This is a genomic window from Pradoshia eiseniae (assembly GCF_002946355.1).
Taxonomy (GTDB): Bacteria; Bacillota; Bacilli; order Bacillales; family Pradoshiaceae; genus Pradoshia; species Pradoshia eiseniae.
Genome location: NZ_PKOZ01000005.1, coordinates 56547 through 113574, shown reverse-complemented (window position 1 = coordinate 113574; position 57028 = coordinate 56547). Strand labels below are relative to the sequence as shown.

At 43.0% G+C, this 57028-nt stretch carries 64 protein-coding genes and 1 pseudogene (2 of these 65 only partly in view); 46 read left to right on the top strand and 19 right to left on the bottom strand.

The features are described 5' to 3' along the window. The 3 genes from adhE to CYL18_RS10520 all read left to right on the top strand — a co-directional run. Window positions 1-137, top strand: the 3' end of a protein-coding gene (gene adhE / locus CYL18_RS10530) for a bifunctional acetaldehyde-CoA/alcohol dehydrogenase (protein ID WP_104849468.1). It extends 2467 nt beyond the left edge of the window; the window shows 137 of its 2604 coding nt (coding positions 2468-2604); the start codon falls outside the window, past its left edge; its stop codon occupies window positions 135-137. 259 nt (window positions 138-396) lie between these two features. After that, window positions 397-756: a hypothetical protein gene (locus tag CYL18_RS10525; RefSeq protein ID WP_104849467.1), complete on the top strand. Its 360-nt coding sequence runs from the start codon at window positions 397-399 to the stop codon at window positions 754-756. A gap of 439 nt (window positions 757-1195) precedes the next feature. Next, window positions 1196-2515: a copper resistance CopC/CopD family protein gene (locus CYL18_RS10520; RefSeq protein ID WP_104849466.1), complete on the top strand. Its 1320-nt coding sequence runs from the start codon at window positions 1196-1198 to the stop codon at window positions 2513-2515. 2 nt (window positions 2516-2517) lie between these two features. On the opposite strand, the gene CYL18_RS10515 is transcribed toward CYL18_RS10520, so the two are convergent. Beyond that, window positions 2518-2925, bottom strand: a complete 408-nt coding sequence (locus CYL18_RS10515) for a hypothetical protein (protein WP_104849465.1) — start codon at window positions 2923-2925, stop codon at window positions 2518-2520. An 87-nt stretch (window positions 2926-3012) separates the two neighbouring features. On the opposite strand from CYL18_RS10515, the gene CYL18_RS10510 reads away from it, so the two are divergent. From CYL18_RS10510 to CYL18_RS10490, 5 genes are all read left to right on the top strand, one after another. After that, entirely contained in the window at window positions 3013-3735 is a 723-nt protein-coding gene (locus CYL18_RS10510; RefSeq protein WP_104849464.1) for a hypothetical protein, read from the top strand. A gap of 134 nt (window positions 3736-3869) precedes the next feature. Beyond that, window positions 3870-4157: a hypothetical protein gene (locus CYL18_RS10505; RefSeq protein WP_236636376.1), complete on the top strand. Its 288-nt coding sequence runs from the start codon at window positions 3870-3872 to the stop codon at window positions 4155-4157. A gap of 32 nt (window positions 4158-4189) precedes the next feature. Beyond that, window positions 4190-4507, top strand: coding sequence for a hypothetical protein (locus tag CYL18_RS10500; protein ID WP_104849462.1), 318 nt, complete (start codon window positions 4190-4192; stop codon window positions 4505-4507). Further along, on the top strand, window positions 4500-8171 hold the full coding sequence (locus tag CYL18_RS10495; RefSeq protein WP_104849461.1) for a multicopper oxidase domain-containing protein: 3672 nt from the start codon (window positions 4500-4502) through the stop codon (window positions 8169-8171). Before CYL18_RS10500 ends, CYL18_RS10495 begins: the two co-directional genes overlap by 8 nt. Next, complete coding sequence (locus tag CYL18_RS10490; RefSeq protein WP_104849460.1) at window positions 8168-9058, top strand: hypothetical protein; 891 nt, start codon at window positions 8168-8170, stop codon at window positions 9056-9058. The genes CYL18_RS10495 and CYL18_RS10490 overlap by 4 nt, the downstream gene beginning before the upstream one ends. Before the next feature lie 287 nt (window positions 9059-9345). Here the strand turns inward: CYL18_RS10490 and CYL18_RS10485 are convergent, their stop codons facing one another. Then, the gene (locus CYL18_RS10485) at window positions 9346-9870 is read right to left on the bottom strand and encodes a hypothetical protein (protein ID WP_104849459.1); all 525 of its coding nucleotides are present in this window, start codon (window positions 9868-9870) and stop codon (window positions 9346-9348) included. 180 nt (window positions 9871-10050) lie between these two features. Between CYL18_RS10485 and CYL18_RS10480 the strand changes: the two genes are divergently transcribed. The 7 genes from CYL18_RS10480 (at window position 10051) to CYL18_RS10450 (ending at window position 16074) form a co-directional block, all read left to right on the top strand. Then, complete coding sequence (locus CYL18_RS10480) at window positions 10051-10896, top strand: DUF72 domain-containing protein (protein ID WP_104849458.1); 846 nt, start codon at window positions 10051-10053, stop codon at window positions 10894-10896. 44 nt (window positions 10897-10940) lie between these two features. Next, window positions 10941-11762, top strand: coding sequence for a sulfite exporter TauE/SafE family protein (locus CYL18_RS10475; RefSeq protein ID WP_104849457.1), 822 nt, complete (start codon window positions 10941-10943; stop codon window positions 11760-11762). 11 nt (window positions 11763-11773) lie between these two features. Further along, window positions 11774-13129, top strand: a complete 1356-nt coding sequence (locus CYL18_RS10470; protein ID WP_104849456.1) for a bifunctional metallophosphatase/5'-nucleotidase — start codon at window positions 11774-11776, stop codon at window positions 13127-13129. Window positions 13130-13200: 71 nt separating this feature from the next. Continuing rightward, entirely contained in the window at window positions 13201-13506 is a 306-nt protein-coding gene (locus CYL18_RS10465; RefSeq protein WP_104849455.1) for a YunC family protein, read from the top strand. A 64-nt stretch (window positions 13507-13570) separates the two neighbouring features. Continuing rightward, window positions 13571-14332 carry a sporulation protein YunB gene (gene yunB / locus CYL18_RS10460; protein WP_104849454.1) on the top strand — a complete coding sequence of 254 codons (762 nt, stop codon included), beginning with the start codon at window positions 13571-13573 and terminating at the stop codon, window positions 14330-14332. A 105-nt stretch (window positions 14333-14437) separates the two neighbouring features. Continuing rightward, window positions 14438-15967 (top strand): sodium-dependent transporter, encoded by a 1530-nt coding sequence (locus CYL18_RS10455; RefSeq protein WP_104849453.1) that lies wholly within the window; start codon window positions 14438-14440, stop codon window positions 15965-15967. Next, window positions 15964-16074, top strand: coding sequence for a methionine/alanine import family NSS transporter small subunit (locus CYL18_RS10450; protein ID WP_104849452.1), 111 nt, complete (start codon window positions 15964-15966; stop codon window positions 16072-16074). The genes CYL18_RS10455 and CYL18_RS10450 overlap by 4 nt, the downstream gene beginning before the upstream one ends. 126 nt (window positions 16075-16200) lie before the next feature. Here the strand turns inward: CYL18_RS10450 and CYL18_RS10445 are convergent, their stop codons facing one another. After that, on the bottom strand, window positions 16201-17202 hold the full coding sequence (locus tag CYL18_RS10445) for a M23 family metallopeptidase (RefSeq protein WP_330847582.1): 1002 nt from the start codon (window positions 17200-17202) through the stop codon (window positions 16201-16203). Window positions 17203-17240: 38 nt separating this feature from the next. Next, complete coding sequence (locus CYL18_RS10440; RefSeq protein ID WP_104849451.1) at window positions 17241-17798, bottom strand: YhcN/YlaJ family sporulation lipoprotein; 558 nt, start codon at window positions 17796-17798, stop codon at window positions 17241-17243. A gap of 117 nt (window positions 17799-17915) precedes the next feature. On the opposite strand from CYL18_RS10440, the gene CYL18_RS10435 reads away from it, so the two are divergent. Next, window positions 17916-18191 carry a YutD family protein gene (locus CYL18_RS10435; protein WP_104849450.1) on the top strand — a complete coding sequence of 92 codons (276 nt, stop codon included), beginning with the start codon at window positions 17916-17918 and terminating at the stop codon, window positions 18189-18191. 80 nt (window positions 18192-18271) lie between these two features. Here the strand turns inward: CYL18_RS10435 and CYL18_RS10430 are convergent, their stop codons facing one another. Next, window positions 18272-18538, bottom strand: coding sequence for a DUF3055 domain-containing protein (locus CYL18_RS10430; RefSeq protein WP_104849576.1), 267 nt, complete (start codon window positions 18536-18538; stop codon window positions 18272-18274). A gap of 234 nt (window positions 18539-18772) precedes the next feature. Between CYL18_RS10430 and CYL18_RS10425 the strand changes: the two genes are divergently transcribed. After that, a complete protein-coding gene (locus CYL18_RS10425) occupies window positions 18773-19222 on the top strand; it encodes a DUF86 domain-containing protein (protein ID WP_104849449.1) in 450 nt (149 codons plus the stop codon). A 161-nt stretch (window positions 19223-19383) separates the two neighbouring features. Further along, window positions 19384-20148: a TIGR01457 family HAD-type hydrolase gene (locus CYL18_RS10420; protein WP_104849448.1), complete on the top strand. Its 765-nt coding sequence runs from the start codon at window positions 19384-19386 to the stop codon at window positions 20146-20148. Between the two features lie 320 nt (window positions 20149-20468). Here CYL18_RS10420 and CYL18_RS10415 read toward each other — a convergent pair whose 3' ends face one another. After that, window positions 20469-20966, bottom strand: a complete 498-nt coding sequence (locus CYL18_RS10415) for a phosphatidylglycerophosphatase A family protein (protein WP_104849447.1) — start codon at window positions 20964-20966, stop codon at window positions 20469-20471. 168 nt (window positions 20967-21134) lie between these two features. Here CYL18_RS10415 and yutH point away from each other — a divergent pair, with 168 nt between their 5' ends. The 4 genes from yutH to thrB all read left to right on the top strand — a co-directional run bounded on the left by yutH (window position 21135) and on the right by thrB (window position 25559). Further along, window positions 21135-22151, top strand: a complete 1017-nt coding sequence (gene yutH, locus CYL18_RS10410; RefSeq protein WP_104849446.1) for a spore coat putative kinase YutH — start codon at window positions 21135-21137, stop codon at window positions 22149-22151. Between the two features lie 146 nt (window positions 22152-22297). Continuing rightward, a complete protein-coding gene (locus tag CYL18_RS10405) occupies window positions 22298-23596 on the top strand; it encodes a homoserine dehydrogenase (RefSeq protein WP_104849445.1) in 1299 nt (432 codons plus the stop codon). Further along, window positions 23596-24657, top strand: coding sequence for a threonine synthase (gene thrC, locus CYL18_RS10400; RefSeq protein WP_104849444.1), 1062 nt, complete (start codon window positions 23596-23598; stop codon window positions 24655-24657). The genes CYL18_RS10405 and thrC overlap by 1 nt, the downstream gene beginning before the upstream one ends. Then, window positions 24654-25559, top strand: coding sequence for a homoserine kinase (gene thrB / locus CYL18_RS10395; RefSeq protein ID WP_104849443.1), 906 nt, complete (start codon window positions 24654-24656; stop codon window positions 25557-25559). Before thrC ends, thrB begins: the two co-directional genes overlap by 4 nt. Before the next feature lie 47 nt (window positions 25560-25606). Here the strand turns inward: thrB and CYL18_RS10390 are convergent, their stop codons facing one another. Beyond that, window positions 25607-25849, bottom strand: coding sequence for a NifU family protein (locus tag CYL18_RS10390; RefSeq protein WP_231589579.1), 243 nt, complete (start codon window positions 25847-25849; stop codon window positions 25607-25609). Window positions 25850-25993: 144 nt separating this feature from the next. On the opposite strand from CYL18_RS10390, the gene CYL18_RS10385 reads away from it, so the two are divergent. After that, window positions 25994-26323, top strand: a complete 330-nt coding sequence (locus tag CYL18_RS10385) for a YuzD family protein (protein WP_104849442.1) — start codon at window positions 25994-25996, stop codon at window positions 26321-26323. Between the two features lie 308 nt (window positions 26324-26631). Here CYL18_RS10385 and CYL18_RS10380 read toward each other — a convergent pair whose 3' ends face one another. After that, window positions 26632-27123 (bottom strand): GNAT family N-acetyltransferase, encoded by a 492-nt coding sequence (locus CYL18_RS10380; RefSeq protein ID WP_104849441.1) that lies wholly within the window; start codon window positions 27121-27123, stop codon window positions 26632-26634. A gap of 157 nt (window positions 27124-27280) precedes the next feature. Then, window positions 27281-28348 (bottom strand): NAD(P)/FAD-dependent oxidoreductase, encoded by a 1068-nt coding sequence (locus CYL18_RS10375; RefSeq protein WP_104849440.1) that lies wholly within the window; start codon window positions 28346-28348, stop codon window positions 27281-27283. A 312-nt stretch (window positions 28349-28660) separates the two neighbouring features. Between CYL18_RS10375 and CYL18_RS10370 the strand changes: the two genes are divergently transcribed. Further along, entirely contained in the window at window positions 28661-28900 is a 240-nt protein-coding gene (locus CYL18_RS10370) for a YuzB family protein (RefSeq protein ID WP_104849575.1), read from the top strand. Between the two features lie 52 nt (window positions 28901-28952). Here the strand turns inward: CYL18_RS10370 and CYL18_RS10365 are convergent, their stop codons facing one another. Then, on the bottom strand, window positions 28953-29738 hold the full coding sequence (locus CYL18_RS10365) for a TraR/DksA C4-type zinc finger protein (protein WP_104849439.1): 786 nt from the start codon (window positions 29736-29738) through the stop codon (window positions 28953-28955). A gap of 185 nt (window positions 29739-29923) precedes the next feature. Between CYL18_RS10365 and CYL18_RS10355 the strand changes: the two genes are divergently transcribed. After that, entirely contained in the window at window positions 29924-30289 is a 366-nt protein-coding gene (locus tag CYL18_RS10355) for a HesB/IscA family protein (RefSeq protein ID WP_104849437.1), read from the top strand. 153 nt (window positions 30290-30442) lie between these two features. Here CYL18_RS10355 and CYL18_RS10350 read toward each other — a convergent pair whose 3' ends face one another. Then, the gene (locus CYL18_RS10350; protein ID WP_104849436.1) at window positions 30443-31441 is read right to left on the bottom strand and encodes an NAD(P)/FAD-dependent oxidoreductase; all 999 of its coding nucleotides are present in this window, start codon (window positions 31439-31441) and stop codon (window positions 30443-30445) included. 315 nt (window positions 31442-31756) lie between these two features. Here CYL18_RS10350 and CYL18_RS10345 point away from each other — a divergent pair, with 315 nt between their 5' ends. The 8 genes and pseudogenes from CYL18_RS10345 (at window position 31757) to CYL18_RS10315 (ending at window position 37597) form a co-directional block, all read left to right on the top strand. Beyond that, entirely contained in the window at window positions 31757-32968 is a 1212-nt protein-coding gene (locus CYL18_RS10345; RefSeq protein ID WP_104849435.1) for an NAD(P)/FAD-dependent oxidoreductase, read from the top strand. Window positions 32969-33151: 183 nt separating this feature from the next. Next, entirely contained in the window at window positions 33152-33634 is a 483-nt protein-coding gene (locus CYL18_RS10340) for an NUDIX hydrolase (protein WP_104849434.1), read from the top strand. Window positions 33635-33775: 141 nt separating this feature from the next. Further along, window positions 33776-33898 (top strand): YuiA family protein, encoded by a 123-nt coding sequence (locus tag CYL18_RS19270; protein ID WP_161497123.1) that lies wholly within the window; start codon window positions 33776-33778, stop codon window positions 33896-33898. A gap of 96 nt (window positions 33899-33994) precedes the next feature. Beyond that, a complete protein-coding gene (locus tag CYL18_RS10335; RefSeq protein ID WP_104849433.1) occupies window positions 33995-34318 on the top strand; it encodes a YuiB family protein in 324 nt (107 codons plus the stop codon). A 322-nt stretch (window positions 34319-34640) separates the two neighbouring features. After that, window positions 34641-35075 (top strand): annotated as a pseudogene (locus CYL18_RS10330) (3D domain-containing protein); the annotation flags it as partial. Window positions 35076-35208: 133 nt separating this feature from the next. Then, complete coding sequence (locus CYL18_RS10325; protein ID WP_104849431.1) at window positions 35209-36717, top strand: leucyl aminopeptidase; 1509 nt, start codon at window positions 35209-35211, stop codon at window positions 36715-36717. Window positions 36718-36875: 158 nt separating this feature from the next. Beyond that, on the top strand, window positions 36876-37091 hold the full coding sequence (locus CYL18_RS10320) for a hypothetical protein (RefSeq protein ID WP_104849430.1): 216 nt from the start codon (window positions 36876-36878) through the stop codon (window positions 37089-37091). Window positions 37092-37207: 116 nt separating this feature from the next. Further along, entirely contained in the window at window positions 37208-37597 is a 390-nt protein-coding gene (locus tag CYL18_RS10315) for a hotdog fold thioesterase (protein ID WP_104849429.1), read from the top strand. 132 nt (window positions 37598-37729) lie between these two features. Here CYL18_RS10315 and mnhG read toward each other — a convergent pair whose 3' ends face one another. Genes mnhG through CYL18_RS10280 form a run of 7 tightly spaced genes read right to left on the bottom strand, consistent with a single transcriptional unit; the run spans window position 37730 to window position 43492 of the window. Then, a complete protein-coding gene (gene mnhG / locus CYL18_RS10310; protein ID WP_104849428.1) occupies window positions 37730-38089 on the bottom strand; it encodes a monovalent cation/H(+) antiporter subunit G in 360 nt (119 codons plus the stop codon). Beyond that, entirely contained in the window at window positions 38073-38357 is a 285-nt protein-coding gene (locus CYL18_RS10305) for a Na(+)/H(+) antiporter subunit F1 (protein WP_104849427.1), read from the bottom strand. The genes mnhG and CYL18_RS10305 overlap by 17 nt, the downstream gene beginning before the upstream one ends. After that, window positions 38357-38833: a Na+/H+ antiporter subunit E gene (locus CYL18_RS10300; protein ID WP_104849426.1), complete on the bottom strand. Its 477-nt coding sequence runs from the start codon at window positions 38831-38833 to the stop codon at window positions 38357-38359. Before CYL18_RS10300 ends, CYL18_RS10305 begins: the two co-directional genes overlap by 1 nt. A gap of 4 nt (window positions 38834-38837) precedes the next feature. Continuing rightward, a complete protein-coding gene (locus tag CYL18_RS10295) occupies window positions 38838-40328 on the bottom strand; it encodes a Na+/H+ antiporter subunit D (protein WP_104849425.1) in 1491 nt (496 codons plus the stop codon). Beyond that, window positions 40321-40662 carry a Na(+)/H(+) antiporter subunit C gene (locus CYL18_RS10290; RefSeq protein WP_104849424.1) on the bottom strand — a complete coding sequence of 114 codons (342 nt, stop codon included), beginning with the start codon at window positions 40660-40662 and terminating at the stop codon, window positions 40321-40323. Before CYL18_RS10290 ends, CYL18_RS10295 begins: the two co-directional genes overlap by 8 nt. Further along, on the bottom strand, window positions 40662-41090 hold the full coding sequence (locus CYL18_RS10285; RefSeq protein WP_104849423.1) for a Na(+)/H(+) antiporter subunit B: 429 nt from the start codon (window positions 41088-41090) through the stop codon (window positions 40662-40664). The genes CYL18_RS10290 and CYL18_RS10285 overlap by 1 nt, the downstream gene beginning before the upstream one ends. Beyond that, window positions 41087-43492 (bottom strand): Na+/H+ antiporter subunit A, encoded by a 2406-nt coding sequence (locus CYL18_RS10280; RefSeq protein ID WP_104849422.1) that lies wholly within the window; start codon window positions 43490-43492, stop codon window positions 41087-41089. Before CYL18_RS10280 ends, CYL18_RS10285 begins: the two co-directional genes overlap by 4 nt. 728 nt (window positions 43493-44220) lie before the next feature. Between CYL18_RS10280 and kapD the strand changes: the two genes are divergently transcribed. Then, a complete protein-coding gene (gene kapD / locus CYL18_RS10275) occupies window positions 44221-44838 on the top strand; it encodes a 3'-5' exonuclease KapD (protein WP_104849421.1) in 618 nt (205 codons plus the stop codon). 39 nt (window positions 44839-44877) lie between these two features. Here the strand turns inward: kapD and CYL18_RS10270 are convergent, their stop codons facing one another. After that, window positions 44878-45261: a kinase-associated lipoprotein B gene (locus tag CYL18_RS10270; RefSeq protein WP_104849420.1), complete on the bottom strand. Its 384-nt coding sequence runs from the start codon at window positions 45259-45261 to the stop codon at window positions 44878-44880. Between the two features lie 130 nt (window positions 45262-45391). Here CYL18_RS10270 and CYL18_RS10265 point away from each other — a divergent pair, with 130 nt between their 5' ends. From CYL18_RS10265 to CYL18_RS10210, 12 genes are all read left to right on the top strand, one after another. Beyond that, on the top strand, window positions 45392-46132 hold the full coding sequence (locus tag CYL18_RS10265; RefSeq protein WP_407984528.1) for a peptidylprolyl isomerase: 741 nt from the start codon (window positions 45392-45394) through the stop codon (window positions 46130-46132). 138 nt (window positions 46133-46270) lie between these two features. Then, window positions 46271-47926 (top strand): sigma-54 interaction domain-containing protein, encoded by a 1656-nt coding sequence (locus CYL18_RS10260; protein ID WP_104849419.1) that lies wholly within the window; start codon window positions 46271-46273, stop codon window positions 47924-47926. A gap of 153 nt (window positions 47927-48079) precedes the next feature. Continuing rightward, the gene (locus tag CYL18_RS10255; RefSeq protein WP_104849418.1) at window positions 48080-49693 is read left to right on the top strand and encodes a long-chain-fatty-acid--CoA ligase; all 1614 of its coding nucleotides are present in this window, start codon (window positions 48080-48082) and stop codon (window positions 49691-49693) included. A 9-nt stretch (window positions 49694-49702) separates the two neighbouring features. After that, window positions 49703-50476: an SDR family oxidoreductase gene (locus tag CYL18_RS10250; RefSeq protein ID WP_104849417.1), complete on the top strand. Its 774-nt coding sequence runs from the start codon at window positions 49703-49705 to the stop codon at window positions 50474-50476. Between the two features lie 166 nt (window positions 50477-50642). Further along, window positions 50643-51818, top strand: a complete 1176-nt coding sequence (locus CYL18_RS10245) for an acyl-CoA dehydrogenase family protein (RefSeq protein ID WP_104849416.1) — start codon at window positions 50643-50645, stop codon at window positions 51816-51818. A gap of 11 nt (window positions 51819-51829) precedes the next feature. Next, window positions 51830-52594 carry a beta-ketoacyl-ACP reductase gene (locus CYL18_RS10240; RefSeq protein WP_104849415.1) on the top strand — a complete coding sequence of 255 codons (765 nt, stop codon included), beginning with the start codon at window positions 51830-51832 and terminating at the stop codon, window positions 52592-52594. 41 nt (window positions 52595-52635) lie between these two features. After that, window positions 52636-53805 carry a thiolase family protein gene (locus tag CYL18_RS10235; protein ID WP_104849414.1) on the top strand — a complete coding sequence of 390 codons (1170 nt, stop codon included), beginning with the start codon at window positions 52636-52638 and terminating at the stop codon, window positions 53803-53805. A 28-nt stretch (window positions 53806-53833) separates the two neighbouring features. After that, window positions 53834-54232 carry an acyl-CoA thioesterase gene (locus CYL18_RS10230; RefSeq protein ID WP_104849413.1) on the top strand — a complete coding sequence of 133 codons (399 nt, stop codon included), beginning with the start codon at window positions 53834-53836 and terminating at the stop codon, window positions 54230-54232. Between the two features lie 62 nt (window positions 54233-54294). Further along, entirely contained in the window at window positions 54295-55161 is an 867-nt protein-coding gene (locus tag CYL18_RS10225) for a branched-chain amino acid ABC transporter permease (RefSeq protein ID WP_104849412.1), read from the top strand. Then, window positions 55161-56165, top strand: coding sequence for a branched-chain amino acid ABC transporter permease (locus tag CYL18_RS10220; RefSeq protein ID WP_104849411.1), 1005 nt, complete (start codon window positions 55161-55163; stop codon window positions 56163-56165). Before CYL18_RS10225 ends, CYL18_RS10220 begins: the two co-directional genes overlap by 1 nt. A 10-nt stretch (window positions 56166-56175) precedes the next feature. After that, window positions 56176-56940 carry an ABC transporter ATP-binding protein gene (locus tag CYL18_RS10215; RefSeq protein ID WP_104849410.1) on the top strand — a complete coding sequence of 255 codons (765 nt, stop codon included), beginning with the start codon at window positions 56176-56178 and terminating at the stop codon, window positions 56938-56940. Continuing rightward, on the top strand, window positions 56933-57028 hold the 5' portion of the coding sequence (locus CYL18_RS10210) for an ABC transporter ATP-binding protein (protein ID WP_104849409.1). 612 nt of this gene lie beyond the right edge of the window; the window shows 96 of its 708 coding nt (coding positions 1-96); it begins with the start codon at window positions 56933-56935; the stop codon falls past the right edge of the window. The genes CYL18_RS10215 and CYL18_RS10210 overlap by 8 nt, the downstream gene beginning before the upstream one ends.

Here is a 57028-nt window from a genome sequence, read left to right as displayed (position 1 = left end):
AAAAAGCTGCGCTGGAGCAAAAACTGAACCATCTGGCAGAACGCGCCTTTGAGGATCAATGTACAACAGCAAACCCTAAATTGCCGCTTGTTTCAGAACTCGAGGATATTCTGAAAGCTGCTTATGAGGGAGTTTAATAGAAGGATGGGATAAAGAAAGAAGACAGCTGGGCTGTCTTCTTTTTTTGATGTCGATATATTGACCTCATTTATTATTGAGTTATGTCAGGAAACGCTATCGTCATTTGCTGTGTTTTCGTTAGTCTTTGATAGTGTAAACTTCGAAGGAAGAGGGTGTGGCCTTCATGTTATATGGGTATGATCCTGTGCGCTAATCCCATTCAAAGAGCAGGGGAATTACATATATTGAATAATACTATGAAAGGAGGTAAACGTCTTGAAATCCGAGCAATGTCATTGTGATGAACATAATTGGGACAAGGACCATCATCGTTTCTTGAAAGAAAGATTTCTCATCCCTGTTCGTTTTCCTTATTTAGATTGCGAAGACTGTGGAGATTTTTTCGAAATAAACTTAGCAGGATTAACGGATAACTTGAATTTTGAGTTAGTTAAATTTAAAGGACAAGAAGTTGAAATCGAAACGACTCTCTGTTCTGAAGAAAATAAAATCAGCGGGAAAATTTATAATGTTGGGATCGACTTTATTGAGCTATTAAATGATCATGGCAGGATTGTAACGATTTTAAAGGACAAAATCAGTCACATACACTGGTTAAATGAAGAAAAGAAATGAGTGTAAAGCTTTTGGGTGAAATAGAAGGTGGAATTTTGCATTTTCAAAAATCCCTAGACGAAGCTTTTGTTTACCGTGTTAGTCTGACTTAAATCTTAGTCAGCCTATTGTGATAAGTTTATTTCTTTGTTCCTGGCATCGTTGACGAATTGATGGTGTCCTCCATTGGAAATCGTATGAGCTTTAGTTCACTTAGAATAGTATACGAATCGGGAAGGATGCCATCATCTTCTGTACAAATCGTTTGTCGGTTGCAGAAGCAGCTGAACGGAAAGGTCAACTTCAAAAGACTGTCAGTTGTGTCCTTGTGCGAACTAAGCGGGCAGAGCCTTTAGGCAAGTAAAATGTCTGAATGTCTGGTTCGATTTAATTTATACAGGGAAGCAGCTTAGTCAGGGGGAATACCATTTTAAAAGGTTTTCTAGATAGGAGTTTTAAGATGATTAAAATCAAACATTTGTTTACTATTTTTCTATTTTTCACTTCATTCTTCTTTTTTTTGAGTCCTAATAAAGCATTGGGTCATTCTTTTGTTGTAAAGGAATCTCCTGTTCCGAATAGTCAGTTAGAAACCCAGCCAAATGAGGTCGTCATCACGTTTGATAAAAAGGTTGAAAGAGAGCTTGCCTCTTTAAAGGTAACGAATGAAAAGCAACAGGAGGTAACGGATAATCCGCCTCGGTTTAACGACAATCAGAAGGAAATGACCTTGGAACTCCCAGAGTTAAATGAGGGAATTTATAGGGTCGAATACTATGTCATTTCATCGAATGACGGTCATCCAATAAGAGGTGCATATAATTTTAGCGTCGTTGATGTGAATCCAACACCGCAAATGGATAGACACGGATCCGTTGTGGAACTTGAACCGCAACAGCCAAGTAGTGAAGAAAACATCATGAAGGTGGATTCAGGCTTTAATTCAGAACCCATCACTTTAGCTGAAGCCAACTTAGCGGAATGGCTAATTTATTTGATGAGAGCGATTTATTATATTGGCTTATTATTAATCATTGGTTGGGTATTTTGGTGGAGGTATATTCAAGATTATGCGAATGACCTGCAGAAGAAGTATTTATTCTGGGGAATTGTGCTTCAAATGGTTCATCTCGTCGGATTACTCTCCATGATACTGATGCAATTAAACATTTTCACCGATAAAGGGTTAGCTTTTCCTCCGGATTTCCCGTTCGGGACCAATTTTGGTTTGATGTGGCTAGTTTCACTTGTTGCCTCACTAATTGGTTTTATTATATTGTTTCGGAATAGATGGTGTGATCTTGGTTGGATTATGATTCTTCTTTTGTCTAAAAGTTTGAATGGTCATTCGCTTGAATTTGAACCAACCTCTGCTTTAGTGATTAGTAATAGTATTCATTTACTGGCAGCCTCCATTTGGGCATCTGGTCTCACATTTATACTAGTCTTTTGGAGAAAGCAAAGATTATACGTCCAATCCTTTCTACCGCTTTTTTCAAGATACGCTCTCATAGGTATGATTATTTTATCAATAACAGGCCTTTTTGCTGGAATCGCCTTTATTTCTAGTTTTGAGCAATTATTAACAGGCTGGGGAATAGCTCTGCTATCTAAATTAGCTCTGGTGGTCTTTGTTCTAATCATAGGAGCTTTCATACGTTCAGCCATTAAAAAACACAGAAAAGCGGACTCGGGAAAACTGATTGTACTAGATTTCTTCTTGATGATGGTCATTATTATTCTTGTGTCTATTTTAACTTATTTAAGTCCAATGTCTTAACTTTAGGAACGAATAGAAAAGCAAAGAAGTCCGAAAGTGAAATAGACCAGAACTGTTGAAAAAGTAATTAAACCTAGGTCTGCGACAACCCCAATCATTGGGCCCATAATTCCAGCCATTAACCCGCTTGAAATACCAGAAAGTAAGGTTTGATAATCAACCAATGCTCCAAATAATGCCCCAATAATCATGGCAATAACGGTGGTGACAATGGTGATTTCAGTATAGAACTCGGGGAAAGTAAAGCCAAGGATAGTTCCAATGGCAATCCCCATTACACCGCTACTTGACATGGCAAGATTCATTCCAAGATGATATCCAATTAAATTTCTCACTTTAAATAAGAAAGAATAAGAAACAAAACAAACAATGAAATAGCTTGCAGTAATCAATATGATTAATAAGCTCATAATGTCTTCTCCCTTTAAATAAGTTTTGGGCTTATTTAGGTAATTCAATAGCCAAACAATTAAGTATGGAAAGGAACAAGGAAAAACATGAGTAATAATGGTAGGTACGAATATGAACATCCAGAATTAAAACAGGAAGATCGGTTTACATCTCCTGCGAGTTCATTGCCCTTGTATGAGTTGAAAATGCTGCAAGAATATATTCATGGCGTGAATCTGAAAAACTTAGGAAGTTATCTTCCGGATCATAAAAAGCAACTGATGTTATTGAAGTTTTTTAAGCATAAAAAAAATCAGCTGGTTGAGGTCTTCTCAAGGGATGGCCAAGAGGTCATTAAGACGGTAGGTAAAGTGAATATTGTAGGAAGAAACTTTGTTATGATTAAAACGTTATTTACGCGTATTTGGATTCCGTATCATGCCATTCATTCTGCTAAAACTCCTTTTGGAATTCCAGATTTGCCAAGCGGGCATCAACATGTCATTTATGATACAGAGCTTAGACGAAGAATATTGACAAACTTTGGTGAAACGGTTTCGGGTAAAGAAATATTAAAGCAGCAGTTTTTTGAAGAATCACTAAATACAAATTTAACGTTATGGCTGGGTACAAGAGTTACCCTATTTGCTGGCAAAACGATTAAAGGAAAATTGACCAAAATTCTAAACAATACTATTCAAATAACAGATAAGAAAAAACACGAAATATCCATTAACAATATAAATTATGTGAAGCAGGGTAGATTTATTTCTTATTTTCAACGTTTATTAGTAAACGTAAAAAAAGGACGTTTCAGGAAAGAAGATTAAGAAGATCAATGTAAGTTGATCTTTTTTTCGTGAAGAATGTTTATTTTGAATGGGGAAATTCATTATTTTTTTCACTTTCAGTTTCCCTACAATTAAACATTCATATTATATAAAAAAAGATGGGAGAGATGGTTTTGGCAGAGCCGATTATTGGTAGAAACCGATTATTTGCGGAATTCAAAAATAAGGAAGTATTACTGGTATTGGAAAGTAGTCAGCTTAATATTCTAGGTCAAACGTTCAGACCGATTTTTACCGGGGAAGTGACAGAGGTTAATAACGGATTCATTACAATGGACAAGCCGATTATTAAGATGCATAACGCGCCCTTTTACACGTTCCCAACCCCATTAAATTTTCCTCTTGAACATATTGTTAGCATCACCCTTTTTGACCCTAAGCGAGTAATCCCGATTTTATAATACGAAAAACTTTTAAGCTAGGATGTGATTTTGTGGATAAAAAACCTTCATCAAAGCAAGGTAGTCGAGGTGAAGATATTAATGCTATTAGACAAGCTCATGTTACCCGTGAATTTGAAGAAAACATAAGTAGGAGAGCACTAATCCTTATGGCTTCCTATCCATTCTTGATTATTGGCAAAATTGTTGAGGTTGTTGGTGATTATGTGGTCATAAAAGCTGAGGTGACCAATATCACAGAGTTAGATGGTGAAACGTTCAATATTCATATTGATAATATTGAAGTTTTTTATATTCAAAAACCAGGTCAACCTGTTATACCTGATATTAGAGGCGAAGAAGATGATTAGACGCTTTCATATTGTGGCCATTCCTATCCGTATTGTTGTGAATAAATTTGGCGATCATGATCCCGATGGCATGATGTATGTTTTGAAGGAAAATGTGAATATTGTACAAAAAAAGGTGAAACATCATCCATTTACTCCTGTTGATTTAGTAGAGCCCCTCGTGATTCGTGCTAACGTAGGCGATGACATCGAAATTACCTTTGAAAACAAACTCCCTTTTAATACCTCCATGCACATTCAAAACACCGAATACGATGTTTTTACTTCTGACGGTGCCTTTGTTGGGATAAATCCAGATACGACCGTTGAACCAAATGAAAAAATCGTTTATAAGTGGAAAGTCACTCAGGAAGGCGTTCATTTCTTTTCAGATTTAGGCAATACGTTATCGAGTGAATTAGGAAGCAATGTTCATGGGTTGTTTGGCGCTCTTTTCGTAGAACCTCGTGGATCGTGGTGGACGGACCCTGTTACAGGTAAACCGATTGATAGCGGCTGTTTTGCTGATGTTCATAACAGGCTGCTTCCTTCTTACCGAGAATTCGGGTGGTTTTTCCACGATGAAATGGAAGTGGATGATTTAACAGGACAAGCACCTATTAGTCCCCATACCCTTCAGCCAGAAGCGACACATCTAATCAATTATCGTGCTGAACCGATGCGGAATAGGATGAGATTGATTCAGGAGGGGGTCGTTTGTCCAGATTGTGAAGGTGAAGAGGTTCATCATGATTCATGGGTGTTCGGTGATCCGGATACACCGATTCTGCGAGCTTATATCGGAGATCCGATAAAAATCAGGCTGGTTCATGGTGGTGTCCAAGAGACCCATTCCTTTCATTACCATGTCCATCAATGGTTATTTGAACCAACAGATGTGGATTCGGAGCTAGTGGATGTACAGGCCATTTCCCCTCAAACTCATTATACGGTTTCTCCTCTCTACGGGGCAGGAAGCTTACAAGGCGCAATGGGGGATGCGATTATACACTGCCATCTTTACCCGCACTTTGGAGAAGGAATGTGGGGGATGCAACGCAACTTTGATACCTTACAGGATGGCAGTCAATGTTATCCAAATGGTTTACCCATTAAGGCCTTGCAGCCATTGCCTGATCGGCCGTTGCCTCCAAGACCGACGCCAGAGAAGCCAGGATTTCCAGGTTTTATTCCAGGTATCGTAGGATCGAAAGCGCCACGTCCACCGCTGGGGATTGTGGGAGGAAGAGAAGCCACTAGGATTGAAAAGAGTCATTTCGCACCAAATGCTCGACCGGGAGCCGTATTTGTTAATCCTTGTATACCGGATGTAACACCTGAAAGGGAATTTCATGTTGTCTTAATGCAAATGCCAATTGTCTATAATAACCAAGGATGGCACGATCCGGAGGGCCGATTATATGTGTTAGCAGAAGATGAAGAGGATGTACGCTCTGGAAGAAAGGCGCCGGAACCACTTGTGTTAAGGGCTAATGCCGGTGAATGCATTCACTTTAAATTCACCAATAAATTGCCTGAAACAATTGGAGGGAATGCTTTCCAATTGGTGAACCGAACTTATGAAGCAGGCATGCATGTTCACTTTGTTAAATTTGACGTTCTTGTAGCAGATGGTGCAAATGTAGGCTGGAACTATGATTCGGGAATTCTTCCGGGTGAAACGATCCGTTACCAATGGTTTGCCGATGTTGAATTAAAAGCGACCTTTTGGCATGATCATCTATTTGCTAATGAGCATCAGCAGCATGGTGTTTTTGCCAGTATTAATGTTCAAGCGAGAGGCTCAAAATTCTTAGATTCACGTACAGGAAGAGAAATCGAATCAGGAACCCAGGCAACCATCGTAAATCCATTAATTCCAGATTTCCGTGAGCTGACTTTATTTGTACAGGATTTTACCCTGCTATTTGATAAAGACGGCTGTCCCTTAAATCCTCCTCCGTTTCCAGGTTCCCCAGATGATCCTGGGGTAATGGGCGTTAATTATCGAAATGAGCCTATTCAGTTCCGTTTAAAGGAACCGGATTGTGACCCTGCTTATGTCTTTAGTTCTTGGGTTCATGGTGACCCTGTAACGCCTATGTTACAAACCTATAATGGAGATCCTGTGCGAATTCGTCTTCTACAAGGGGCTCATGAAGAATCGCATAGTTTTAACCTCCATCGCCAGAGATGGCATAGAGAAAGGCTGGATTTAGACTCAGAAATCGATCAGCAGCAGCATCTTGTCATAGCTGAATCATTTACTTTGGAATTTAATATCGAAGGAGAGGGTGACTTCGATATGCTTTACCATTATGGAAGTGTTGATGACATTTGGTTAGGAAACTGGGGGATATTCAGAACCTTCGAGAAAAAAGTGCCGCATTTAATTCCGCTGCCAGATAGAGAGCCGCCTCCAAAAAGAGAGAAACCTTTACCGAATCCAACCGGGAAGAAGCCTCCAATCGCATCTCAGCCAGAAAAACCTTACCCGCCTAATGCGGTTGTTCGAAGGTATGAGGTGGTTGCATTAAATGCTTCTATCCAGTATAACGATGCTGGAGATCACGATCCTTTTGGCATTATCTTTGCCCTCAAGGAGGATGTGCCTAATATCTTGAAAGGAGATTTAAATCCGGAACCTCTTATTATACGTGCCAATACCGGTGAGTGGGTGGAAATAACTCTTCATAATCGATTGGAAGATCACTTCCATCACGAGAAAAAACATGGCTATCCGTTTGTGCCGGTGAATGCTCCATTTCCTCCATCCAAGCGTATATCCCTGCATGCCCAACATGTGATATACGATGTCAGACATTCTGATGGCGCAACGGTTGGATTTAATGATGACCAGACAATCGCTCCAGGGCAAAGTATTACGTATCGCTGGTATATCGACCGTGACTTCGGATCTGCTAATCTCTGGGATATGGCCGATGTCCGAAATCATCGCCATCATGGAGCCTTTGGCATGCTGATTGGAGAGCCAAGAGGATCAGATTATCTAGATCCAATGACGAGAAAGGAAGTAAATAGAGGCAGTCAAGTCGTTATTTCGAATCCCTTATTATATGAATTTAGAGAGTTTGCTCTATTAATGCATGATGGGGTTAGGCTTGTAGATAAGGATGGAAAACTAATCATTGATCCGGAACCGCTTTTTGTTGAACCAGAAGAAGAACTGGCGGACCCTGAAGATCAAGGTTCAAGAGGATTCAACTTTCGTTCAGAGAGGTTCCACCATCGGATAGATCATCCAAACGAAGTGTTTAAAGTATTTAGTACAAGAGGAGACAATAAAGATCCAGCAATCCCATTGTTTTTGGCCTACCCTGGGGATCCCGTGACGCTGCGGTTTGTATTTCCAGCTGACAAACCTAGGACGCATACCTTTACCATCCATGGGCATAAATTCTTTAGAAGCCGAGAGGATATGAATTCTTCTATTATATCAGCTGATGGGTTCAACACCGTAGGTTCAAGTGACAACTTTGAATTACTTTATGGAGCTGGCGGTTTGTTGCGGGAAGCAGGAGATTACTTGTATCGTTCAGGTCTAATCAGATGGGATATTGAATTAGGAATGTGGGGAATTATGCGGGTTCTAAAGGATAAAACCGATTCTTTAAAACCATTGCAATCAAAAACGAAAAAGGTTTATAAGGATGATTCAAAATGAACCAATGTCCAAATTGTCATAGTATAAACTGTCCCTGTGCTAATTATGCTGAATTCCCATGTGATTGTCCTAAACAAATACCCACTAGACGATACACTTCTCCCAATAGCCCGCTTCCACCTGATGAATTAGATGAGCTGCAGCGCTGCATTGAAGCTGCTAATGATTTACTTCGTTCACTTGGGAATGAGAGTGACCCGAATAATACGAGGCAGCTCCAGCTGCACTTCCTTAATCTTAGGGGGGTATGTGTAAAAGTAAAATTGAAATGTGGAGAAAGCAGGTCTGAAGATAAAGAGGCTGATGCAGGAGAAGGAGAAGCTGTAATAGAAAAAACAGGAACATTAGTAACAGCAGGCCGGAATTTCATACAATTAAATTCACTCGGGAATGATGTGTTTATTCTGTATGAGAGGCTTATATCACTTTCAAGGGAAGATTGTCCGAAACACAAACATCCTAAGAAGGAAAAGGTACCGATATGGAGAAAATATTTTTTGAATTTGAAAAGGTTATTTCAAAATTGTCATAAGTGGTTTTTTCAGCATTCGCGAGAAAAATTGAGAATAACAAAACACCATAAACATGATGAACAAGAGTTCCTTCATGCAGAACGGACTACTAGAAGGAAACTGGTCCTGAACTTTGGCGACTTTGTTTCAAAGGATCCTGAGTTAGTTAATTTGTTTTTCGGGCTTACTCTTCATATGCATCTGAAACATTATTTGGGCAAGGATATTAAAGTGAAAACTGATGATAATAGGATGATGGAAGGAACGTTATATAGAGTAGAACCTGAAAGAATAAAGATTAAAAATAAGGATAAATCGAAAGAATTCAATATGGACGAAATTTGTTTTCTTGAAATAAAACATGATCATCCATGAATGACACACGAAAAAGACAAAGATATAGAACAATTGTGAAATAGGTATGCCGTATTTTATCGGCAAGAAACGGACTTCGGCAGCCTCACGAAGTCCGTTTTTTATGGGGAATTGGGAGAAGACCCGCCGAAAGCCCATGCAAAGTAGGGTGGACAAAGGGTGGGCAAAGGCAAGCAAATCTAATTATCATGCTTAGAGACCAGAATTAGCTAACTGAATGCCACTAAAAACACTGCTGCAGGGAGAGCATGCTTTCCGGCAGCAGTGTTTTGGGCTTGCACATCATTTTAGTTTAAGGGTATATAAAGAATAGGTTCATAATAACTATCTTCTTTATATATTGGGGAGATATCCATTTCGATTTTTTTGTATGATAGATACGGTTTGTCCGTTGAGCTGTTTTTAATAGTTACTTTTATTAGCGTTTCATCATTTGAGTTGATAGGACGGATTAATACCGTGGATAGATTTTTGTTATGCAGGCTAATCGATTGGGCGGGTTGTTGTTTGCTGTCTGGGGTGAGAGAGATTATGTCTACGGGTGTCTGTTTTTCTGCCTGGGTATTAAGGTAAGGGATGAAGTAGTCTTTTTTCCATTTCTCCTCTGTTAATGAGAAGTCGTATTCAGCTGTTTTATTATATATAAATAAATTTATGGATAGCGAACCAATCAGTATGGCTATGTATAATATCCCAGAGATAAGTTGGATGTCTTTTCTGTTTTTTAAGAGATAGTATAGAAGAGAGATGGAGATGACAATCCAGAAAAATAGGGTGACATATGTGATTGGTGCGTCTTTAAGCTGCTCCATCTGTTCGTATTTGTCTATTACATCTTTGATTTTTATGATTGGGACCTCCTTTCGGCATGATAGATAAACTATAAAGCAGTGATTAAATATTTTCAATATTTTTTATGGAGCTAACACAAAGCGCGGTCCATTAGTGGAGAGAGGAGCTTATGCTATGATAGATGGAAGGAGGATATTCGGATGATTTATATCGGTGTAACCGGGTGGGGAGATCATGATTCTCTTTATCCGCCTGCTATTAAATCAAGGGATAAGCTTGCGGAATATAGTGCGCATTTTCCTGTTGTGGAAGTGGATGCGTCCTTTTATGCGATTCAGCCTATCCGGAATGCTTCAAAGTGGGTAAGTGAAACTCCTGAGAATTTTAAGTTTGTCGTAAAGGCCTATCAGGGGATGACAGGGCATCAGCGAGGTGATATTCCGTTCGCTACAAAGGCTGAGATGTTTACGGCGTTTCGGGATTCTTTAGCCCCATATATGGAGGCCGGCAAGTTTGCGATGGCCCTTTTTCAATTTCCGCCTTGGTTTGATTGCAAGAGGGAGAATGTTGAGTATCTTCGCTATTGCAAGGAACAGATGGGGGATATCCGGGTCGCGCTTGAATTTCGGCACCAGTCTTGGTTTGCTCCTTCCTTCAGGGAGAGGACACTTGAATTCATGAAGAAGGAAGGGTGGATTCATTCGATTGTGGATGAGCCGCAAGCAGGCGAGGGTTCGATTCCGACAGTTCCTGTTGTGACGGATGAGGAAGTGACCTTAATCCGAATGCATGGTAGAAATGTCCACGGCTGGAATAAACCAAATGATACGAATTGGCGTGAAGTCCGCTATTTATATAAGTACAATAAGGAAGAACTAGTCGAATGGACAATGAGGATTCAGGAATTAGCGAAGCATACGAAGGATATTATTGTGTTGTTCAATAATAATTCCGGCGGAGATGCTGCTGATAATGCGAAGGAATTTCAGTCTTTGCTGGGTATTAATTATGAGGGCTTGAATGCGAAGCAGCTTGATTTATTCTGATTCTTCGTTAGTGTGACTTACTTTGAAAGGCTGGTCTTATCTATATGGAATTTTTATTGCTTGTACTGATTGGTTTGGCAGCCGGTTTCGTAGGGGCACTGGTTGGTTTAGGCGGTGGCATCATTATCGTGCCGTTGCTCTTATTTATGTCAGGTGGTCTGCTTGGCGTTCTCACTCCGCAGATGGCAGTTGGGACGTCTTTGTTCACACTTGTGTTTACAGGTCTTTCTTCGGCCCTTGCCTATTTGAAGCAAGGAAACGTTGATTATCGCAGTGCTTTTTTATTTCTAATTGGAATTGCCCCCGGTAGCTTGGCAGGAGGCTGGGCCAATCAATTTTTACAGCTTGATGCCTTTAATATTTTCTTTGGTCTTCTCATGGTGTTTTTCTCTTTTTTATTGATGGTTAGGGGGAAGTTGAAGCCGAAGGAAAAAAAACAGAGCGGTGTGGCAAGGACTTATGTTGATCAGGATGGAACGGAACATACATACGGGTACGGAGTAGGATTTGCCCTGTCGATTTCCTTTGTCGTCGGATTCCTTTCTTCTTTGTTTGGGATTGGCGGCGGTGCCCTAATGGTGCCGGTCATGCTGCTTGTCTTTCATTTCCCGCCGCATCTTGCTGTTGGCACATCGATGCTATTAATATGCCTTTCTGCCATCATTGGCTCGGTGACGCATATTGTTAGCGGGAATGTTGTTTGGGTCTACGCTCTTGCCCTCATTCCTGGAGGATGGTTAGGAGCAAAAGCAGGAGCGTATGTCAATGCCCGAATGACAAGTACAACACTTGTCTTGGCGCTTAGGATTATGTTAATCGTGGTAGGTGTTAAATTGATTTGGGAAGGCGCGCAAGCCTTAGTATAGAGGTGTAAAACATGAAGGAAACGATTCATTTATTACATGTTAATGATCTACATAGCCATTTTGAACATTGGGAAAAAATCGTCCGTTATATGGATGAGCAGAAGGAGCTATATGAGAGCGCTGGGGATATCGTCTATAAGCTCGATATAGGAGATCATGTCGATCGTTTCCACCCTTTTACAGAAGGAACGATGGGAAAAGGGAATATTGAACTATTAAATGCAGCTGGCATGGATGGTGCCACTATCGGCAATAACGAGGGTATCACTCTTCCCCATGAAGCACTTAATCATTTGTATGATGAGGCGCGTTTCCCGGTGACGGTGGCTAATCTATATGATGAGTTGGGAAGGCGGCCTAACTGGGCGCTGCCCTATTTCATCCGCACGACCCCTCAGGGCAGGAAAGTCGCTTTTTTCGGTGTAACAGCGCCATTTACAGAGCTCTATCGTCTGCTGGGGTGGAAGCTGACGGATCCGTATGAGGAAATTGGAGCTGTACTTAAGGAGCTGGAAGGGCAAGCGGATCTAATCGTGCTATTATCCCATTTAGGGCTGCCGTCGGATGAGTGGATTGCTGCAAACTATCCGGGGATTCATGTGATTCTTGGCGGGCATACGCATCATATTCTTCATCATGGAAAAGTGATTGGTAATACGCTTATATGCGGGGCAGGCAAGTATGGAATGTTTGTCGGTCATGTGGAAATTACGATAGATAACGGAGAAATAACAGCTGTGTCATCGTTAAAAGGGATGACGGATGAGGGATATACGAACAAGGAGATTGAAACGGCTAATCTTCTATATAATCAAGGGAAAGCAGAGCTCTCAGATGTGCTTCTCAATATTACACATCCATTGACAACGGACTGGTTTAAGACCTCTGATATGCCCAAACTTTTGTGTGAGGGATTGAGGGAATGGTGCAAGACAGATTGCGCATTCATTAATGCAGGCTTATTGCTGGATGGTCTTGATAAAGGTCCAATCACAAGATTTGATTTACATAGGATATGTCCGCATCCAATTAATCCATGTATTCTGACCGTTTCCGGCTGGGAGCTGCTTAGTATATTGGCACAAACCGAAAATCCGAAATGGCCGCATTTTCAAGTGAAAGGACTTGGATTCCGTGGTTCTGTTATGGGAATGTTCGTGTATGATGGCGTGGAAAAGAAAGATGGCGATTGGAGAATCCATGGAGAGAGGATTCTAAAGAGGGCTGAATATACATTAGCCATACCTGATATGTTCACATTTGGCTATTTATTTCCTGAGATTAAGGATGTGAAGCGGAAACGCTACTTGATGCCTGAATTCCTGCGCGACCTATTGGGCTGGAAATTAGCCCAATCTGCTCGATAAGCAGCAATCATGCAAGCTCTAATCCATATACTTTAAGAGCAATAGTTTTAAAGGATATGGAGGGAATCAGCATGGTGGAAATTATCCCTTATGAAATAGGCGGGAGGCTGTTTACCGGCGTTTCAGTTCAGCTCCCGAAAACAACTTTATTGGTTATATCTAATGATAAAGGTTATATTATGTGCGGGGCGCTGGATGTGGGATTATTAAATGAGCGACTGGCTGACCGCAAAATTATCGCAGGCAGGGCAGTTGGGGTGAAGACATTGGAAGAGCTGCTTCATGCCCCTCTTGAATCTGTGACCCATGAAGCGAGAAAAAGAGGCGTTACTCCCGGTATGACAGGGATAGATGCTCTTGCATTATTTAATGATTGAATGATATTTAGTGACTAATCCCTCCTTTACAAGCATAGGTATTACTTGTATAGGAGGGATTTTTTTGTTCAAAAAAAGGGCGTTTAAGAGACAGACATTATTTCCGAGCGGTCCCTTGCCGATGAAGCACGTTCTGCTCATCTCTTTTGGATTCTTTATTGTATCCACTATCCTGGCTATATGGATTGTGAATAAAGCTATCGAGCCTACATTGATGAAATATGCGGAATCGGAAACAAAGAAGATGGCAAGTGTTGTTATAAATAAGGCAATCGAGGAATCCATTGCTGAAAATAAAGATTTAAATGAAGTGATCTCGGAGATTCCAAAGGAAGGAGAACAAATTTCGGTAGAGGGTATCCGGTTTAACACGGAAATCATCAATCGGTTTCGTGCAGATACAACGACGCGGATACAGGAGGCCTTAAGCGAAATTGAAGCTGGGAATTTATCTGCTGTCGATTATTTGAGTACCGGCAGCAAAAAGGAAGGGATCATCCACGAAGTGCCTCTCGGTAAAGTGACAAACAACGCTTTGCTCGGTAATATGGGACCGGATATACCGGTGGAGATTCATTCGGTCAGTGATGTCCAGAGTGATGTGAAAACAACACTTGAGCCATACGGGATTAACAATGCGCTCATCAAGGTCGTTCTCTTCGTTGAAGTAAACGCTCAGGTGGTCGTTCCGTTTTCCTCTAAACCAACGAAGATTACCACCGATGTTCCGATTGCGATGAGGACAACTTCAGGCCAGGTACCTTCTTATTATAATGGTAATGGCGGAGGCGGAGCAGGACCTGCCATTCAGCTTCCAACAAAGTAGAGGCTAAAATGCAAGATAAATTGACATTCCCTCCTAATATAGTATATTATTTACCTATTGCAGAATTATCAGAAAATTTACACATTATGCTAGGGGGGAATTTAGATGAATAAAGAGAGAGCCCAATGGGGAACGAGGGCAGGATTTATTTTTGCGGCTGTAGGATCCGCTATCGGGTTAGGGAACATTTGGCGTTTTCCATCCGTTGCGTATGAAAATGGAGGAGGAGCCTTCTTTCTTCCATACTTATTTGCCTTATTAACGGCAGGTATTCCGCTGCTAATCTTGGAATTTACTATTGGCCAGAAATATAGGAGCTCAGCACCGCTCAGCTATTTTAAGATTCGCAAAGGTGCTGAATGGCTCGGCTGGTGGCAGGTCATTGTTTCCTTCATCATCGCGACATATTATGCGGTGATTTTGGCATGGTCGCTATCCTATGCGTATTTTTCCCTCAACACGAGTTGGGGAGATGATACGGAAGGGTATTTATTTAGTTCATTTTTAAAGGTTCTTCCAGGAGAGAATGCAGGGCAGATTGGTTCGATTGTACCTAATGTATTCTTCCCGCTGTTAATTGTGTGGGTGTTGGCTCTTGCGATTCTTTTTGCTGGTGTCAAGAAGGGGATTGAACGGGCAAATCGAGTTTTTATCCCTTTATTGGTCATCATGTTCGGTATAATCGTTATTCGTGCCATTACTCTTGATAATGCGACTGCTGGTTTGCAGGCTTTCTTTGCGCCAGATTGGTCCCAGCTGACCAATGGGAAGGTATGGGTCGCTGCCTATTCACAAATTTTCTTTTCCTTATCCATTGCCTTTGGAATCATGATTACGTATGCAAGTTATTTGCCGAAGAAAACAGATATTACGAATAATGCCTTCATCACCGGCTTTGCGAACTCAGGCTTTGAGTTGTTAGCTGGGATTGGCGTATTTGCGACTCTCGGTTTTATGGCAGGGCAATTAGGTGTGGGGGTCAATGAGGTCGTAAGCGGCGGTATAGGACTTGCCTTTGTTGTCTTCCCGCAAATCATCAACGAGATTCCGACATGGCCAGGCCTTTTCGGGTTCCTGTTCTTCGCCAGTTTGTTCTTAGCAGGAATGACCTCCTTGATTTCGATAGCGGAGGTGTTTATCTCAGGCTTCCAAGAGAAATTCGGCATTTCACGGAGAAAGTCGGTTGCCTTCGGAGCTGGAACGGCTGCAGTCATCTCTATCCTGTATGCAACACAGGGCGGATTGTACATCTTTGACACGGTTGACCGCTTTATCAATCAATATGGTGTTGCGCTTGCAGGTTTGGTTGAAATTATCTTTATTGCCTGGATTGCAAGGGAGTTGTCTGCGCTGCAGAATCATGCGAACAGCATGTCAGACATTCGTCTTGGTGCCTGGTGGAAGATCTGCCTCGGATTAATTACGCCAATCGTTCTTGGATTCATGATGATTCAGACATTTACAACGGATCTTCAGAGCAATTACGAGGGTTATCCGACGAGCCTGATTATGACAGCCGGCTGGGGTCTTTCAATTGCTGCCGTTCTAATTGGTGTTCTATTCACTAGATTTAAGTGGAAGGGAATACATTCAAGTATCCCTCAATCTCCTAATCATAAGGGGGTGGCGAAATGACAGGAAGCGCCATTACCATGATGGTTATAGGCATGGTGATTATTTGGGGAGGACTTGTCGCCTCAATTGCCAATGCTGTGCTGAAATCAAAGAAAAAACAAGCATAAAATGCCGACGGCTGACCCGTACATCCATAAAAGGATGGCTTCTGGGTCAGCCTTTTTTAAATAGCATTCGTGATATCTGTATGATGAACGGGAATCAGGCTAAAAAAGCATTCCGTCTGTCTTATTTTATCTGCGCATCGAGGCTCTTTCATTTCGTTCCCATAAGCGGAGATAGGGATAAGGGTCAAATGACCACTCTGTTCGTCCATTTTCTTTGTACATACCATAATGGAGATGAGGAGGGAATTTGCCAGCAGTGCCTGGGGGGCCATACCCTGAGCTGCCAACAGAACCTAATAGGGTTCCTGGCTCTACTAGCTGACCTACTTTAACATCCTTTGCAAATCCATTTAAATGGGCGAAATAATGGTACGTATTATTTATGTCTCGTATACCGATTCTCCAGCCGCCAAATTTATTCCAGCCTTTTAATTCAATGATTCCATAACAAGTTGACCTCACCGGTACGCCATATCCCGCAAAGATATCCGTTCCCTCATGCGTGCGGCGTCCGCCCCAGCCTCTTGCCACTCCCCATGTGCTGTTATAGGTATAATGGCTGCCGAGAGGAAGAGGAAAGACTTTCTTTTGCAGATCAATGGTTTGGTGTTTCCTGAATAGATTGGCATTGCTCATGATGATACTGACAGCGCGGTCCCGGTTATAATATTCCCATACTCCGATTTTAAAGTTATCTGTATCAGCGCCATAGGACATGATGTATTGGGTAATCGCGGCCAATTGATCGTATTCATTCGTAATGTCGGCTTTCCCATCTTGATCTCCGTCCATGCCCATCCCTTCGAAAAAGGATATGGATAAAGGGTTAGAGTCATGTTGATTTGGATTAGCCAGCCCGCTCCATTTATCAGGCGGAATCATAATGCTAAGTGTACCGGACGGATCGGGCAAATCGTTTCTTGCGAGACGTACGCTGCGCTCATATTGATCAAAGGCCGCTATGTAGTACCAGGGCAGCTGGGTGGATGCTTCCACACGTTTATATAATTCCATCCGTCGATTGATCAATTCCTGCTCATCATTAGCTTTGGCAGCCTCTGTACTATGCGGGCTGAAAGAGTATGTGCATATTGATAAGCATAGGAGGAACAGTAAGCGATAGAACACGAGTATCACTCCTTTCGCTGATAAATTTTAGTGATTATTTAATCAAATGCTGTGATATGCTCCATTTTTTGAATGACTTTTTCTTTTTCTGTTCCATCAGAGCGGTTCTCGGTCGAGTAACTCGACATATTCTCTAGGACATCAATAAAACTTGGATCATCCGTAATATAGATCTGATAATAATCAGGTGCGATATGGCTTATGTTCTCCCGAATATTTCTTCTTATTAAATCAGGACGGGAGCCCTCCGGATGGTAAGCAAGCAATATCTCTTCATCCGTGACCAAAGTGCCGGCATCTCTTACACCGGGGATCTGAACGCATAGGGTGGTCAAAATAGTGGCTAAATTATCGCGTTTAACGGCCGGAACCGGTTTATCCTGCCGGTTGGCATAATAGGCTGAGCGCTGCTTGCGTTCATAGCCGTATGTTTTGTCATTAGCGTTTGAGTCACTGAACATATCCTGGTCATAGGTAACATAATCAGTGTTAATCGGCTTAGTATGGCTAGGCGAGCTGGATTGTCCGATATCTGAACTTCCGCATGCGGAAAGGAATAAGAGAGCAAATAGACAGCTTACAATCGGCCAATTCATGGATGTATGCACCTCCTTTTATCGTAGTTTGACCAAGATGTGAAAAATACTTCATGGTTATATGTGGAGAATGCTATAATAAGGGAACAGGTATGCTAAGAGTAAGAGGTGAACAAATTGATCAGCATTAATAATTCTCAATATGAAATCCTGGAAGAACGCGGAGATGGGTTTAATGAAGAAGCCTTTAAAAGCCGTTTCAGTGAAATATTGAACCGTTATGATTATATTTTAGGGGATTGGGGCTACGGGCAGCTCCGATTAAAAGGATTTTTTGATGACCAAAATCAAAAAGCCTCTTATGATAACAAAATCAGCACCATCAAAGAATACTTATATGAATACTGTAATTTTGGATGCTCATACTTCATTCTTCGCAAAACGAAAAAGTAAAAAGCTGCCTTAGAAGGCAGCTCCGTTTGCTGCAGACAAGCACTGTCTGCAGTTTTTTATATGCTTTTGCAGGCTGGAATCTAAATAACCTCGTATAAGAAATCCTTCCACTCAGCCGCTTCATCTTCTGTAAGACCAAAGGCGTGCTCTAAATATCCGGGCTCCTCTAAATCATCAGGTCCAATAATGGCAAAGCGGTTCCCTTGCATATCCAGCACGAGGGTCTTCCCATAAAATCGGTCCGTCACAAGCAATGCCAGGTCAACACGGCTGCTTTCTCCCATGAAGCTGACAAAGCGGGTTTTTGTGTCATACGTATCATCATATAGAAAAAAACGTTCCTCCATGAATGTATATACCTCCAGCCTTAATAATGTGATTGATTGAATCATACCAGAAGAGTGTGATTTTTTGTTGAATTAACCTCTTATTGATCATCTTTTTTCAAATGATAAAGAGTAGAGGATTACGCTTGTCGCATCAAGATTACGATGAATAGCCGATTCCATCTTCTTGAACTTTCTTTTTGAATTCATTAAGCTTAAGGTATTGATAGCGCAACCAAAGGGAGGAGTATCATCATGTACTTTGTCAATCGGGAAGCGATTGAGGATAAATTGCTTTACTTGGTGAATCAAATAGAATTGTTTGAAGAAAAGGGAAGCTTTGATGGCACAGATTACGATAAGCTTATCTTAGAAAGGCTTACACATACGATGGTTGATGCGGTCTTGGATGTGGGGAATGCGATGATTGATGGATTTATTATGAGAGACCCGGGAAGCTACGAAGATATTATTGATATACTCGTTGACGAGCAAGTAATTAATCCTGATATGGAAACGCAATTTAAGGCGATGCTTCCATTCAGAAAGGTGCTAGTACAGGATTATACACAAACAAAACATGAAGAATTGGAAGCTGCTATCAGGGGAAATCTTTCAGCTTTCAAGGCTTTCCCAGCTAAGATTAATGCATATTTGGAAAAAGAGCTTGGGGTTGTAACCGCCTTTAAACCGAAGGAATCATAAGTTGTTTATAAACGTGGGAAAACGAGTCATTTCATGGGAAATGGCTTTTTTTATGGTTTTCTCCGGGTCCTGTATAGAGTAAAGGGGATGAAGGCTTACGCTTTATAGGTCAATATGATAAAGTAGGGAAGAAACTATTACGTTTGGAGAGAAATCAGCGTATGAAAGAATACAAAGGCTATTTAATTGATTTGGATGGGACGATGTATAAAGGGACAGAACGGATAATAGAAGCTGTAGAGTTCGTGCAAGCCCTTCAAAGGAAAGGTATCCCTTATCTATTTGTGACAAATAATTCTTCTCGCACACCGGAGCAGGTAGCGGCAAAGCTGCGTGAATTTGAAATCCCGGCGACAGCTGAGCAAGTGTTCACGACTAGTATGGCAACGGCTAATTATATAGAAGAGCAAAAGCCGGATGCCTCTGTCTTTGTCATCGGAGAAGATGGCATTATCGAGGCTTGTACGAATAAGGGCTTTACGTTTAAACAGGAAGACGCTGACTTCGTCATTGTCGGCCTTGACCGCAGCGTTAGCTATGAGAAGCTTTCGGTAGCGTGCCTTGCAGTAAGGAATGGGGCAACTTTTATTTCAACGAACGGGGATATCGCTATCCCGACAGAACGCGGGCTGTTGCCAGGGAACGGGTCCATTACGTCTGTCGTGACGGTTTCGACGCAAACAGAACCAATCTTTATCGGGAAGCCTGAGTCCATTATTATGGATCAAGCGATGAAGGTGCTCGGTGTTTCTAAAGAAGAAACCTTGATGGTCGGGGATAATTATGATACGGACATTATGGCTGGAATTAATGCCGGTGTTGACACATTGCTTGTTCACACGGGTGTTACAACAAGACTTCATATGGAAGGCCATGAGAAGAAACCAACCTATGCCATTGATTCACTCGCTGAATGGAACATATAATTCTTGCGAACGATACAAGAAATAGCACGAGAACTGAAGTGACCATTTAAAGTTCGCTGCTTCATTAGGCAGCTTGGATAAAATGAGTTCGGTACACTATACCGAACTCATTTTTCATTTAGCCTTATGCGTTTCTCGTGTGGTGTTGTTTGTACTGTCCTCCTATGTGTAAATATAAAGGAGCGGGGCATTACTTATTTCCTGGAAACAGTCCTTGCTGCTTAAATGATGTGAATGGATTCTATATTAAAAGCCAATAGAAAAACTGCCCCTCCAATTGCTAGTTGTCTAACAGTTGGCGTGCAGTTTATCTATCTAATTTATTCTGTATTTGTTGCGCGATGGGCAAGCCTGCTTGATGCAGCTGCGGCAATCGCTCCGACGATGTCATCGAGGAAGGTATGGCATTCGCCGGTAGACTTGTCATTCAGCCTTTGTAAAATACCTGGTTTTTGCTTATCAATGTACCCATAGTTAGTAAATCCAATCGATCCATATACATTGACTATGGACAAAGCCAGAACCTCGTCGACCCCATATAAACCTTCATCCGTCTCGATAATGGATTGCAGCGGATCTTCAAGCAATCCTTTCTCAGAAAGTATATCCAGCTGAATGCCTGTTAAGATTGCATTTTGAACCTCACGCTTTGATAGTACTCTTTCCACATTATCAATACACTCATCAAGCTGCAGATTTGTGTGATATTTATGTTGTAAATACATGACTAGTTCGCCGATTTCCTTTATGCTGACTCCGCGGTCATTTAGCCACTGCCGAGCCGTTTTCTCTGTCATTTCAATAGGCTTTCCTTTCATCTTTCCACCGACTTCCATCATATTATGAATTGAAATTATGCAGTCCGTTACAAAGTAGCTGAACGTGTATATTCTATTCTGCCCGAAAGCGCGCCATTTACCATATATCCCTTTGTCGAAACATATAGTGAACTATAGGATGCCAACCTTTAAGGAGGAGATAGGGCGATGAATCGTGATTCGATTTACACAAATTATGGTTTGACGGTAGAAAATGAGACCACTGTCGGTTCTGTGAAATTGTTTAAAAGCGGAATGCAGTCCTATATATGTTATGCGGCACAAGGCGATGAACGAGAAATAGATGAGCAATATTATATGGCGCATCATTTATATGAACAGGGTGAACCAGGGATTTGGCTGCCTATTATGAACCGCGAGGAAAGTATCCTCACACGGGAATCAGACCAGCCTTATATTGTTTGTATGCAAGGTTCTGTCCTTCCTGCCATTTATGAAACTGGTAAAGCCCTTGCTGTTTTCCATTACAGGGGCCGTACGATTCAAACGCGGATGGAGCAGTCCAGTCGAATGGGGAAATGGAAACAAATGTGGGAGACGCGCATCGACCAGCTGGAAAAGGTATGGAGAGATAAGCTCTTAAGCAAGCCGCAAAATGATTTTGAAAAATTGTTTATCGATTCTTATCCATATTATGCAGGCTTGACGGAAAATGCTATTCAATATTTGGTTGATACCGAGCTTGATGATGATCCTGAGCAGATAGATGGAGGGACAGTGTGCCACACTCGGTTCACCCCGCAAACCTGGGGCTCTCAAACCATTGGGAAAGTGCCAAAGGATTGGGTGTTTGATCATGGAGCCAGGGATATAGCTGAATACGTACGTATGCATTTCTTAGAACAGCCTAATACGTACCACCAAGGCGTTGTTAACTTTCTGCGCCAATATCAAACGGTGTCCCCATTTTCAACCTTCTCAGCCAAGATGACTTATGCCCGATTGCTTCTGCCCATCCATTATTTTGAGACCATCGAAACCTATTATTATATCCGCTCAGAAGGAGAGAAGGCTATGCTTGAGGATAGGCTTAACCAATATGCTAAACAATCAAGCCTTTATGAACGGTTATTGCATGATTTTTATGAAATGGCTGGCATCCCTAGAGGTAATAGCAGGATGACTGTACCTGAATGGATTCAAACTAAAAGAAAAACTATTTGAATATTTGAACAAATTTGAATAAAGAGGTAAGATTAATTTTATTCCAGTAAAGATATAAGTTGTCATGATGGATAGTTATCATCTATAATGTCCTTTATAGATGTACAAATGTCCACTTTACAAAGACAACGCAAGGGGGAGTTTGGGTGAAGCCGATTTCAATAGGATTATTAGGACTTGGTACGGTAGGAACAGGGGTGGTTAAAATCATTAGCAATCATCAGGATAAGCTAATGCACCAGGTAGGCTGCCCTGTAGAGATAAAGAAAATCCTTGTGAAAGATCTTGTAAAAGAGCGGGATGTGACGATTCCAAGCGATATGCTGACGATTTCGAGCGATGATATTATCTATGATCCAGAAATAGATGTCGTCATCGAGGTAATTGGAGGAGTAGAAGAAACTCGTAAGCTTCTTCTTCAAGCATTGAACAATAAAAAGCATGTGGTAACGGCTAACAAGGATTTGATGGCAGTTTATGGCCCTGAGCTTCTATCTGTTGCGTCGAGAAATGGCTGCGACCTTTTCTATGAGGCCAGTGTTGCAGGTGGAATTCCGATTCTGCGCGGCTTGACAGACGGACTCGCCTCAGATCGTATTACGAAGATGATGGGGATTGTGAATGGAACGACGAATTATATACTTACGAAAATGTGCAAGGAGAAGCTTTCTTATACGGAAGCGTTGAAAAGAGCACAGGAGCTTGGGTTTGCGGAGTCCGACCCGACCGCTGATGTTGGCGGGCTGGATGCTGCCCGCAAGATGGCAATCTTGGCCACTCTTGGATTTTCCATGACGATTGATTTGGATGATGTAAAAGTACTAGGGATTACAGAGGTTTCAGATGAAGATCTTGCATTCAGCCAAAAGCTTGGATATACAGTGAAACTGATTGGCCTTGCGCAAAGATGCAAGGAGGATAAGGTCGAAGTCAGTGTTGAACCTACCCTGCTTCCAATCGATCACCCGCTTGCGATGGTGAATGATGAGTATAATGCGGTCTATGTATATGGGGAAGCAGTCGGTGAAACAATGTTCTACGGACCGGGAGCAGGAAGTCTACCGACTGCAACAGCTGTCGTTTCTGATTTAGTTGCTGTCATGAAGAATATGCGTCTTGGCGTGAATGGAAGCAGTGCTGTGCTGCCTCAATTCGAGAAAAGGCTGAAGACCGCCGAAGAAATCTGCGGCAAGCATTTCCTCCGTCTGCGCGTGAAGGATGAGGTTGGCGTCTTTGCCCAGATTACTTCAATATTCGCAGAAGATGGGATAAGCTTTGAGAAGATTATGCAGCTCCCAATTAAAGGTGAACAAGCCTCTGAAATCGTGCTGATTTCTCATGATGCGCCGCTTGCCAATTTCGAGAGGGTGCTTAAGAAACTCAGGACATATGACAAGGTGGAGGAGATCAAGAGTACGTATAAAGTGGAAGGAGGTCTTGTCTGATGGGATGGAAAGGACTATTACAAGAGTTTTCGGAGTTCTTGCCGGTAAATGAACAGACTCCGATGCTAACCCTCCATGAGGGCAATACGCCATTATTCCATTGCAGAAATCTATCGGAGGAACTAGGAGTTGAGCTTTATGTGAAATATGAGGGAGCAAATCCGACTGGCTCCTTTAAAGATAGAGGGATGGTCATGGCGGTCGCAAAAGCGATTGAGGAAGGCAGTGATACAATTATCTGTGCTTCCACAGGCAATACATCGGCCGCTGCTGCCGCATATGCCGCAAGAGCAGGCTTACGCTGTATTGTTGTCATCCCGGATGGAAAGATTGCAATGGGGAAACTCGCCCAGGCAGTGATGTATGGAGCTGAGATTTATGCCATTAAGGGGAATTTTGACCAGGCTCTAGCGATGGTCCGCTCAATCAGCGCGAAATACCCCATCACCCTCGTAAATTCGGTGAACCCTTATCGAATAGAAGGGCAGAAGACGGCTGCCTATGAAGTTTGCCGAGAGCTTGGCAAGGCTCCTGATATTCTTGCGATTCCTGTTGGGAACGCTGGGAATATAACAGCCTATTGGAAAGGCTTTAAGGAATACGATGAAAGTCATCAATCAGGGCTCCCTGAAATGAGAGGATTTGAAGCGGAGGGGGCAGCGGCGATTGTCCACAACCGGGTTTTCGAAGAACCGGAAACGCTGGCAACGGCCATTCGCATCGGTAATCCTGCCAGCTGGGAATATGCCGTAAAGGCCGCGAAGGAGTCCGGAGGGAATATCGATGAGGTTTCTGATGAAGAAATCGTTCATGCCTATAAGCTCCTGGCACGTAAGGAGGGCATATTCGCAGAGCCTGCTTCTTGTGCATCCATTGCTGGGGTCATCAAGCAATTACAATCTGGTCAGATTAAGAAGGGACAGACTGTGGTAGCTGTTTTGACAGGTAATGGGCTGAAGGATCCGAATACAGCCGTTGAATATGGTCATATCACACCGATTGTCATTGAAAATGATGAGGAAGAGCTGGCCAAGCATTTTGGGAGCGTGGTTTCATCATGAATCAGCCTCCCATGCTGCGCATTCAAATCCCGGCAAGTACGGCTAATCTAGGCCCGGGCTTTGACTCGCTTGGAATTGCTCTAGGCCTTTACTTAACCATTGAGGCCTCCCGTTCTGAACATTGGGAGGTTACGATAAATTGTGAGGAAATGCATGGCCTGCCGGAGGATGAATCGAATTATCTCGTCCGGATGGCCCAAAAAGCAGCAACCTTCTTTGGAGAGGAAATGCCGCCATGTCACCTAAAGGTCAAGAGCGAAATTCCTCTTGCAAGGGGTCTTGGCAGCAGTGCCTCTGCCATCATTGCTGGGATTGAGCTTGCCAATGCCTTTTGTGACCTTCAGTTAGATGAGACTCAAAAGATGCGTTTTGCTTCATTAGAGGAGGGACACCCTGATAATGTCGGGGCAGCCCTTTATGGCGGTCTTGCTGTCGGTGTTCAGGTGGAGAATGGAGCTGAAGTTATTTCTTTGCCAGTGGTTGGGGCAGAAGCGATTATAACAATCCCGCCATTTGAATTGAAAACTGAGACATCAAGGTCTTTGCTCCCAGAAAAACTGTCTTTTGGACAAGCAGTCTCGGCAAGTGCAGCGTCCAATACATTTGTCGCGGCCGTCTGTGCTGGAAATTGGGCTCTCGCGGGAAGTATGATGGAGAGGGATCACTTCCATGAACCTTTTAGGGGGGAACTGATGCCCTACTTCACAGAGGTAAGGAAGATTGCAAAAGAATCTGGGGCATATGGTACAGCTGTCAGTGGTGCGGGACCGTCTGTTATCACCCTTGCCAATTTAGAAGCTGTTCCTGTCATATGCCAAGCATTAAAGGAGGCCTTTCCGAATATGTCAATTCAGCATGTTCCGCTTGTGAATCATGGCCCCCTTGTCCAGGCAATCAAATAAAAACAGCGGTTCCCATTTGCCGGGACCGCTGTTTATCGTTTTGGTCATTAGAATACTTGTTCTACTTCAACAACGCCAGGAACTTCTTCAAGTAGGGCACGCTCGATGCCTGCTTTCAGCGTGATAGTGGAACTAGGGCAGCTTCCGCATGCTCCTAATAAACGCAGCTTAACAATACCTTCATCCACATCAACTAGTTCACAGTCTCCGCCATCGCGAAGAAGAAATGGACGCAACTTATCAAGAACGTCTTGAACCTGATCAAATAACTCTTGTTCTGCCAAGGCTATCGACTCCTTTCCTAATCATATTATAATGATTTTGCCTTAAAAAAGCTATCCACATTCCTTGCAGAATCATTAAAAATTGTTACTCAATCCTAAATTAGGTAAGATGAGGAGAGAAGAAAAGAAATGAACAGGGGATGAGCTTGCATGAAAATAGCTGAGGTTTTCGTTTATGGCGCGGAGCAAATTTGCGCAAGCTGTGTGGGAATGCCATCATCAAAAGAAACGTATGAATGGCTGGAAGCTGCGCTTTCAAGGAAATTCCCAAATCAGCCTATTAAATTCACGTATATTGACATAGAATCTCCACAGGAGGAACCATTTGTACGAAAAATGGCTGAAAAGGTCCGGAATGACGAATATTTCTATCCTTTAGTTGTGCTGGATGAAAAGGTACTTGGGGAAGGAAATCCTCGTTTAAAAACGATTTATGAGGCTCTCGAGGCCAAGGGATATAAGAGTGAGGCCATTAAGTAAGATAGGTGATTTTTGGGGCTCCCCAGCACGAATCCAGCCAAACAGAGCCTCCTTGCAGAAAGCGGGATTTTTAGCCTGTCCTCTATTTCTCGCAGGAGTCGAGTGTCCCTAGCTCCGTTCCACTTGTTATTCATAATGGTAGGCAGAAATAAACAAATCCATTGAAAACAAATAAAAACCTGAACTATTAAGCGTAATATTGATTAACATATCACCTAATAGTTCAGGTTTTATCATTGACTGAAATACTTATATCTCAGCCCCACTAAGTTCACCAGGACTTGAAGCATCCTTTGATTCATAAGCATCTAAAGGAATAAGTACATATGCTCCTCATCGAGATAGGAATCACCAATCTTTAATGCGTGCTTTTCTCTCCCGTATATCTCAAATCCCAATGAAAGATACAAGTGCTTGGCCGCATCATTGCTTGTGACAACGGTTAGGTGAATTTGCTCAATTCCTTTCAGCGTTTTCGCCTGTTTGATGGCTTCGATCATCAGGTTCTTTCCAATGCCTTGCCCTCTTTGCGCGGGACTCACGTACATCCCAAAAATATTTGCTTTATGCTTGGTCTTATTCCTTGTCTCTTGTATAACTGTGACCATGCCCACTAGTTCTTCATGAAGAAAGGCACCAAGGGTACAGCCGCTTTCAAGGCGGTCTTTAAACTTCTTTAAGGGATATTCTCGTTCTTCTTCGTAACTGGAGCCGAATGCTTCAGGGCTATCTAGAAGGGCCTCGAGACGCAGCTTGCGAATTGAAAGGGCATCATTCAAATGCAATGTCCGTATTTCCATTACGATTAATTCCTCCTTTTCCCTGGAAATCTAACATGGCAGCTATATTTAGCCTGCAAAGACCGGTAGGCTGATTACAATGATATATGAGCATTGCTCCATTAAAATGAGCGCTAAGAGATACATAAAAGGCAGGTTTTAATAACCTGCCTCCTCTTCATCCATTATGATACTTGTACATCCAAAGGACACCAGATTTTAAGACCCTAGCCATTCTTCCTGTAATCGGGCGTTCAGCCATGAGACCAAAGCCGTGTTTCTTCCCTAATGATCCGAGAATGCCCTTTAGCTTGATAGGCGGGAAGGATTCTGGAATCGGCTCATTTGCCCATTTCTTCAATAAGACTTGATAGATTTGCTCGGCTTGCCCCTCGGCTAGCTGGGCGCTTGGCGCGTGTCCTAGGGCGGCACAATCTCCGACAACGAAGACGTCGGGGTATCCAGGAATGGTGTGCTGCTTTGTCAGGACAATCTTATTGCCCTTATCTTTCTCAACAGGCATGTTTCGAACGGGTTCTACAGGCTGGATGCCCGCCGTCCAAACAATGGCATCACAAGGAATCACTTCATCGTGGTTATAAAGCAGGTTCGGTTCAATTCTTGTAATATTGCTGTTATGGACCAAGGTTACATTATGCTCAACAAACCAGCTTTCGACATAGTTACTTAGTTTCGTCGGGAAGGAGGAGAGAATCTTATCGTTCCGGTCATAAAGGCGAATATCTAAATCAGGCCGGCCCTCAATCAATTCGCTTGCAAGTTCGATGCCGCTCAATCCGCCGCCAATGATAGCGACGACTTTTCCGTGCCCTAAATTATTCAATGCCTGATAGGTGCTCCGTGATTTATCAATCGATTGAATGCTGTACGTATACTCGGCAGCTCCGGGGATGTTATGGTGATTATCCTCACAGCCTAGACCGATGACTAATTCATCATAGGTTAGAGGCTCATCCTGTGTGAAGAGGATTCTCTTCTTTTCTAAATCGATTGAGCTGACTTCTCCATATTTGTAGGAAATGCGTTCATGCTTTGGAAACGCAACGCGGACGGCATGATCAGATATGGAGCCGGCGGCAAGGGCGTAAAATTCTGTTTTTAAGCAATGGTAGGGAACGCGATCAACAAGGGTAACATGAATATCTTCCGGAAAATGCTGATCGGTTAATTTATTCAGTAATCTCATCCCACCATATCCGCCACCGAGGATGACTAAGTTTTTCATGGCTATGACTCCTTTGCTGGGTTATACAAGTTTATTGAATGCTTCTGATAATTCTTCGTTCATCGGTAAGTGCTTATTTCTCTGGCAAATAAAAAAGAGGAATGAAGCGCTATCAAAAATATTTAGTTTTTTTAATTTATTATTAATATTCTAAAATTCCCTTCAAAAGTATATCGAATTAAAAGGAAAATAACAACTAAAAATGTCCAGTTTATGAAACTATATCAAAATAATGGTAATTTAGAATGATTCAACTAATTTGACTATCTCTTTAAAAGGGAGTAGGATGTAGAGTTGAAACAAGGGGTGAAGATCATGAAGCCAATCATTGAGTTCTGTATAAGTAATCTCGCCAGCGGTGCACAGCCCGCTATGGAAAAATTAGACCGAGATCCTAATTTGGATGTAATTGAATATGGCTGCCTCAGCTACTGTGGACTCTGTTCAGCGAGCATGTATGCTTTAGTGAACGGTGACGAGGTGACGGGGGAAACGCCAGAGGAGCTAGTGGAGAATATTTATCAGTATATAGAAGAAAATCCGATGTTTTAATTGGATATGCATAAAATAAGGGAGGCAATGTGTGATGCATTGCCTCCCTTTCCTATTCGTCTGTAAAATCATCTTCATCCTTATGAGCTTCAGCATATTCCTCTGTATAGGGATGTTCTTCGTATGGCTTTAAATCTCCGAATGTCGTCATAATGCCTTCTTCATCAAGGATGTCTTTGAGCTGCTCGAGTTCAGCTGTTGGATAGATTTGAACATTCCTTCCATCTATATCGTTTCCGGCAAAATTCTCGATATCCTCCACATAGCCAATATGCTCATCAGAATTCAAATACACTTGGTCATAATGTTCCTTCGGATCGTAATAATCTGAAGGGGAGTCTGACGAGCCCCACTCTGCGACAGCCTGCCAGGAATCCTCTTCATCAAAGCCAATTACCTCTGTCGGATGCTTTTTACTATATAGGGGGTGTAAAACTTCCTCTTCAACAGGGCGGGTATGCGAAACTGTTTGGTCTGGTGTGTGTTCGATGCAGTACTCGGTAAAAGGGACTGCTTCGAGCCGTTCGAAAGGGATATCCTTTCCGCAAACCGAGCATTTTCCGTATTCCCCTTTCTCCATGGCCTGCAGGGCTTCGTTTATATCTTTAAGCTCCTCTTCAAATAGCTCATTAAGGGAAATATCCTTCTCACGCTCATATAGTTCAGTGCCGGTGTCGGCGGGGTGGTTATCATAGACGGAGAGCTCTCCGACATAATTGTAAAAGTTCTCGTCCTTATGCAGGCCAAAATGGTCATTTAAGGATATATGCTTTTCGACTTCGTTTTTCCGTTCCGTTAACTTTTCCTTCAGAACGGCAAGCTGTGCGGATGAAAGCAAATGCGGACACTCCTTTTTCGATATACTGTCTCTTTATTGTCCGTCATTGTCCATTTGTTTATGTACCTCCATATTATGGGTTTAGGCAAGCGTGTCTTTCGGTTGAGAGTCAGGAGATTTATGTATATACTAATCCTAGAGGATTTTGATTTCCTTCTACATTTTGACAAAAGGGGGAAGAATAAATGTCAACAGAAGTGATTATTGTAACCGAAGCAGCAGCTATTCAAATAAATGAGATGATCAAGGAAAGCGGAGAGGAACAGCCTTACTTGCGCGTTGCCGTCAATGGAGGCGGCTGCAGCGGGCTTACCTACGGAATGAATTTTGATCATGAGAAACAGGAAGACGATATCGAGACGGTTCAGCATGGCATCACCTTCTTGGTAGCGAAGAATGATGCTCCCATCTTGAACGGAACCCGTATTGACTACAAGCAATCAATGCTCGGTGGCGGTTTCACGATTGATAACCCGAATGCGATTGCCTCTTGCGGATGCGGCTCATCCTTTAGAACTAAGGTGAATGCAGGAACGCCGGAGGAATGCTAAATTCTCCTATGACCTCTTCAGCTCACTATGTGATAAAAGCATAATGAGCTGAAGAGGTTTTTTGTTTCCAAAGTTGAGAAGCATATGCCATTAATCCTCATTCTAATTAAAAGAAGGCCATGACTCGAGTCATGGCCTACCGTATAGTTATTCTCAGTCCTTAAACATGCTAGTGCTGTGAAGCGGCTGCACGCGCGCCTTAGGATCCATATAGGCTTTCGCATTATTGATGGCGGTTGGCGCCTCACCGAATCCGCTCGCAATCAGTTTAACCTTTCCGTCATAGGTGCAAATATCACCAGCAGCATATATCCCTGGAATATTGGTTTCCATACGGCTATTGACCACGATGGAATTCTTCTCAATCTCAAGACCCCATTCCTTAATTGGGCCGAGGGAAGATACAAATCCATAGGTGACAAGGACATCATCGACATCGATGGCCTCTTTATTTTCTCCACCTGCTTCTTGCAGGATGATTTGTCTGATCGCTTCTTCGTCGCAAACCATGTCGCAAGGTATGTAAGGTGTTTTAATGATAACATTGGATTTCTTTAGGTTTTCAACACTATGCTCGTGTGCACGGAATTTATCGCGGCGGTGAACAAGAGTGACTTCTTTGGCAATCGGTTCAAGCATTAAGGCCCAGTCAACGGCTGAGTCCCCGCCGCCGCAAACGACAACTTTTTTGCCAGCGAATTTATTAAGGTCATCAACAAAGTAATGAAGGTTTTTTCCCTCGTACTTAGTTGCTTGCTCTAGCTCTAAGCGGCGTGGCTGAAAGGCTCCATTGCCAGCTGTAATGATGATGGTTTTTGAATAATGGATTTCTTTATCTGTTGTCAGCTTAAAGATACCATCAGCTTGTTTTTCGACTTTTTCGACGGCTTGCTCCAGACAAATCGTCGGGTCAAACTTAGCTGTTTGTTCTTTAAGATTATCTACCAGGTCCTGAGCCAGGACTTTCGGAAATCCAGCAACATCATAAATATATTTCTCAGGATAAAGGGCTGATAGCTGTCCGCCAAGCTGCGGCAAGCTCTCGATGATTTTCACGGATGCTTGGCGCATTCCGCCGTAGAAAGCCGTGAATAATCCCACAGGTCCCCCGCCTATTATGGTAACATCGTAGATAGTTTGATCTTCTTTCACATGAAAACCTCCCATTGGTAAGTATGAACTTTTAACTAATAGTAACACAAATGGAACATTCTGTGTTTCTTTAAAGGAATCAAGCGTCCATAATCTTATGATAAAATTAAAGATTATAAAAAATCAAATTATAAGTCGATAGCTGAAGTAATAATCCGACAATATTCACTTTGCTTGAAATATCAACCAAAAGGGAATATAGTGATGGTATAGACAAATGTTAAGGTTTTGTGAAAGTTGTGTACGTATTCGTGAACAAAATCACAATACCTTGATTGATGATATATTTTATACGAAAAGGTGGAAGTGATTACATTGAAAAAGCCTCGTATCGTCATTTTAGGAGCTGGGTATGGCGGGCTATTGACAGCCGTTCGTCTCCAAAAAAAATTGAATGCTAATGAAGCGGAAGTAACGCTCATTAACAAGCATAACTATCATTATGAAACAACTTGGCTGCATGAAGCATCCGCAGGCACGCTTCATCATGACCGACTTCGCTATGATATTACTAGTGTTATAGACAAGAGCAAAGTGAATCTTGTTGAGGACACGGTCATAGAAGTGAACAAGGAAGCCAAGATGGTTGTTTGTGAGAACAATAAGGAAATTCCTTATGACTATCTTGTCGTTGCTTTAGGTGCCGAGTCTGAAACATTCGGCATTGAAGGATTGAAAGAGTATGCGTTCAGCATTTCCAGCGTGAATAAAGCGCGCCATATACGTGACCATATTGAACATCAATTTGCTCTATATGCAAAGGACAAAAAAGAAGAACGGTTGACCATCGTTGTGGGCGGAGCTGGCTTCACAGGCATCGAATTCATTGGTGAATTGGCTAACCGCGTTCCTGGTCTTTGTAAAGAATATGATATCGATCAGAAAAAAGTACGTGTAATCTGTGTAGAAGCAGCGCCTTCTGCTCTTCCTGGATTCGATCCTGAACTCGTTTCTTATGCAGTTGCAAGACTAGAGAAGAAGGGCGTAGAATTCATGATCGGTACGCCAATCAAGGGATGCACAGAAGAAGGCATCATCGTTGGCAAAGGCGAGGAAGAAACGGAAATGATCCCAGCCGGAACCGTCGTATGGGCTGCTGGTGTAAGAGGAAGCAGCATCATTGATAAATCCGGTTTCGAAAACATGCGCGGACGTGTGAAAGTAGAGCCAACATTGCTTGCTCCAGGAGAAGACGATGTATTTGTTATCGGAGATTGCTCCTTGGTTATCAATGAAGAAATCAATCGTCCATATCCGCCAACTGCCCAAATCTCTATGCAGCAAGCGGAAGTATGCGCGAAGAATATACTTGCCCTTGTACGTGGCGGTCAATTAGAGAATTTTGAATACAAACCAAAAGGAACTGTCTGCTCACTGGGAGATGACGATGGAATCGGCGTTGTGTTTGATAAGAAGATTAAGGGAACAAGCGCAGCCATTATGAAGAAAGTCATTGATAACCGTGCTCTTTACATGGTTGGCGGTATATCCTTACTGATGAAAAAAGGTAAATTTAAATTCCTATAATAAAATTAACTGAAACTGTCCTTCTTTTATTAGGACAGTTTTTTTTGCATTTACAGGTCAGGAAAAAGATAAACAGAAAATCAGGAGCTGTATGTGCAAGTTGAAATGACCCAGGAAGTAAATCCCCGCTTATTCGAGTTTCCCCTTATAATGGAAACAAAACAAAAAATATGGGGTGACTGTATGGGAGAAAGAAGCAAGCATGTATGGCTAGGGGTATGTGGATTGGTCATAGCTGATGACGGGAAATGGCTCGTTGTGAAGAAGACATATGGAGGGCTGAAGGGGAAATGGTCTTTGCCTGCAGGGTTTGTGCAACCTGGGGAGACAGCTGACGAAGCGGTTGTACGTGAGGTGAAGGAGGAAACAGGCATTGAGACGGAGGTGATAGGACTGTTTGGGCTGCGGACAGGGGTTATCAAGAATCAAATCAGTGATAATATGCTTATGTTCTTGCTGAAACCGACTTCCACTGCTATTTATGTTCAGGTGGAAGAACTATCAGAGGCCGTTTTTATGGATGAGAGGGATATCAAGAAAGATCCAAATAGTTCTGTTCTCTTAACTGAATTGAATGAAAGGCATGCTTCCTTGCATAAGAAACCATTAGAAGGAAAAAACCCGGGGGATATATTTCACTATACATCCTACAAATTATTCATTTAGTAAGAGAATCAAAGCATTTAGTTGGAAAAGAAGGTTGTATGCGTTTACATGGGGTTAATTGAGGATTTGGAGTCCTTTTCAAATTCCTCTCTCTGTTATATTATCAGAATATTCTATAATCTTTTGTGGGGGGTATGAAAGATGAAGAAAAACAATTATCCATGCTCGTATTGTGCAGGTGCTGGTTATTTTCAGCTTTTGCTCGGAGGATCGGAAACATGCTCCTGCTGCAGCGGAAGCGGGAAGCAGTCTGAACAGAAATAAAGGTATATGGATGACCATTTAGGTGAGTTGACCCAATTGACGAAAATTATTCCATCTTATACACTTACTCATGTAAGAGACAAAAGAGGGGAATGAATGGGGATGTCAATTCCGTTAATGGTGATTTCAATTGTGTTGTTTTTTATTTTGTTTTTCGGCTTAGGGTTTATCCTTAATATGCTTTTCAGAAAAACGTGGATTATGGCTGTGATTTATCCAATCATTGCTTTATATATTACCGGTAATCTTAAATTGAGCGAGTATTTTCTGAACTTTTCGTCAAGCATGAGCTTTCTGTGGGAGAGGGTACAGAGCCTGGCTATGGCAGATGCTGCTATTTTGCTTAGCGGTTTTGCCGGATCGATTGTCTCAGGCGTCGCCATTCGAGTTTTGAGAGTGATGGGATATAGAATGTTCTAATCGAGCTTTTAATGCGTAGGCGCATTAAAAGCTTTTTTTTTGCCAATCATTGCTTATTAACGGAGAACGTGCGGATGAGAATAGAAATGAGTAACTGGGGAAGACTGGTTTGTGTGAGAGGAGTGTATCGAATATGAAAGTATTACTATCCCTATGCAAGAAAGCTGGGATATGCCTTTTGTTCATCGGCGCTTTGACGGTAACTTGGTCTCATTTCACGGGGCTAGGAATTCGTGATTACATGAACCAGACCTTTCTAAATAAGCTGTTCGGCTATATGGAGCCGTTTCATCTCGAACAAACAGCGGCTGCTGCATCGAGTCTAGAAGAATCAAAGGATTGGAGTCAGTACCCTGCGTATGAAGTAATAGCGACTGGCTATACAGCGGGTTATGAATCAACAGGCAAAAAGCCTGGTCATCCCGGTTACGGAATTACCTATTCAGGCGTAAAAGTAAAACGTGATTTATACTCGACAATTGCCGCTGATACGACTGTATTTCCAATTGGAACCATACTCTTTATCCCGCATTATGGGTATGGGGTCGTAGCGGATACCGGTTCAGCTATTAAAGGGAATAAGATTGATCTTTACTATGACACGGTTCAGGATGTCTATCAGGAATGGGGCAAGAAGAAGCTGGAGGTTTACGTCATTAGCTTAGGAAAGGGCGACCTGACGGAAGAGGAATTGACCTCCTTGAATGACACCGAAAGTCTCCAGGTATTTAGAAACCAAATGAACAAGAAAAGATAATCTCGTTGTGTATGCAAGTGGACCTTCTTTATTTGAAGGTCCATCTTGCTTATTTTTATTGGGAATACATGCAGCTATAATTGCAACAATTTTTCGAACCTTATTTTATAATAAGGGAAGAGGAGGAATGAAAATGTTTATCGTCAAGAATGAAAATCCATCCGTATTGTCTATTCCCGTGCTCGCTACAGGTGTGTTCGGGCAACCTGTTACATTATCAGCAAACTTATCCGAGGGAGATAAACTCTTGAATGGGAAGCTGCAAGAATTAGCTAAGTCGGGTGATGTATCTGCGAAGAAGAAGCAAATTTCTCATTTACACACATTGGGACTATTGAAACCAGAACGTCTTGTATTTGTTGGTTTGGGCAGACAGAAGGAGCTGTCATTTGATAGCCTTAAGGAAGCCTTTGGCGCACTTTTCCAGGACATGGAGAATAGGGGCTGGACCCATATAGCCATTGATTTAGAATCCTTTTTGACAGAGACGATTACCCCTGAGGAAGCAGCCTTTGCCCTGAGTGAAGCGTATTCACTGTCGACCTATCAATTCGAAGGCTATAAGAAAAGAAAGAATGAGCAGCCACGTCAAATCGAAGAAATTACGGTCTATACTGAGAACGACCGAGCGTCGATTGAATCCGCGCTGTTTGTCGGCCATACATATGGAAAGGGGACAAACTCTGCGCGTAATCTGGTGAATTTGCCAGGCAATATGCTCACTGCTACAGATATGGCTAACTACGCTCAAGGGCTTGCCGAGAAATATCAATTTGAATGTGAGATTCTGGAGAAAAGCGAGATGGAAGAACTCGGAATGGGAGCCTTACTCGCGGTCAACCAAGGGTCGACTGAACCGCCTAAAATGATTGTCCTTAAATACCAAGGTAAAGAGAAATGGACAGATGTAATTGGCCTTGTCGGAAAAGGAATCACCTTTGATACAGGGGGCTACTCTATTAAGACGAAGGCAGGCATTGTCGGCATGAAGACAGATATGGGCGGGGCAGCGGCTGTGCTTGGCGCAATGGAAATCATCGGCGAATTGAAGCCTGAACAAAATGTGGTGGCAGTCATTCCGTCTACAGATAATATGATCTCAGGTAATGCCTTTAAGCCGGATGATGTGATTGTCTCCATGAGCGGCAAGACGATTGAAGTGCTGAACACGGATGCGGAAGGCAGGCTTGTTTTGGCTGACGCCATAACCTATGCCAAGCATCATGGCGCAAACTATCTAGTGGATGTGGCTACCTTAACAGGCGGTGTCATCACGGCTCTTGGCGTGGAAATGACCGGGGCAATGACAAATGATGAAAGCTGGTTTGAGGAAGTGCTTCTTGCATCAGAAGAAGCCGGGGAACCGATGTGGAGACTCCCGATTACTGAGAAGGATAAAGCCCGTGTTCGAGGCAGCAAAATTGCTGACTTGAATAATTCGCCAGGTTCAGAGGGACATGCCATCATGGGAGGGGCATTCGTGGGAGAATTTGCAGAAGATACGCCATGGGTGCATCTTGATATCGCTGGAACGGCAACAAGACGAAGTGCTTTTGAACTCGGTCCAGCAGGTGCTACAGGGGTAATGGCAAGAACACTTGCTACTCTTGTGGAACGCTTTGGTCTTGAGGAAACAGACTAATTATAAGGATAGACCGGAAGAAGAAGCGCACTCTTGGAGAGCGCTTCTTCTTTTATCTTGAAAACTTGCCTTGAAGGATAGTTATTCGCCCTTACATGCTCATGGGTTGATGCATACATAATAGTGTAGGCATTAAACATACAGGAGGTATTCTAAAGATGAATCCAGAAATGATGATGAGCAGACAATGGGGAAGACCATGGGGAAGACCGTGGGGCAGACCCTGGGGCAGACCATTTATTGGCCGGCCATGGGGTGGACCGTTTTACGGAGGCTATGGAGGATTTGGTGCAGGATTGGCAGGAGGATTAATAGGTGGAGCATTGGCAGCCCCACTTCTATACGGACCATATGCCGGAGGCTTCTTCTGGTAAAATAACAAATGACCAGCAGGATGACTGCTGGTTTTTACATACAATTTGCAGGAACATATTGAGAGTATGAAGAAATAGTAGGATAGTAAAGATTATAGAAAGAAGGGTATGATTGCATGAAGGATTATAAAGACACATTAATGGGAACACTCGGGATTGATATTTTAGAGGCTGAAGAGGGAAGGATAGTCGCTACAATGCCTGTTGACCATCGTACCCACCAGCCGATGGGCTTGCTTCATGGAGGCGCTTCTGTCGCTTTAGCCGAAACGGTCGCAAGCATGGGAGGCTTTTTATTGGTCGACTCCGATAATGAGGCCGTTGTTGGTCTTGAAATAAATGCCAATCATATTAAGGGTAAGCGGGAAGGGATTGTAACAGCAACAGGAACGGTTCTCCATCGGGGAAAGAAAACGCAAATTTGGGAGATTCGGATTACAGACGAAGAGAATGAATTAATCTGTATCAGCCGCTGCACACTTGCAGTGATTCAGGTGAAGAAATGAATGACCAGAAGTCACTCCTCTTATCAGGGGTGATTTTTTGCATACAATCTGAATAGCAGGCTGTTGATAAATGGCAAAAAAACTGCAGACCAATTGGTCTGCAGCCTTGAACCGGGCATTACATCGGTTCTTTTATTTGTTATCTTCAGATACTTGTCTGGTCTTACTCAAATCATCCCGCACAGTCATTTTTGACAGCTTAGCGCCTGTATTGTAAGCTGCCCGGCTGATTAAATGTCCGGCCACAGGTGCGGTCATAAAAATAAAGATGACAGCCAAGAGAATCCGGGAATTGAAATGTCCTTTTACGATCCAGAAATACAGGAATGTGCCAATTAAGACAAAGGTAACAGCTAAGGTAGATGTCTTAGAAGCAGCGTGGCTTCTTGTATATACATCAGGGAATCGTAAAATACCAAGTGCGGATACGACAGTGAGCAATGAACCGATAACAACGATAGCAATAAAGATATAACTATAGATCTCGTTCATTTTCGATGATTTCTCCTTTCTCCAGGAATTTAGAAAAAGCGACCGTTCCAGTGAAAGAGAGAATACCAATCAGCAAAATAACCTCGAGGAACATGGATGTATCCAGCAAAATCGACAAGACGGCAATCATGCAAATTAAGTTTGTCCCGATGGCATCAAGCGCGACAACCCGATCCGGGATGCTCGGTCCTTTAATGACCCTATAGACGAGAATACCCATGGAGATGGTAATGCACAATAATGCTAATTGCAGCATGAAATTTAGCATTATTCACTCACCTCCTTGATAACTCGTTCAAAGGAATCGCGGATTCCTGCTGTCATTTCATCGATTTCACCTATATTAAGCGCATGGATATACAAGGTCTGATTATCAGGTGAAATCTCCATTACTAGTGTTCCTGGCGTTAACGTAATCATGTTAGCAAGAAGGGTTATTTGCCAATCTTTCTTTAAGGTTGTTTCATAGCTAAAGATTCCAGGCTTCAATTCAAGCTTTGGACGAAGGATTGCCTTAAAGACATCGAGGTTCGCGATAAGTAACTCCCTGATAAAAATCAATAGCAGTTTTACAACGGAGACAACCTTACGTAAGTAAAAGGGAGTATCAAAGAATCTCCTGAACAGATAAAGGATAATCGCACCAAGCAAATAGCCGATTACAAAAGATGAACCCGTCGCAGACGTGGTGAGGAACATCCAGGTTAGAGCCAAAATCATGTTTAATATAATTTGATAGGACATGTCGTCATCCCTCCTTAAGCACAGCTTGGATATAGTCTGAAGGGTTCATTAACACCTGAACAGCATCTGAGACATATGTGTAGACAGCTTCAGTACCAATGCCGTACGCAATGGAGACAGCAATCAGAATCCCGATTGGCAACATGAGGAAGCGGTTGTCTTTTTTCTGTTCAGTGGCGAGATTGTACTCTTTTTTCTCTCCCCAAAAGGCAAATATGAAGATTCTCATTACAGAGTACAGAACAATTAAGCTTGAAAAGAGAACGATAAGTCCTCCTGCATAATGACCTCCCTCGAAGGCTCCCTGAATGATCATCAGTTTTCCAGCAAATCCGCTGAAGGGCGGAACACCTGCTAAAGAGATGGCGGCGATGAAGAACAGCCAGCCAAGCAATGGACTTTGATGTATAAGACCGCCCATGCGCTTGATATTGCTGGTGCCGGTTTTGGCAATCATGATCCCAATTAGAAGGAAGAGGGCTGATTTAATCAGCATATCATGAAGGGTATACATCACTGAACCGGCGATTGCCTCCGTGTTCATGACAGATATGCCAAAAAGAATAACACCAATCGCAACCACGATATTATAGATAATGATTTTCTTTACATCCATATATGCCATGACACCGATGCAGCCAAAGATAATCGTCAAGATGGCCAAGTACATCATGATGGAATGAGTATATTCAGGCTGATGGTAGAAAAGAGTCGTAAACGTGCGAAGGATAGAGTATATCCCTACCTTCGTCAATAATGCACCGAATAAGGCGAGTATCGGAATTGGCGGTGCATAGTAGGAGCCAGGCATCCATACATAAAGCGGGAAGATGGCCCCTTTTAAGCCGAATACAATCAAGAACAGGATGGCGATGACCGTGATGATGCCCGGCTGTTCAATCTCAGCAATTCTTTGTGATATATCCGCGATGTTAAGTGTGCCGACGACGGAATATAATAAGGCGACCGCGACAACAAACAGCGCAGATGCAATGACGTTTACAAGCAAATATTTAATTGTTTCCCTCAATTGAATCTTCGTTCCCCCAATGACGAGAAGAACATAAGAAGACATCAGCATGACTTCAAAAAAGACGAATAAGTTGAAGATATCTCCCGTTAAGAAAGCTCCATTCACCCCTACAATGAGGAACTGAACGAGCGAGTAGTAGAAAAACTTTTCCCGGTCTGCATCAATGTGTTTGAACGAATAAATCAAGACGGTAAAGACAATGATGGATGTGACGAGCACGAGCAAGGCAGACAGCATATCAGCCACAATGCTGATGCCGAATGGAGCAGCCCAGTTACTTGCTTGCAATACTTGTATTCCATCTGTTTTTACTTCAATGACAAGGGAGAAGGCAATCACGATTGAAATGATAGCCGATATGAGAGAAACGACCCTTTGCGCATTGACCTTGCGTGCTAGGAAAATCAAGAAGATACCTGTCAGCAAGGGAATCAATATTGGTAAGATGACAAAATTATTCATAGGACTTATTTCCTCTCAACTGATCCATATTATCTGTTCCAAGCTCCTGGTACGAACGATAAGCAAGTACAAGGAAGAAAGATGTTACCCCGAAGCTGATAACAATGGCCGTCAGAATTAAAGCCTGCGGGAGCGGGTCCACATATGATTTTGCATTCTCACTTAAAATCGGGACAGCCCCTTGCTTTAATCCGCCCATTGTTAAGATTAACAGGTGAGCAGCATGGCTTAGAAGCCCAGTTCCGACGATAATGCGCAGCAAGCTTTTAGATAACACTAAATACGTAGCAATGGTAAACAATATACCGATAACAACAGACATTAAAATTTCCATTATTCACTCTCCCCAATCGTCTGGATAATGGTCATCGTCACACCAATTACGACCAAGTATACGCCTGTATCAAAAAGGACGGCCGTGTGAAGGGAAGTGTGGCCGAATAGCGGCAGGTCGAAATACTGAAAGGCGTGTGTCAGGAAAGGGGCATCAAAGAATAATGCACCCACTCCTGTTCCAACAGAAAATACTAGTCCAACTGCTACTAGCAATAAATAATTGATTGGCAGGATGGCCTTAACAGTTTTTAAATCAAAGGCTAAGAGCAATAAGATTATCGCTGATGATGTCATTAATCCCCCGATAAATCCTCCGCCTGGTGTGTAGTGTCCGGCAAAGAAGATATGGATGGAGAATAGGACAATCACAAATGTCGCTACCTTTGTGACGGTTTGCAGAATTAAATCATTTGTTTTGGTTTTCATTCTGCCCCTCCTTTTCTTTCGAGACGAAGCTTGATCATGGTGTAAATTCCAATGGCTGCGATCGCCAATACAGTAATCTCAAACATCGTATCCAAGCCACGGAAATCGACAAGGATGACGTTGACCATGTTTTCTCCGCCTGCCTCTTTATACGTAACCTGTTTATAATACTCAGAGATTGAACTAAACAATTTTGTGCTATGTGATGATAATGCCAAGAGTGTCATTGTGACACCAACACCAAGGGCAATAATCAGATTCGTTACCTTAAATCGCACTCTCTTCTCTTTAGGCTTATATTTCGGCAAATGATAGAAGCAGAGCAGGAACAATGAGGTTGATACCGTTTCAATGACAAATTGCGTTAGGGCAAGGTCAGGAGCCCTGAATAAAACAAAGAGCAAGGAAACTGTATAGCCCACAGTACCAAGCAGGATGATGGATGTCAGTCGTGACTTGGCGAATAATATCATGATGGAGGCAGTGACTAAAATCACGGCCAAGATTACCTCATAGATTCCAATTGGAGTAACTGACGTCGTATTAAGTGTAAATGCATCAAGTCTCCACATCATGTAAAGCAAGATGATAAAGGTAAATCCAAAGATATAGATTAAATAGTCACGGATATTACCGTTCATATATCCGCGTGTTAATTTATTTGAACCGATGTCCAGCCAGGATAAGCTCTTATTATAGCCGTTATTCAAGGTGTATCGTGTTGGCATCCATTTGTATATGCCTGTCCAGTTTGGATAAGTCTTGTAAAGAATGAACCCAAGCGCAACGACCCCGATCGTCATCCATAATTCAGGCTGAAGGCCATGCCACATGGATATATGGACATGGTAAGGATCTGCCGCATAAAGAACTGGCTGAATAGCAGCCACTGCCGGTTCAATGATTGTTTCTGCAAGCATATTCGGGAATAGGCCCCAAATAATAACCAAGGAAACTAAGATAATTGGTGAGATGAGCATACCAATTGGCGCCTCATGAGGCTTCTTCGGCAATTGTTCGAGTTTCGCTTTTCCAGTAAAGGTCTTAAAGAACAAAATCATGCAGTAAACGAAAGTAAAGACACTTGCCACCCAAGCAATGACCGGGAAAAGAATGCCCCATGTCTCAAGGGATAGGAAATCGGCATTTGCCATCGTTAACGTGCTCTTGAAGAACATTTCCTTGCTCAAGAAGCCATTGAATGGCGGCAAGCCGGCCATTGAAAAAGAGCCAATCGCTGCGATGGTAAAGGTAATTGGCATGAACGTCATCAAGCCGCCGAGTTTGCGAATATCTCGTGTGCCTGTTTCATGGTCAATGATCCCGACCACCATGAAGAGTGAGCCCTTAAAGGTCGCATGGTTAATCAAATGGAATATCGCTGCTGCTGTTGCGGCCATATAGACTTTTGAGCTGTCTCCAGTGTAATGAAGAGCTGCCGCCCCCATGCCAAGCATAGACATAATCATTCCCAGCTGACTGATTGTCGAGAAGGCGAGAATGCCCTTCAAATCATGCTGGCGAATAGCATTGAAGGAACCCCAGAACAATGTAATGATTCCGACGAGTCCCACGACCCAAACCCACTCAGCTGATAAGGCGAAAATCGGACTTAATCGAGCGACTAAGTAAATCCCCGCCTTGACCATTGTGGCAGAGTGAAGATAAGCACTGACAGGTGTCGGCGCTTCCATGGCATCTGGCAACCAAATATGGAATGGAAATTGGGCAGATTTAGTAAACGCACCTAGAAGGACTAGAACCATGGAGAAATAAAATAGCGGGTGTTGGATTAATTCCGGAGCCATTGATATTAGTTCACGGATGCTGAAGGTATCTCCCATCACATAAAGGGCAATGAATCCTCCGAGCATGGAGAGACCGCCTAAGAAGGTAATCAATAAGGACTTCTGTGCACCATATCGCGATGCTTTTCGGTTATTCCAATAACCAATAAGCAAGAAGGACGAAAGGCTCGTGAACTCCCAGAAAGTATAAAGGACAATCAGGTTATCGGATAGGACAACTCCAAGCATTGCACCCATAAATAGGAGCAAAAACACATAAAAATTTACAAGATTCTCTTTCTCTTTATTCATATAAAAGATGGAATAAAGAGTGACCAAGGCACCGATACCCGTTATGAGCATCGCAAAGAGCAAGCCTAATCCATCTACATAGGCATCAAAGGATATATCTAGCGATGGAATCCAGGATACGCTCTCCAAAAGGGTTGCATGCTCCTTGATCTTCGGCAGCAATGTGCAAAGGTAAATGAAAATGGCAACCGGAATTGCCAGCACAAACCAGCCTGTATGTATTTTTCGAGCAATCTTGCCTGTAAACGGAATACAAAATGCTGCAATGAAAGGCAGCAATATACTCCAATGAAGCATAGACATAGGAAACCTCCCAATCAAGTATTTTTATATAACTCTGTTAATTTTCCTTGCTGAATCTTTCGTGCAAAGAAGCGCAAAGTTCCATAAATAAATTGAAAAAATACATTAAAATGTACTTTTAGCTAATCTTAGCATAGCAAATTATACCGTAAAATTATATTATCCTGAACTTGAAAAGACTGCCATATCCTGCTTGTAAAGTGATTAATATATGTAGGAAAAAATGAAAAATTTTTTTCCGCACTTTAAACATACTTGATTGCTTAACCATTTATCTTCTGCAGGACAGCTATTTCCATGAGTCATCAGCCCTTTTCCATAGACAAAATGCTTTTGGGTGTTCTTATTATTCTTCTCTCTTTGGATTTTTATGTTTATGGCTGATAGTGCGGTCAGGTTCTTTAATTTGTAAGATAAATGATGTAATTGCTTTATGGTTATACCCCAATCAAAGAGACAAGCTAATGAGTAGTATGATAAATAACAGCACTGGTCAAAAAAGCGTCTTCTTCTAATTTGTTTAGAAGGAATCGCTAAGAAGCCTTTAATTAATCATTTGCCTTAATTTTTCAGAAGGAATTCTTCGAAAGTTAAGGAAAATGGGATGTATATTATTGGGATGAATAGTAAAATAGTTAAAAAGCCAGTCAGTTATCTTGTTTTGAAAGCCTCGCTATCATCTTTTGTCATGAATAGGGAGAAATATTAGAAGGGAGAGGGGGGATAGCATGTTTGAGAGAAGCGCCCATTTATTCATAGACTTTGAGTTTACGATGCCTGAAGGAAAGAATAACCCCATTGGCTTCTTTCCGGAGATCATTGAGGTCGGGTGGATTCTTGTCAAGGATGATAAAGTTATTGACCAATATACATCCTACGTGAAGCCAGAGGCATTTCCGGTTTTAACATCGAGATGCAGGAAGTTCTTAAATATTAATAATGCCCATGTGAATCAGGGAATCTCATTTGAGGAGCTTGTGATTTTACTAAAGAAAGTCAATAGTGAAAAGCCAGCCATCGTCACATGGGGAAATAATGATATGAAGGTTTTATCCCAAAATTGTCAGAACCATGGGTTTAAGATGCCGTTAACAGGCAAGCAAATTGACTTGTCCATTGAGTATAAACGATTCTTTGGCGACAAAAATCAGACAGGCTTGTGGAAGGCTGTTCAGCAATACGGCAATGCTGGAAATGGCAAGCAGCATCGCGCTTTGGATGATGCGATTAATACGTATCACATATTCCGGCTCGTAGAACAGGATAAACGCTATCTGGATAATCATGAATCAACCACCATTGGTGATATCATTGATTTCTCCACATTGTTAAATGAACTGAAATAAAAACCAAATCTCCTCTCAAGAAGATTTGGTTTTTTGCTATTATAGCTGGTATTCCAATTCAAGCCGCCCAAGGCATTCCAAGCTGCGTGCAGCCCATTCGGACGGGTCTTCCTGCAAGTCTTCCTTTAAGGTGACGAGAGCACTAGCCAAGGAAGCTTTATAGGAAGGAATCTCTCCCTCAAAGGGTTTGACCATATTAGACGGAACATTCGTCTGTTCTAAATAGGCGAGAGCCTTTCTTTCATGGAAGAAATCCACATCTGCTTGTTTTGGATTATGCAAGTCCCCCTGCATTGGGTGCTTCAATACAGCGAGCGTTTTTACGACAATATAGCCATTAGGCCGTATTTGCGTGATTTCTCCAGCGTATTTCCCTGTTTTATAAAAGGCGGTTACATTATCGCCAATTTGCCATTCCCTCATTTCCATCCCTCCAAAATACTATTACCCCTTCATCATACCTTTTTCAGACAGTTGCATACATAGAAAAGTCTCATCTTAAGAGGTGCTTTTTCGCTGAAAATCGTGTAAAGTGAGAAATTGGAGGCAGATGATGATGAAGATACGACTAATAATTCTTGTAATAATCCTCCTTGGTGCAGCTGCTTGGTATTATTTCAGCAATAATGAGGAAAACCAACAGCATGATACAAATATGCTGAAGCTTGACCAATCTAATCTAGAGAAAGAAGGCGATGATACAATGACAGTATTACCTCAATTCACAGAAGTGCAAGGCAATGAGAGACTCGTGGAAATGGTAACGAATAAAGGGTCCATCAAAATCAAATTATTCCCTGAGCAAGCGCCTAAAGCAGTCGAAAACTTCTTGACACATGCGGAGAATGGTTACTATGACGGCCTTATTTTCCACCGTGTCATCAATGACTTTATGATCCAAGGCGGAGATCCGAACGGAACAGGTACCGGCGGTGAAAGCATTTGGGGACGACCATTCGAAGATGAATTCACTATGGACCTCTTCAACTTCCGTGGCGCATTGTCCATGGCTAATGCTGGCCCTGGCACGAACGGAAGCCAATTCTTTATTGTTCAAAAAAAGGAAGTGGAATCCAATCTGCGCGGTCAAATGGAACAAGCGGGTTACCCGGCTGAAGCAGTCGATAAATACATGGAAGTCGGCGGAACGCCTTGGCTTGACCACAGACATACCGTATTTGGACAAGTTGTTGAAGGCATGGATGTAGTCGATGATATTGCCAGCACAAAAGTAGGTCCGAACGACAAGCCTGTCTATGATGTCGTAATCGAGAAAATCAATATCTTGAATTAATTTGCGGAAAATAGAGCTGGATGGAGATACTCCATTCAGCTCTATTTTTTTGCGGCAGATGATCATTCATATAAATCCGATACCCCAATTCGATGTATTTTATGGTAATGTTTAACATATAAGGGGCGGTGAGGAGAAATGGCGGAATGTTCGTTTATCTATATAGAGACAACAGATGATCAGCAGATTCTCACAATGAATGAGGAGTCAAGAAGATTGTTAGGGGCGGAGAAGGAATCTTGGAAGATACAAGATTGTTTCGATCAATGGAAGGTCTGCCAAGAATCATTGATTCAAGCCTCCCTTAATGGAATCGAGATGATTTTCATCAAGCAATTGAAGCCTGATGGGATGCATGCTTATGCAGGAATCATTTCTGAAGAGCTTACCGACCTCACGGTGAAAGTCCGTGAAATGGAGCGGCTCAACCGGCATTTGGATGCCATTATCGAAAATTCATATGATGGTATTTATATAACAGATAGGAATGGAGTTACGCTCCGTACGAACTCAGCAATCGAGCGGATTACCAATATCCCAAAGGAATATTACATTAATAAAAGAACAGCAGATTTGGTGAAGAGAGGCATCCTCGAGGATTCCGTCACAAATAAGGTGCTAGAGAAGAAGCGGACGGTTTCTGTCATGCAGCTGAATTACCTCGGCAGGGAGACCTTGCTGACGGGCAATCCGGTCTTTAATGAGGACGGCGAAATTGAAAGCGTTGTTACAAATATTCGGGATTTGTCTGATTTAAATCAATTGCAGCAGGCCCTCCGCGAAGCAAATGAATTAAACAAGGATTATCAAAAGGAAATCGAGCGATTGCGCGATCATTTAGCCCAAATGGGGGATATGACTATCATTAAGTCTGAACAAATGGTCAAAATCTACGAGATGGCAGCTAGAATTGCCAATGCAGATGCAACCGTCATCCTATATGGTGAAACAGGAGTGGGCAAGGATGTGCTCGCTAAATATATGTATCATCGCAGTGAAAGAAGCAAGTCAGGGAAATACATAAAAATCAACTGCGGGGCACTTCCGTCTGAATTACTTGAGTCTGAGCTATTTGGGTATGCGGGCGGAGCTTTCACTGGTGCCAATAAAAACGGGAAGCCTGGATTATTTGAACTGGCGGACAATGGTGTCCTATTCCTTGATGAAGTTGGGGAAATGCCCATGGCTCTTCAGGTGAAATTACTGCGAGTACTTCAAGATAAAGAAATTCAGCGGGTTGGAGGCACGGCTTCCAAAAAGGTTAACGTCCGTATTATTGCGGCAACCAATCGGAATTTAAAGAGGATGGTCGAGGAGGGGGAATTTCGGGAAGATTTATTCTACAGGCTGAACGTGATCCCCATCACGATTCCCCCGCTCAGAGAAAGACGGGAAGAAATTCTGCCGCTGGCAGATTTGTACCTGAGGCAATGCAATGAAAAGTACGGCATGTATAAACAGCTCGATAAGGAATTAAAGACATTTCTGTATCAGCATGATTGGTCTGGCAATATCCGCGAGCTCGCCAATCTGATTGAACGTATAACCCTGCTTCATCTGGAGGATACTCTTGGCATTGAGCATTTGCCATCAGATTATCAGCCTCAAGACCCGATTGATCAACCAGGAGATAGGGCTATTCTCTCCTTAAAGGAAGAGGCTGAGCGTGCAGAAAGAAAGGCTTTAATGCTGGCTGCGGAGCAATTCGATTCCACCTATGAGATTGCTGAGGCCCTGCAGACGAGCCAGCCAACAGTCGTCCGGAAGCTGAAAAAATATAAAATTGAATTATAACAGCGAGCGTCTGGTGAATGCTCAAAAAGAATTCAGAAACAGAATCCTAAAGGATTTTGGCTCTGGATTCTTTTTTATGCTGTAAATGGCATGAATCTTGCAAGAGAATGTATGAGTCTTTTCTAAAAGGAGATAACGGTTCGGAGGTGCAAGATGGAGAACACAAAGGGACGAGCTTGGCATCAATGGTATGTGCAGAACGAAATTCATGAAGTACCAAATCTGGCTTTATATGATTTGCTGGAAAAATCAGCGAGACAGTACCCAGAGCAGCCATGTATCATTTTTGAAGATAAAGAATGGAGCTATGAGACAGTCAAGCAGCAAGCGGATAAACTGGCAGGCGGTTTACAATCGTTAGGCTTGGCCAAAGGCGATCGAATCGGTCTGATGCTTGAAAACGATCCCCTTTACATCATTAGCTATTATGCCGCTCAACGCTTAGGACTGATAGTTGTCCAAATCAACCCTCGCTATACGGTGAGGGAATTGCTTCAGATAGCAGCGGACAGCAGCTGCCGAGCGATTATCTATGATAAAACAGCTAGTCATGTCGTGAATGAAGCTCAGTTGATTTACCCTTTTGAACATTTATTAAGCACATATACGACAGAAGATTCAAAAATGGCGAAGACAATTGATGATTTAATGCAACATGGTATCCCTCCACAGAATATAGAGACCATTAATCCAAGGGAGGATGTGGCGGTTATTCAATACACGGGAGGGACGACGGGAAAGATGAAAGGAGCTATGCTCACACACCGCAATGTCGTCGCCAATGTTGTTCAGAGCCGGGAAATGTATGGCGATATCATGGTGGAAGGTCAAGAAATTGTGCTGACGGCCACGCCTTTATATCATGTGTATGCGATGACAAGCGGTATGAACTTAAGTGTGTATCTCGGGTCTGCCATCTTGCTGTATAAGCGTTTTGAGCCAAAAGCAATTCTTGAAGGAATTGAGCGGCATAAGCCGACCTTCTTTCCGGGAGTGCCGAAGATGTATATGGCCCTCACGCAATACTCGGAGATTGACCGCTATGACCTTACCTCTCTCAAAATGTGCACATCCGGATCAGCGCCAATTCCAATCGAGATTCTCAATCGATTTGAACGTTTGACAGGAGCCTCTATTGGTGAAGGGTTCGGCTTATCGGAAGCATCGCCTACTACACACCGCAATCCTCCTAATGGTATCCGGAAGGTAGGAAGTGTCGGTATTCCGGTGCCAGGCACCGACTGCATGATTGTCGATGACAATAATCAGCCACTAGCAGAAAATCAAGTCGGGGAATTGCTGATTCGCGGCCCGCAGGTCATGAAAGGGTATTGGAATAATGAGCTAGAGACGGCACGAGCGTTAAGGGGGGGATGGCTCTATACAGGTGATTTGGCGATGCAAGATCGTGATGGATATTTCTATATCGTCGGCCGCAAGAAGGAAATGGTTATTGTAGGTGGGTTCAATATTTATCCGCAGGAAGTGGAGGATGTGCTGTATGGACATCCAGATATTAAGGAAGCCGCTGTAGCCGGGATTCCAGCAGCCGATTCAGAGGAAATTGTGAAGGCCTTCATCGTTCCAAAAGAGGGAATTACGATTGATTTGGAAGAGGTGAAAGGCTACTGCTATTCAAGGCTGACGCCGTATAAGGTGCCATCAGCGTTTGAAATCAGAAATGAGCTTCCGCGCAATACGGTCGGTAAGCTTTTGAAAAGGACACTAATCAAAGAAGAACTAGATAAACGACAGGGAAAAGAATAGGAGGAATGTCTGGTGGAGAAGGGGTTATTTGATTTAACTGGCAAGACGGCATTAGTGACAGGCGGGGGAACAGGGCTTGGACGCATCATGGCAGAGGCCTTGGCTGAGCATGGGGCAAATATTGCCGTTTGCTCGCGCAATGTCACACATGGTCTTGAGACGGCTGATTTTGTCACCGCCCAATATGGAAGGAAGGCTGAGGCATACTCATGCAATGTGGCTGTCGAGGAAGAGGTCATCGAAACAGTTGAACGAGTTATCGAGGATTTTGGACCCATTCATATTCTTATCAATAATAGCGGTACGACATGGGGAGAAAAAGCGGAAGATATGCCTTATGAGGCTTGGAGGAAGGTCATGGATGTCAATCTTGGCGGTACATTCCTGATGTCTAAGTATGTGGGGAGGCAGATGATTCAAAATCGTGAAGGCAAGATCATTAATATTGGCTCTGTTGCTGGCATTAAAGCAGAACCAGCGGATGTACTGAATGCGATTGGATACAGCACAAGCAAGGCAGGCATCCATCACTTTACGAAGGACCTGGCAATGAAATGGGGCGAATACGGCATCAGCGTCAATGCCATTGCACCTGGCTTCTTTGAGTCAAAAATGACTAGGCATGTGCTAAGTGAAAACCAAGAGAAAATCATCCGAAAAAATCCTCTGAAAAGGCTTGGAGACCCGGGTTCTTTGAAGGGAGCGGCCTTGTTTTTGGCAAGCAGAGCAAGCGATCACATTACCGGACAAATTATAGCTGTTGATGGAGGGAGCTCCTTATAAGTCACTGATTCAATTTTGAATGATTCCTTAAAATTGAATCAGTATGTACATGTTGAGTCTGCAGACGAAGGCGTTTTCTGTTTGGCACGATAATTGCATTACTAAAAAATGAACCTAAAACTTTTTTGTAAGCGATTTCAAAATATATAGGACAGGTGGGAGAAGGATGGATTTACGATTATCAGATGAGCAAAAAATGGTGAGAAACACAATCAGAAGGTTTGTGGAGAATGAACTGATTCCGTTGGAAAATGAAGTACTAAAAAATGAACGTGAGGGCAGACCGAGCTTATCCGAAGAGAAGCTTCTGGAACTACAGCTGAAAGCAAAGGAATTTGGATTCTGGGGCATCAACACTCCAGAGGAGTACGGCGGGGCTGATTTAGGCCAAATGATGATGGCCATTGTTTATATGGAAGTATCGAAAACCTTTGTCCCATTCCGCTTTGGCGGGTCGGCTGATAATATCCTCTACTATGGCAATGAGGAGCAAAAACAAAAATATTTGATTCCGACAATCAACGGAGAGAAAAAATCTTGTTTTGCCATGACGGAGCCTGATGCTGGGTCTGATACAAGGAATATTAGAACAACGGCTGTTAAGGATGGGAATAAGTGGGTCATCAATGGGGAGAAGACCTTTATTACCGGCGGCAATGAAGCAGACTTTGTCATGGTCATCGCCATAACAGATAAGGAGGCTCATGCGAAAACTGGCAGGGAGGGTGTCACCTGCTTCATCGTTGATCGTGACATGGGCTGGAAATCTGAGTATATTCACACGATGGGTGAATGGGGTCCAGCTGGGCTCGTGTTCGATAATGTCCGTGTGCCTGAGGAAAATATTCTAGGAGAGCTTCATGGCGGATACAAGCTAGGGCTTGAATGGATTGGATTTGCAAGATGGGTCGTCGGAGCAAGGGCGGTAGGGACAGCAGAACGTCTTCTGCAAATGGCCATTGATTATTCCAAGGAGCGCTTTACATTCGGTCGCCCTATCGCCGATCGCCAAGCTATCCAATGGCAGATCGCTGATTCAGCTGTTGAAATAGAGGCGGCAAGATGGCTGACATTAAATGCGGCCTTCACCCTTGACCGAGGCGAGGATAACCGTCATCTGGCGGCTATGGCGAAGTTATATGGCGCCAATATGGGGAACAGGGTTGTCGACCGTGTCCTGCAAATTCATGGCGGGATGGGCTATACAAGGGAGCTGCCGATTGAGCGCTGGTACCGTGAGGCAAGATTGTGGAGGATTTATGATGGTACAGATGAGATTCAGCGCATGATTATCTCTCGCAATCTATTAAAAGGTCATGTCAAAGTAGGAGATTTCATTTAAGGGGGATGGGGATGGAAAATCGTTTTCAGGGCAGAACTGCCTTTATCACGGGTGGATCACGAGGGATTGGCCGCAAGATTGCTGAAAGGTTCGGAGAAGAAGGGGCAAACATCGCCATTATTGATTTAAATGAGGAAGCAATTGCCGAAACAAAGCAAGCATTTGAAGATGCGGGATATCCGGTTTATGCGAATGTGGCAAGCGTGACAGACCGTCAGCAGGTAGAAAGTGCGATGGCTGAGGTACATGAACAGTTCGGAAGCATTGATATTTTAGTCAATAATGCCGGGGTGATTCGTGATAATCTGCTGTTTAAGATGACGGATGAGGATTGGCAAATGGTCATGGATGTCCATTTGAAGGGGACTTTTTATGCAACGAGAGCAGCGCAAAAATATATGGTCAATAATCAGTATGGGCGCATCATCAACATCTCCTCCACATCTGCTTTAGGTAACCGGGGACAAGTGAATTATTCCGCAGCCAAAGCGGGCCTGCAGGGATTCACGAAGACCCTTGCGATCGAGCTTGGAAAATACGGTATTACGGCTAATTCTGTGGCACCTGGCTTCATTGAGACAGATATGACAAAGGCAACAGCGGAACGGATTGGCATATCCTTTGACCAATTGATTGAATCGAGTGTCTCCAATATTCCTGTCGGCCGCTCAGGAAAACCGGAGGATATTGCGAATGCTGTCCATTTCTTTGCCGATGAGAAATCATCATTCGTCAGCGGACAGGTGCTTTATGTGGCCGGAGGACCGAGAAATTAATTTATTTGCCAGGTCTTTAAGAGCGAAGGAGTGAGATATTGATGGAAAAGGAAGCTGTAATTGTTTCTTGTGTAAGAACAGCAATCGGCAAGCAAGGCGGTGCATTAGCATCCATGCCTGCACATCTATATGGTGCTGAAGTCATAAAAGAAGCTATAAAGAGAGCCAATATAACAGCAGATATGGCAGAGGATTGTATTATGGGCAATGTGTTAAGCGGAGGAGGCAATATTGCTAGATTGACAGCCTTGCAAACACATCTTTCTCTGGAGCTGCCGGGTGTTACGGTAGATAGACAATGCGGCTCTGGCATTAATGCCGTCACATTAGCCGCACAAGCTATTAGGGCGGGAGATGGTGACATTTATATTGCTGGCGGAGTGGAGAGCATGAGTCGGGCTCCCTATTTGATGGATCGTGCTGAACGGCCATATAGCCCAGCTCCTCCAAGGTTCAGGAAATCCCGGCTATCTCCGGATGAGGTCGGTGACCCGCCAATGGGTATTACAGCTGAGAACCTTGTCGAGAAGTATGACATCAGCCGAGAGGAACAGGACGAATTTGCAGCGAGCAGTCAAAGAAAGATGAGGATTGCCATGGAAGAAGGGCGGTTTAATGAGCAGATTGTTCCAATCGCCATCCCTGTAAGAAAAGGGGAACCGATGATTTTCAATCAGGATGAACATCCGCGTCCTCAAACTTCTATAGAAGGATTAGGCAAGCTGGCACCTGCGTTTAAAAAGGACGGTTCTGTGACGGCAGGAAATAGCTCAGGGTTGAATGATGCTGCTTCAGCACTCGTTCTTATGTCCAGACAGAAGGCAGAAGAGCTGAAGCTTGAGCCAATGGCCATCATCAGAGAACATACCGTGGCAGGTGTCGACCCTAATCTGATGGGGATTGGACCGGTTCCGGCAGTGAGAAAAGTCTTAAAGAAGGCTGGTTTGACATTAGAGGACATGGATTTGGTTGAAATTAATGAGGCCTTTGCTGCACAAGTCATCGCATGCGATCGGGAGCTTCAGCTGAATCCGGAAAAACTGAATGTCAATGGCGGTGCGATTGCCCATGGCCATCCTCTTGGAGCGACTGGTGCTATCTTAATCACGAAGGCAGTGCATGAATTGAAACGGATCCAAGGGAAATTTGCGCTGGTAACAGCCTGTATTGGCGGTGGTCAGGGAATAGCGGTCATTTTGGAAAGACCATGATGAACATAATGAAAGAAGGGTGAAGTACATGGCTTTGCATATACCTGAGGCAGTTATTTATGCGCGATTCAATGATTCAGATGCATCAGGCTATATTAGCACCATCAGTTATTTCTCGTATATGGAGGAAGCGCGTACCAAATTTTTTGACAGCCTTCAAAGGTATATCAATCAAGAAGAAGTAAGCTTCATCGTTGCGTCTGCTCAATGTGAGTATGACCGCTGTGAGCGAGTGAAGGAACAATTGTCAGTGGCAACCTCCATTACGCAAGTGGGGACCAAGAGCTTTCATCTTGCCCATACCATCTCTAATACTCAATCGGGAGATGTTATCGCAAGAGGGAAGGCTGTAATTGTTTGCTTTAATTTTCAAAAACAGCAAACAGTCCTGATTCCCGACAGCCTGAGGGCTTACATGAAAACATAAGGTAGGGGATTTGAGGAGGGTTCTCCCTCTTCGCTTCTCCCAGATAGATAAGGAGGGATTAAATGGAGACGCTTTTGCAGCAGCTTTTCAATGGATTGACGGTCGGCAGCGTTTATAGCCTTGTTGCATTGGGGCTCACTCTTGTATTTGGAATCTTGCATATTCCTAATTTCGCACATGGAGCTCTATACATGCTTGGCGGGTATGTGACGTTAACGATGATGACAAGCTTGGGCTTGCATTATTGGGTGGCGATTCTCCTTTCGATGTTAGCTGTCGGATTGATAGCCGTCTTGATGGAACGGCTGATTTTTCATCCGCTTAAGGATGCACCACCATTGCAGGATAAGATTGCGGCGATAGGAATACTGCTTTTTTTGGAAGCCTTAGCTCAATTCATTTGGGGAGCGGAGTATAAAACAATGCCAACCCCATATGGGCAAGTAATAGAAATAGGTGGTCTGACCATTACGCTCCAGCGCCTCTTGATTGTAGCGGCTGCCATTGTGATTATGATTGGGCTGCATTTATTTTTGAGAAAAACGATGACTGGTTCGTCGATCATTGCGATGGCTCAAAATCGGGATGGGGCATTCTTAGTCGGCATTAATGCGAATAAGGTCGCCATGCTTACCTTCTTGATTTCCGGTGCCCTTGCGGCGATTGCAGCCTCCTTGGCTGCACCGATTAATCTTGTCTCGCCAGGGATGGGGCATCTCGTTATTCTAAAAGCCTTTGTCATTATTATTTTAGGCGGTATGGGCAGCATTCCAGGGGCCATTATGGGAGGTTATATCCTTGGGTTTACTGAGAGCCTTGGTGCCGCCTATATATCCAATGATTATAAGGACCTGATTGCCTTTGTCCTGCTTGTGCTGATTCTATCCATTAAGCCGCAAGGATTATTTGTGAAGGAGGGACATAGCTAGTGAATGGGGCGAATATAAAGAAAATTCTTCTGCCGGCCATCCTTTTGCTTTCCCTTCTCTTTCCTCTAGTCATTCAGAATGAATATTATCTGCATATTATGACACTCGCGTTCATTTGGATTATTGCTGTATATGGACTCAATCTAATTGCAGGCTATACTGGTTATCTATCGCTCGCTCATGCTGGATTCTTTGCGATAGGCGCGTATGCAATCAGCCTGTTGACCGTCAAGGCAGAAATGAATTATTGGCTCGCCTTCCTTCTATCGATTTTCATTACCTCCATCATTGGCTTCTTTATTGGCTTGATAGCTTTGCGGACAAAGGAGCATTACTTTGCGATATATACCTTATGTGTTGGCTATATCATTTACTTGGTGATCTATAAATGGGAGGAATTAACGGGGGGAGTACGCGGATTTATTGGCATTCCGGCGCCTCCGCCAATCGGGTCGATTTCTTTTGATGAGGCAATCCCTATGTATTATTTAGTCCTCTTTTTCTTAATTATTGGGATTATAGCAATGTACAGGATTGTCCACTCGTTGTCAGGCCGTACCTATAAAGCGATTCGAAACAGTGAAGATTTAGCGGCATCGATTGGGATTTCTACAATGAAGAATAAACTGGCAGCCTTCGTCTTATCAACAGCATATGCCGGTGTAGCTGGTGCGTTATATGCTTCGCTTATCCGCTTTATTGGTCCGGATATAGGCTATACCAACATTATTTTCGATATGCTAATCTACTTGCTTGTTGGAGGTATTGGTACATTGTCAGGTCCGGTTATAGGGACCATTCTCGTTGTCTGGGTATCTCAGAACCTGCAATTCTTGCAGGATTACAGGATGCTTATTTTTGGTCCGCTGCTGACCTTCCTTATTATCTTTTATCCAAAGGGGATTGCCGGTTCCTTCATTCAATGGCGCCAAAAGCAAAAAGAGAAAGCCATCCAGAAGGAGAATGCCCAAGTTCAAGGCCGGGAAGCGGAAACGAAAATTTAGGAGGGATGGTATGTTTTTGGAGATTACAGGATTAACGAAGCGCTTCGGCGGCTTGACTGCCGTAAATCATGTTGATTTCTCTGTTGAAGAAAATAAGGTCAATGCCATTATCGGTCCAAATGGTGCGGGGAAGTCCACATTTTTCAATTTGATTAGCGGCTTTCATCCGCCAACCGAGGGGCAGATATTTTACCGGGGACTAGACATAACTGGAATGCCGTCCCATAAAATTGCCGATCTAGGCTTTGCAAGAACCTTCCAAACGACGCACTTGTTCGAGCAGTCCACCGTTTTTGATAATGTCATGGTTGGGCATCGTCTTAGGACGAAATCGACTCTTGTGGATGCCGTTTTTCGAACACGGCGATTGAAGCGGGAGGAAGAAAAATGCAAGGAAAAGGCGCTGGAGGTGCTGGAATTCACAGGCTTATCCCATTTAGCTGATCGAATTACCGCCAATATCTCACAGGAAGAGAAGAAACGCACCGCCTTTGCGCTTGCCTTGGCGACTGACCCTTCCGTTCTATTTCTTGATGAGCCTGCCGCAGGTATTAATCCTGATGAGACGGAAGGGTTGACTGATCTAATTAAGCGCATATCATCGACAGGCATTACGATCTGCCTAATTGAGCATAAAATGCAAATGATTATGAAGCTTGCAGATAAAATCATGGTGTTAAACCATGGAGAGAAAATAGCGGAAGGGACACCTGAAGAAATTCAAAATAACGAGGAAGTTATCAGAGCCTATTTAGGAGGCGAGGCCATTGCTTAAATTGAAAGAGGTTCATGTTAAGTATGGCCATTATACGGCGGTCAAAGATGCGACGATAGAGGTTGAGAGCGGTGAAATCATTGTGCTT

Excerpts from the sequence above, each read along its gene's own strand:
- CYL18_RS10520 (WP_104849466.1), top strand. The coding sequence starts at position 1,196 with ATGATTAAAATCAAACATTTGTTTACTATTTTTCTATTTTTCACTTCA.
- CYL18_RS10515 (WP_104849465.1), bottom strand. The coding sequence starts at position 2,925 with ATGAGCTTATTAATCATATTGATTACTGCAAGCTATTTCATTGTTTGT.
- CYL18_RS10510 (WP_104849464.1), top strand. The coding sequence starts at position 3,013 with ATGAGTAATAATGGTAGGTACGAATATGAACATCCAGAATTAAAACAG.
- CYL18_RS10495 (WP_104849461.1), top strand. The coding sequence starts at position 4,500 with ATGATTAGACGCTTTCATATTGTGGCCATTCCTATCCGTATTGTTGTG.
- CYL18_RS10490 (WP_104849460.1), top strand. The coding sequence starts at position 8,168 with ATGAACCAATGTCCAAATTGTCATAGTATAAACTGTCCCTGTGCTAAT.
- CYL18_RS10485 (WP_104849459.1), bottom strand. The coding sequence starts at position 9,870 with ATGGAGCAGCTTAAAGACGCACCAATCACATATGTCACCCTATTTTTC.
- CYL18_RS10480 (WP_104849458.1), top strand. The coding sequence starts at position 10,051 with ATGATTTATATCGGTGTAACCGGGTGGGGAGATCATGATTCTCTTTAT.
- CYL18_RS10475 (WP_104849457.1), top strand. The coding sequence starts at position 10,941 with ATGGAATTTTTATTGCTTGTACTGATTGGTTTGGCAGCCGGTTTCGTA.
- CYL18_RS10470 (WP_104849456.1), top strand. The coding sequence starts at position 11,774 with ATGAAGGAAACGATTCATTTATTACATGTTAATGATCTACATAGCCAT.
- CYL18_RS10465 (WP_104849455.1), top strand. The coding sequence starts at position 13,201 with ATGGTGGAAATTATCCCTTATGAAATAGGCGGGAGGCTGTTTACCGGC.
- CYL18_RS10455 (WP_104849453.1), top strand. The coding sequence starts at position 14,438 with ATGAATAAAGAGAGAGCCCAATGGGGAACGAGGGCAGGATTTATTTTT.
- CYL18_RS10450 (WP_104849452.1), top strand. The coding sequence starts at position 15,964 with ATGACAGGAAGCGCCATTACCATGATGGTTATAGGCATGGTGATTATT.
- CYL18_RS10440 (WP_104849451.1), bottom strand. The coding sequence starts at position 17,798 with ATGAATTGGCCGATTGTAAGCTGTCTATTTGCTCTCTTATTCCTTTCC.
- CYL18_RS10430 (WP_104849576.1), bottom strand. The coding sequence starts at position 18,538 with ATGGAGGAACGTTTTTTTCTATATGATGATACGTATGACACAAAAACC.
- CYL18_RS10425 (WP_104849449.1), top strand. The coding sequence starts at position 18,773 with ATGTACTTTGTCAATCGGGAAGCGATTGAGGATAAATTGCTTTACTTG.
- CYL18_RS10420 (WP_104849448.1), top strand. The coding sequence starts at position 19,384 with ATGAAAGAATACAAAGGCTATTTAATTGATTTGGATGGGACGATGTAT.
- CYL18_RS10415 (WP_104849447.1), bottom strand. The coding sequence starts at position 20,966 with ATGAAAGGAAAGCCTATTGAAATGACAGAGAAAACGGCTCGGCAGTGG.
- yutH (WP_104849446.1), top strand. The coding sequence starts at position 21,135 with ATGAATCGTGATTCGATTTACACAAATTATGGTTTGACGGTAGAAAAT.
- thrC (WP_104849444.1), top strand. The coding sequence starts at position 23,596 with ATGGGATGGAAAGGACTATTACAAGAGTTTTCGGAGTTCTTGCCGGTA.
- thrB (WP_104849443.1), top strand. The coding sequence starts at position 24,654 with ATGAATCAGCCTCCCATGCTGCGCATTCAAATCCCGGCAAGTACGGCT.
- CYL18_RS10385 (WP_104849442.1), top strand. The coding sequence starts at position 25,994 with ATGAAAATAGCTGAGGTTTTCGTTTATGGCGCGGAGCAAATTTGCGCA.
- CYL18_RS10380 (WP_104849441.1), bottom strand. The coding sequence starts at position 27,123 with ATGGAAATACGGACATTGCATTTGAATGATGCCCTTTCAATTCGCAAG.
- CYL18_RS10375 (WP_104849440.1), bottom strand. The coding sequence starts at position 28,348 with ATGAAAAACTTAGTCATCCTCGGTGGCGGATATGGTGGGATGAGATTA.
- CYL18_RS10355 (WP_104849437.1), top strand. The coding sequence starts at position 29,924 with ATGTCAACAGAAGTGATTATTGTAACCGAAGCAGCAGCTATTCAAATA.
- CYL18_RS10340 (WP_104849434.1), top strand. The coding sequence starts at position 33,152 with ATGGGAGAAAGAAGCAAGCATGTATGGCTAGGGGTATGTGGATTGGTC.
- CYL18_RS19270 (WP_161497123.1), top strand. The coding sequence starts at position 33,776 with ATGAAGAAAAACAATTATCCATGCTCGTATTGTGCAGGTGCTGGTTAT.
- CYL18_RS10335 (WP_104849433.1), top strand. The coding sequence starts at position 33,995 with ATGGGGATGTCAATTCCGTTAATGGTGATTTCAATTGTGTTGTTTTTT.
- CYL18_RS10325 (WP_104849431.1), top strand. The coding sequence starts at position 35,209 with ATGTTTATCGTCAAGAATGAAAATCCATCCGTATTGTCTATTCCCGTG.
- CYL18_RS10320 (WP_104849430.1), top strand. The coding sequence starts at position 36,876 with ATGAATCCAGAAATGATGATGAGCAGACAATGGGGAAGACCATGGGGA.
- CYL18_RS10315 (WP_104849429.1), top strand. The coding sequence starts at position 37,208 with ATGAAGGATTATAAAGACACATTAATGGGAACACTCGGGATTGATATT.
- mnhG (WP_104849428.1), bottom strand. The coding sequence starts at position 38,089 with ATGAACGAGATCTATAGTTATATCTTTATTGCTATCGTTGTTATCGGT.
- CYL18_RS10305 (WP_104849427.1), bottom strand. The coding sequence starts at position 38,357 with ATGCTAAATTTCATGCTGCAATTAGCATTATTGTGCATTACCATCTCC.
- CYL18_RS10300 (WP_104849426.1), bottom strand. The coding sequence starts at position 38,833 with ATGTCCTATCAAATTATATTAAACATGATTTTGGCTCTAACCTGGATG.
- CYL18_RS10295 (WP_104849425.1), bottom strand. The coding sequence starts at position 40,328 with ATGAATAATTTTGTCATCTTACCAATATTGATTCCCTTGCTGACAGGT.
- CYL18_RS10290 (WP_104849424.1), bottom strand. The coding sequence starts at position 40,662 with ATGGAAATTTTAATGTCTGTTGTTATCGGTATATTGTTTACCATTGCT.
- CYL18_RS10285 (WP_104849423.1), bottom strand. The coding sequence starts at position 41,090 with ATGAAAACCAAAACAAATGATTTAATTCTGCAAACCGTCACAAAGGTA.
- CYL18_RS10280 (WP_104849422.1), bottom strand. The coding sequence starts at position 43,492 with ATGTCTATGCTTCATTGGAGTATATTGCTGCCTTTCATTGCAGCATTT.
- kapD (WP_104849421.1), top strand. The coding sequence starts at position 44,221 with ATGTTTGAGAGAAGCGCCCATTTATTCATAGACTTTGAGTTTACGATG.
- CYL18_RS10270 (WP_104849420.1), bottom strand. The coding sequence starts at position 45,261 with ATGAGGGAATGGCAAATTGGCGATAATGTAACCGCCTTTTATAAAACA.
- CYL18_RS10265 (WP_407984528.1), top strand. The coding sequence starts at position 45,392 with ATGATGAAGATACGACTAATAATTCTTGTAATAATCCTCCTTGGTGCA.
- CYL18_RS10260 (WP_104849419.1), top strand. The coding sequence starts at position 46,271 with ATGGCGGAATGTTCGTTTATCTATATAGAGACAACAGATGATCAGCAG.
- CYL18_RS10255 (WP_104849418.1), top strand. The coding sequence starts at position 48,080 with ATGGAGAACACAAAGGGACGAGCTTGGCATCAATGGTATGTGCAGAAC.
- CYL18_RS10245 (WP_104849416.1), top strand. The coding sequence starts at position 50,643 with ATGGATTTACGATTATCAGATGAGCAAAAAATGGTGAGAAACACAATC.
- CYL18_RS10240 (WP_104849415.1), top strand. The coding sequence starts at position 51,830 with ATGGAAAATCGTTTTCAGGGCAGAACTGCCTTTATCACGGGTGGATCA.
- CYL18_RS10235 (WP_104849414.1), top strand. The coding sequence starts at position 52,636 with ATGGAAAAGGAAGCTGTAATTGTTTCTTGTGTAAGAACAGCAATCGGC.
- CYL18_RS10230 (WP_104849413.1), top strand. The coding sequence starts at position 53,834 with ATGGCTTTGCATATACCTGAGGCAGTTATTTATGCGCGATTCAATGAT.
- CYL18_RS10225 (WP_104849412.1), top strand. The coding sequence starts at position 54,295 with ATGGAGACGCTTTTGCAGCAGCTTTTCAATGGATTGACGGTCGGCAGC.
- CYL18_RS10215 (WP_104849410.1), top strand. The coding sequence starts at position 56,176 with ATGTTTTTGGAGATTACAGGATTAACGAAGCGCTTCGGCGGCTTGACT.